The sequence below is a fragment of the Streptosporangium minutum genome (assembly GCF_002149035.1).
GTDB lineage: Bacteria > Actinomycetota > Actinomycetes > Streptosporangiales > Streptosporangiaceae > Streptosporangium > Streptosporangium minutum.
This window is the reverse complement of sequence record NZ_NGFP01000053.1, coordinates 1-40,608: the sequence shown is the minus strand read 5'-3', so window position 1 is coordinate 40,608 and position 40,608 is coordinate 1. Positions and strand designations below refer to the sequence as shown.

The 40,608-nt window shown below is 71.3% G+C and carries 33 protein-coding genes; 11 read left to right on the top strand and 22 right to left on the bottom strand.

Annotated features, from left to right (window positions below):
* Positions 1-887: pirin family protein (locus CA984_RS14195; RefSeq protein WP_086572103.1), on the bottom strand; the 887-nt coding region annotated here is incomplete at its 3' end.
* A gap of 130 nt (positions 888-1,017) precedes the next feature.
* On the opposite strand from CA984_RS14195, the gene CA984_RS14190 reads away from it, so the two are divergent.
* On the top strand, positions 1,018-1,338 hold the full coding sequence (locus CA984_RS14190; protein ID WP_086572101.1) for a PepSY domain-containing protein: 321 nt from the start codon (positions 1,018-1,020) through the stop codon (positions 1,336-1,338).
* On the opposite strand, the gene CA984_RS14185 is transcribed toward CA984_RS14190, so the two are convergent.
* The 6 genes from CA984_RS14185 to miaA all read right to left on the bottom strand — a co-directional run bounded on the left by CA984_RS14185 (position 1,339) and on the right by miaA (position 7,752).
* A complete protein-coding gene (locus CA984_RS14185; RefSeq protein WP_086572099.1) occupies positions 1,339-2,010 on the bottom strand; it encodes an HNH endonuclease family protein in 672 nt (223 codons plus the stop codon).
* 201 nt (positions 2,011-2,211) lie between these two features.
* Positions 2,212-2,574: a phosphomannose isomerase type II C-terminal cupin domain gene (locus CA984_RS14180; protein WP_037934365.1), complete on the bottom strand. Its 363-nt coding sequence runs from the start codon at positions 2,572-2,574 to the stop codon at positions 2,212-2,214.
* 124 nt (positions 2,575-2,698) lie between these two features.
* The gene (locus tag CA984_RS14175) at positions 2,699-3,457 is read right to left on the bottom strand and encodes an SDR family NAD(P)-dependent oxidoreductase (protein WP_031162924.1); all 759 of its coding nucleotides are present in this window, start codon (positions 3,455-3,457) and stop codon (positions 2,699-2,701) included.
* A gap of 191 nt (positions 3,458-3,648) precedes the next feature.
* Positions 3,649-5,925 carry a hypothetical protein gene (locus CA984_RS14170; protein ID WP_086572096.1) on the bottom strand — a complete coding sequence of 759 codons (2,277 nt, stop codon included), beginning with the start codon at positions 5,923-5,925 and terminating at the stop codon, positions 3,649-3,651.
* 61 nt (positions 5,926-5,986) lie between these two features.
* Positions 5,987-6,793, bottom strand: coding sequence for a diaminopimelate epimerase (gene dapF / locus CA984_RS14165; protein ID WP_086572095.1), 807 nt, complete (start codon positions 6,791-6,793; stop codon positions 5,987-5,989).
* Positions 6,794-6,846: 53 nt separating this feature from the next.
* On the bottom strand, positions 6,847-7,752 hold the full coding sequence (gene miaA, locus CA984_RS14160; RefSeq protein ID WP_086572093.1) for a tRNA (adenosine(37)-N6)-dimethylallyltransferase MiaA: 906 nt from the start codon (positions 7,750-7,752) through the stop codon (positions 6,847-6,849).
* Positions 7,753-7,978: 226 nt separating this feature from the next.
* Here miaA and CA984_RS14155 point away from each other — a divergent pair, with 226 nt between their 5' ends.
* Positions 7,979-8,359 (top strand): antitoxin, encoded by a 381-nt coding sequence (locus CA984_RS14155; RefSeq protein ID WP_086572091.1) that lies wholly within the window; start codon positions 7,979-7,981, stop codon positions 8,357-8,359.
* Between the two features lie 63 nt (positions 8,360-8,422).
* On the opposite strand, the gene CA984_RS14150 is transcribed toward CA984_RS14155, so the two are convergent.
* The gene (locus CA984_RS14150) at positions 8,423-8,938 is read right to left on the bottom strand and encodes a methylated-DNA--[protein]-cysteine S-methyltransferase (RefSeq protein ID WP_242675940.1); all 516 of its coding nucleotides are present in this window, start codon (positions 8,936-8,938) and stop codon (positions 8,423-8,425) included.
* A 19-nt stretch (positions 8,939-8,957) separates the two neighbouring features.
* Between CA984_RS14150 and CA984_RS14145 the strand changes: the two genes are divergently transcribed.
* Entirely contained in the window at positions 8,958-9,932 is a 975-nt protein-coding gene (locus CA984_RS14145; protein WP_086572088.1) for a ribonuclease Z, read from the top strand.
* Here CA984_RS14145 and CA984_RS14140 read toward each other — a convergent pair.
* The 5 genes from CA984_RS14140 to miaB all read right to left on the bottom strand — a co-directional run bounded on the left by CA984_RS14140 (position 9,878) and on the right by miaB (position 14,516).
* On the bottom strand, positions 9,878-11,017 hold the full coding sequence (locus tag CA984_RS14140; protein WP_086572086.1) for an aminotransferase class I/II-fold pyridoxal phosphate-dependent enzyme: 1,140 nt from the start codon (positions 11,015-11,017) through the stop codon (positions 9,878-9,880). The two genes, CA984_RS14145 and CA984_RS14140, sit on opposite strands and share 55 nt — an antisense overlap.
* On the bottom strand, positions 11,014-11,106 hold the full coding sequence (locus CA984_RS47870) for a helix-turn-helix domain-containing protein (protein WP_242675942.1): 93 nt from the start codon (positions 11,104-11,106) through the stop codon (positions 11,014-11,016). The genes CA984_RS14140 and CA984_RS47870 overlap by 4 nt, the downstream gene beginning before the upstream one ends.
* An 87-nt stretch (positions 11,107-11,193) precedes the next feature.
* Positions 11,194-11,871 (bottom strand): class III extradiol dioxygenase subunit B-like domain-containing protein, encoded by a 678-nt coding sequence (locus CA984_RS14130; RefSeq protein WP_086572084.1) that lies wholly within the window; start codon positions 11,869-11,871, stop codon positions 11,194-11,196.
* 234 nt (positions 11,872-12,105) lie between these two features.
* Complete coding sequence (locus tag CA984_RS45480) at positions 12,106-12,777, bottom strand: hypothetical protein (RefSeq protein ID WP_133061658.1); 672 nt, start codon at positions 12,775-12,777, stop codon at positions 12,106-12,108.
* A gap of 242 nt (positions 12,778-13,019) precedes the next feature.
* Positions 13,020-14,516 (bottom strand): tRNA (N6-isopentenyl adenosine(37)-C2)-methylthiotransferase MiaB, encoded by a 1,497-nt coding sequence (miaB, locus tag CA984_RS14120; RefSeq protein ID WP_086572080.1) that lies wholly within the window; start codon positions 14,514-14,516, stop codon positions 13,020-13,022.
* 167 nt (positions 14,517-14,683) lie between these two features.
* Here miaB and CA984_RS14115 point away from each other — a divergent pair, with 167 nt between their 5' ends.
* The 6 genes from CA984_RS14115 (at position 14,684) to CA984_RS14090 (ending at position 20,760) form a co-directional block, all read left to right on the top strand.
* Entirely contained in the window at positions 14,684-15,343 is a 660-nt protein-coding gene (locus tag CA984_RS14115) for a Uma2 family endonuclease (RefSeq protein ID WP_086572077.1), read from the top strand.
* 133 nt (positions 15,344-15,476) lie between these two features.
* Positions 15,477-16,199 (top strand): amino acid ABC transporter ATP-binding protein, encoded by a 723-nt coding sequence (locus tag CA984_RS14110; RefSeq protein ID WP_086572073.1) that lies wholly within the window; start codon positions 15,477-15,479, stop codon positions 16,197-16,199.
* Between the two features lie 35 nt (positions 16,200-16,234).
* Positions 16,235-17,044, top strand: coding sequence for a glutamate ABC transporter substrate-binding protein (locus CA984_RS14105; protein WP_086572071.1), 810 nt, complete (start codon positions 16,235-16,237; stop codon positions 17,042-17,044).
* Positions 17,045-17,103: 59 nt separating this feature from the next.
* Complete coding sequence (locus tag CA984_RS14100) at positions 17,104-17,772, top strand: amino acid ABC transporter permease (RefSeq protein ID WP_086572069.1); 669 nt, start codon at positions 17,104-17,106, stop codon at positions 17,770-17,772.
* Positions 17,769-18,707 (top strand): amino acid ABC transporter permease, encoded by a 939-nt coding sequence (locus CA984_RS14095; protein ID WP_086572066.1) that lies wholly within the window; start codon positions 17,769-17,771, stop codon positions 18,705-18,707. The genes CA984_RS14100 and CA984_RS14095 overlap by 4 nt, the downstream gene beginning before the upstream one ends.
* Positions 18,708-18,882: 175 nt before the next feature.
* Positions 18,883-20,760 (top strand): S9 family peptidase, encoded by a 1,878-nt coding sequence (locus tag CA984_RS14090; protein WP_086572064.1) that lies wholly within the window; start codon positions 18,883-18,885, stop codon positions 20,758-20,760.
* Between the two features lie 40 nt (positions 20,761-20,800).
* On the opposite strand, the gene rny is transcribed toward CA984_RS14090, so the two are convergent.
* The 3 genes from rny to recA form a co-directional block, all read right to left on the bottom strand.
* Positions 20,801-22,417, bottom strand: a complete 1,617-nt coding sequence (rny, locus tag CA984_RS14085) for a ribonuclease Y (RefSeq protein WP_086572061.1) — start codon at positions 22,415-22,417, stop codon at positions 20,801-20,803.
* Between the two features lie 435 nt (positions 22,418-22,852).
* Complete coding sequence (gene recX / locus CA984_RS14080; protein ID WP_086572059.1) at positions 22,853-23,758, bottom strand: recombination regulator RecX; 906 nt, start codon at positions 23,756-23,758, stop codon at positions 22,853-22,855.
* A gap of 13 nt (positions 23,759-23,771) precedes the next feature.
* On the bottom strand, positions 23,772-24,875 hold the full coding sequence (gene recA, locus CA984_RS14075; RefSeq protein WP_086572057.1) for a recombinase RecA: 1,104 nt from the start codon (positions 24,873-24,875) through the stop codon (positions 23,772-23,774).
* Positions 24,876-25,122: 247 nt separating this feature from the next.
* Here recA and CA984_RS14070 point away from each other — a divergent pair, with 247 nt between their 5' ends.
* Complete coding sequence (locus CA984_RS14070) at positions 25,123-25,425, top strand: hypothetical protein (RefSeq protein ID WP_086572055.1); 303 nt, start codon at positions 25,123-25,125, stop codon at positions 25,423-25,425.
* A gap of 60 nt (positions 25,426-25,485) precedes the next feature.
* On the opposite strand, the gene CA984_RS14065 is transcribed toward CA984_RS14070, so the two are convergent.
* Positions 25,486-25,680 (bottom strand): DUF3046 domain-containing protein, encoded by a 195-nt coding sequence (locus CA984_RS14065; RefSeq protein ID WP_086572053.1) that lies wholly within the window; start codon positions 25,678-25,680, stop codon positions 25,486-25,488.
* A 69-nt stretch (positions 25,681-25,749) separates the two neighbouring features.
* Positions 25,750-26,238 (bottom strand): VOC family protein, encoded by a 489-nt coding sequence (locus CA984_RS14060; RefSeq protein WP_086572051.1) that lies wholly within the window; start codon positions 26,236-26,238, stop codon positions 25,750-25,752.
* 257 nt (positions 26,239-26,495) lie between these two features.
* Between CA984_RS14060 and CA984_RS14055 the strand changes: the two genes are divergently transcribed.
* A complete protein-coding gene (locus CA984_RS14055) occupies positions 26,496-31,331 on the top strand; it encodes an ATP-dependent helicase (protein WP_086572049.1) in 4,836 nt (1,611 codons plus the stop codon).
* 155 nt (positions 31,332-31,486) lie between these two features.
* Here CA984_RS14055 and CA984_RS14050 read toward each other — a convergent pair whose 3' ends face one another.
* The 4 genes from CA984_RS14050 to CA984_RS14035 form a co-directional block, all read right to left on the bottom strand.
* Positions 31,487-32,317, bottom strand: a complete 831-nt coding sequence (locus CA984_RS14050; RefSeq protein ID WP_242675939.1) for an NmrA family NAD(P)-binding protein — start codon at positions 32,315-32,317, stop codon at positions 31,487-31,489.
* A gap of 301 nt (positions 32,318-32,618) precedes the next feature.
* Complete coding sequence (locus tag CA984_RS14045; protein WP_086572047.1) at positions 32,619-38,291, bottom strand: non-ribosomal peptide synthetase/MFS transporter; 5,673 nt, start codon at positions 38,289-38,291, stop codon at positions 32,619-32,621.
* The gene (locus CA984_RS14040; protein ID WP_086572045.1) at positions 38,288-39,616 is read right to left on the bottom strand and encodes a 2-oxo acid dehydrogenase subunit E2; all 1,329 of its coding nucleotides are present in this window, start codon (positions 39,614-39,616) and stop codon (positions 38,288-38,290) included. The genes CA984_RS14045 and CA984_RS14040 overlap by 4 nt, the downstream gene beginning before the upstream one ends.
* Positions 39,609-40,608, bottom strand: a 1,000-nt coding sequence (locus tag CA984_RS14035) for an alpha-ketoacid dehydrogenase subunit beta (protein WP_341351711.1), incomplete at its 5' end; no start/stop codon positions are given. The genes CA984_RS14035 and CA984_RS14040, both read right to left, overlap by 8 nt.

The window sequence follows — 40,608 nt, the reverse complement described above, 5'->3', positions numbered from 1 at the left end:
GGGGCGGGGAGAGGGGCGCCGTCGAAACCCTGGACGGTGCCGAAGTCCTCGCCTTCCGCCCATCCCTGCCGGAAGGCGGCGATCTCGTCGTGGCTGCGGCCGATGAAGTTCCACCACATCACGATCTCCTCGTCGAACGGTTCGCCGCCGAGCAGCAGGAAGCGGCCCTGCCCGCTCATCCGGAGATCGGGCCGGCCGCAGCCGAGGTAGAGCAGCGTCCCGCGCTCCAGCCGCGCACCGGCCACCTCGACGTCACCGGACAGCAGGAGGACCGCGTGCTCGAAATCCGGCTCCACCGGCAGGGCGGCACTGCCGGAGATCACGATCTCCGCGCCGAGCAGCGGCGTGTAGGCGCGGGCCGGAGAGGTGGCTCCGCCCAGCGAGCCCATGATCACGGTGACCCGCGCGCCGCCCTCGGTCAGGACCGGCAGGTCGGCGTGGTGCTCGAAATGCGGGGCCACGTGCCTGGCCTCGTCGGGCAGGGCCACCCAGAGCTGCACGCCGTGCAGCGGCGCCTCGGCTGACTCCTCCGAATGGGAGATGCCACGCCCGGCCGTCATCAGGTTGAGGCGGCCCGGCCGTACCTCCTGCAGGCTGCCGAGGCTGTCGCGGTGCAGCACCTCACCCGAGACCAGCCAGGTGACCGTCTGCAGCCCGGCGTGCGGATGCGGCGGCACGCGCATGGCGGCCACCTCGGGGCCGTAGTCGTCGACGAAGCACCACGCGCCGACCATCCGCCGCCCCCGGTTGGGCAGCGTGCGGGTGACCGTCATCGCGCGCGGCCCGCCCAGCGCCACCGCGTGACCGGTCAGCCGCTCGACGACCGGCTCCGCCGCGGCGGCCGCGGCGCACCGGATCTCCTGCGGGGCTGTCTCCAGGTTGCTCACCCCCCGACTGTACGGCCGGCGGCGGGCCGGGGCGTCCGCCCCCGGCCCGGTTCCCACGCCTGCGGAGGCATGACGCTGTTTTAGCGGAGGCTTGGCCTGGCCCCACCTTGATCGCGGGAACTCTGGATGCATGAAACAGATCATCGGAACCGCCGTCGTGACCATCGGAACCGCTGCCCTCCTGGCCGGCGGGGGCGGCATCGCCCTCGCCGCCGACCGGGCGGCCGCCCTCTCCCCCGCCACTGCCGCGTCGGAGATCCCCTATCAGAAGGCCGCCCAGATCGCCAGGAGCCGCGTCTCGGGCGGGCGGGTGACCAAGATCGAGCGTGAGTGCGAGCACGGCTACGCCATCTGGAAGGTCGAGGTACGCAAGGACGGCTGGGAGTACGACATCCACGTCTCGGCCGAGTCCGGCACGATCGTCAAGTTCAAGCGGGGCAGCGATGGATGATCAGCAGGAGTTCAACACGGCCTGCATGGCGTCCTTCTCCGCGGACGTCACCCACAGGTCGTATTTGATCTTGACATCGATCTGGCGGGAGACATAGGTGCACCGGTAGGCGCGGCGCGGCGGCAACCAGGTCGCCGCGTCACCGGCGCCCTTCTGGCTGTTGAGCGGGCCGTCGGCGGCCAGCAGGTTCAGCGGGTCGTTGGCCAGCTCCTTGCGCTTGCTGACCGGCCACTGCTGGGCGCCCTTCTGCCACGCGTCGGCGAGGGCGACCACGTGGTCGATCTGCACGTCCATGCTGGTCTTCTGGCCGCGCTCGAACTTGATGGTCTTGCCGCTGTAGGGGTCGTCGAGGATCCCGGTCAGCACGATGCAGTCATGGGTGCCCTGTTTGAACGTCTCGTCCTTGAGGTCGCGCTTGAGGATGTCGTTGCGGGTGTCGCAGCCGTTGTGGTCGACGTCCGACCACGCGGGACCGAACTTGTCCCGGTCGTAGCCGGTCATCGGAGCACGGCCCTTGACCTGCAGCTTGTTCAGGTCCTTGAGTGCCGCGGCAGAGGACTTCCCGCTGCCGGCGGACTGGTCTCCGGTCCCCTGCCCCGCGAGGCCGCAACCCGCCAATGTGAACGCGATCGTCGCGACGACCGCACCTCGTCCCAGTGCCGATCGCACCATGCCACCTCTCACGCGCATCCACTACCCATGAAGTGGCAAATTACCTCATACAGCGATGAGTTCGCGGAACCGGTGGCCGGACGCCGAGTCGGAGCCGGCTGCGGTACGGCCGGCCCGCGGACCACGGTGGCCGCCGACCGGCCCGGCCCGCCGGACGCCGCGGGGAACCTCGGAGCGCGCGCGGTGGGGGGATACGCGAGCTCAGACGCGCCCGTAGGAGTCTTCGAGACGCTCGATGTCGTCCTCGTCGAAGTGGCCGAAGGCGATCTCCAGGATCCGGGTCGCCCGCCCCGCGGAGCTGAGGCGGTGGGTCTGGCCCGCCCGGATGAGCACGCGGTCGCCGACCGAGGGCTCGATCCGCTCACCGTCGATCTCGAACACCGCGCCGGGGTCGAGGGCGACCCACAGCTCGTCCCGATGCTCGTGCCTCTGCAGGCTGAGCCGCTGGCCGGGCGCCACCTCGATGATCTTCACGGTGGACGGCTCGTTGAGCGTGTAACGCTCGAACCCACCCCAGGGGCGCTCGTCGCGGACAACCGCGCCGAGTCTGTCGATCTCCAGCAAGATGCCTCCACCCGCTTCCATTAAGTGACAGGAACTCTCGCACTCATGCGTAACGGATACACGTGTTCCACGAAACCGGACGTTTAACTGGGGTAATACGATTACCCGCGGCATACGGGCGACCTCAGGTGATGAGGATTCCACCGTCCACCGGGATCACGGCCCCGGTCACGTAGGAACCGGCGTCGGAGGCAAGGAAGATCGCCGCCGCGACCAGCTCGGCCGGATCGCCCGGACGCTTCATCAGAACGCGGTGTTCGAGCTGCCACGCCATGTATCCCTCGGCGTACTGCTCGGTCATCTCCGAGGCGAAGAAGCCGGGCTCGACGCAGTTGACCCGGATGCCGCGCCGGCCGGTCCACTGCTGGGCCAGGTCGCGGGTGAGCCCGACGACGGCCGCCTTGGAGGCGCTGTAGGCGGCCTGCGGCAGTCCCGCGGTGGTCTCCCCCAGGATGCTGCCGATGTTGACGATCGAGGAGCCGGGCCTCATGACCCGGGCGCAGGCCTGCGCCATCCAGTAGGTGCCGTGCAGGTTGATCTCCACGACCTGCCGGAACTGCTCGGGCGTCTCCTTGAGCGCGGGCACGGCCGTACCGACGCCGGCGTTGTTGATCAGGATGTCCACCGCGCCCAGCTCGGCGACCGCCGCCTCGACCAGCGCCTGGCAGTCCTCCGGACTGGTCACGTCGGTCGCCACGGCCACACACCGCCTGCCGGTCTCCTCGACCAGGGCGCGGGTCCGCTCAAGGCGGTCCTTGCGGCGCGCGCCGATGACGATGTCGGCGCCCGCCTCGGCCAGGCCCCGGGCGAAGGCGACACCGAGCCCCGAGGATGCTCCGGTGACGATCGCGACCTTGCCGTCCAGCCGGAATCGGTCCAGCATCCGGATCCTCCTCTTGTGCACGGAACCCTCCGGGCGGAACCTTTGCCGCCGAAGATGCAGAACGAGATTCTAGAGGTGGAAAGCACACCGCCCGTGAGGGGGCTTCCCCACGGGCGGTGCGGCGGGTCCGAGGACGGGGTCAGGACGCCCGCCACGGTCCTACCGGCGCACGGGGCCTGACGGGACCGTGCCTACAGGCCGTACTCCTTGGTGATGCGCTCGTGCCGCTCCACCTCGACGTCGACGGTCTTGGCCAGGTCGAGCCAGGCCAGCGGGTGCACCCAGCGCTCGGTGGCGTCGTCGAGCAGGGCGTCCACCTCGACCGGCGTGACGTCCGGCGGGACCGCGACCCAGCCGAACACGCCGGGCAGCCGCTCGCCCGAGGTCGGGTGGGTCACGGTGTAGTTCTCGTCGCTGTAGACCCACATCGGCCAGCCGCGCTCGGCCATGACCTCGTTGAACTCGGTCCAGTCGGCCTCGCTGGGGGCCGCGCCGTCGAAGAACCAGCTCGTGTAGCCACCCGGCCGGAGCATGCTGACCGCGGCGAACGGCGGGATGAAGCCCTCCTGGTCCTCCGCCTTCTCCGGGATCGGCTCCAGCAGCTGCGGGTCGAAGACGACCAGGTCTCCGGCGTTGTAGTCCATGCCGGGAGGCTGCGGGATGGCCAGGCGGGCCGTCGCGGGGCCGGTGCGCAGGCTGATGACCGCGCGCTGGCTGCCGTCGGGGGCGGGCAGGATGATGCGCACCAGGCCCATCTCCTCCTCGACCGGCCCCTCGGTCGACTGCAGCGGCATGCCGATCTTGGCAGCGCCCGCGCGGACGGTGTCCCAGTCCTCGGCGGCCGTCGCCATGGTGATCATCCGCCAGACGTCCTCGGGCTCGATCTCCTCGGAGTCGAGGAGGTCCCGCAGGATCCCGGCGCCCTTGGCGTTGTCACCGGTCTGCTGCACGGCGGCCGACCACAGGCGGCTCGCCTCGATGCCCGCACCGGCGGCGACCGCCGCCTCACCCTCGGCCGCGGCCTGCTCCCAGCGCTCCCGCGCGCGGTGCAGCCGGCCCAGGGCCAGGTGGCGCTGGGCGGCGGGGAGCCGCTCGGCCATCTGCTCCAGGCGCTCGTCCTGGCGGGCCTCGATCAGCAGGCCGGTGAGGTAGGAGACGTCCTGCGGGTCGGCGGTCTCGATGTCGCCGGACTCGACCAGCATGGTCCAGTAGATGTCGGCGCCCCTGGCGGGGTAGCCGAGGAAGCCCAGCGTGGTGGTGTGGCGCCGGGTGGCCTCCAGGTCATGCCCGGACAGCGGGGTCAGCCAGCCCACCCAGCGCTCCGGGTCGGCGTTGAAGCCGTCGGCGGCGTCGAAGTAGCCGACCAGCTCGTCCTGGGGACCGGGGGCCTCCTTCGGGGTGGTCCCGTCGATGGCGGCGCGCAGCGCGGCGATCCGCTCGGCGACGTCGCCGGGGCTCTTGAGCTCCCCCGCGGCGGATTCGGCGATGTCGGCCAGCAGGCGGGCCTGCCACACCCCCTGGCGGGCAACCGCCAGGTCACCGGCGATGAGCGCGAGCTCGACCCGGGGACGGTAGCCGCCCATCATGGCGAAGTAGTCGATCCACTGCTTGAGCACCCGGCCGAGCTGCCAGCTGTTGGTGATCTGCGCGGATCCGGCGAGCTTGCGGATGGCGTGCGCCCACTCGACCCAGTCACGCGGGTGCTCGCCGACCACGTCGAGGTCGGGCAGGGCGTCGACGGACTCCGGCACCCGGTCCAGGGTGGCGAGCACGAGCGCGCGCAGCACGCCCTCGCGGTGGGCCTTGGCCACCGGGTCGTCGGGCTTGAACCCGGACGCGGCGTCCAGCGCGGTCAGCGCGTCCTCCGCGCGGCCGGCGGCGAGGAGGGCGCGGGCCGAGGCGGCCCCCAGCTCCCAGCTCGCCTCACGGCCGGCGTCGCCCAGCCTCGCCACGGCGGACTCGGCATGGGTGATCGCCTCCTCGACGCGGCCGGCGTCCACCAGGGCCGCGACATACTGCTCGGCGATGGCGGAGAAGGCCAGCGAGTCGGGCCCGACCTCGACGGCGTCCAGAGCCGCCAGCCGCTCGGCCGCGTAGCCGGGGCCGTCGGTGTTGGCCCGCGCGATGGCCAGCGCGGCCACGGCACCGGGGGCGGCCGGGCACTCGCGGACGTCCTCGCGGCCGGCGAACTCGACGAGCGTCTCCGCGTCGGCCATCGCGACCGCGCCCTGGGCGCGGTCGCCGACGCGGCCGATCAGGTGCCAGTAACGGGCGTAGAACTCAAGCCAGGGCAGCTCCAGGTTCTCCGCCTGCTGCGCGATGGCCGGCGCGAGCACGTCGAGCTGCGAGTATCGGCCTTCCAGCGCCTGCGCGGGCACATCTCCGATCGCCATGGCCAGACCGGTGTGCCCGTCTTCGTGCAGTTGCCGCTGGGTGTCGCCGACCCAGGCCCAGATGTCCACGTCCATGAGACGTCAGTCTGCCAGGTCGGCGAGCATGCCCCAAACGACTTGGCTCACGCGAGTGCCCTCACAGGGTGAGATCGCCCGAGGCGACCAGGACCGCGGGACCCGCCAGGTAGCTGGTGCGCTCGTCGAGGGTGACGGTGACGGTGCCGCCCAGGACCTCGACCGCCCAGGTGCCGGTGGTCTCCCCCGCCAGGTGGGCGGCCGCCACGGCGGAGGCGACCGCGCCGGTGCCGCAGGAGCGTGTCTCACCCGAACCCCGCTCGAAGACCCGCATCACGACCCGGCGCGGCCCCACCGGGTTGAGCAGTTCGATGTTCACCCCGCTCGGGAACACCTCGGTGTCGAACCCGGGCTGGTAGCCCAGGTCGAGCTGGGCCACCGGGTCGCCGATGACGCAGGCCAGGTGGGGGTTGCCCATGTCGACGCGGAGTCCTTCGTACTCCTGGCCGGCCACGGTCGTGTGGCTGCGGCCCAGCAGCCGGGGCGCGCCCATGTCCACGGTCACGTCGCCGGTCTCGGCGAGCCGTACGCGCCTGACTCCCCCCCGGGTGGCCACGCCGAACTCGCCCGCGTGCGCCAGCCCCGCGTCGACCAGGTAGCGGGCGAAGACCCGCACCCCGTTGCCGCACATCTCGGCGGCGCCGCCGTCGGCGTTGCGGTAGTCCATGAACCACTCGGCCTCGCCCGCCTGGTCGGCGACCTCGGGGCTGAGCTTGGTCCGCATCACGCGCAGCACGCCGTCGGCGCCGATCCCGGCACGCCGGTCGCACACCGCCGCCACGAGCGCGGCGGACAGCTCCAGCTCACCGTCGGGATCGGGAAGGATGACGAAGTCGTTCTCGGTACCGTGTCCCTTTACGAATCGCATGTTCCGACTCTAGTCGCGCCGGTCGGGAGCCCCTTCCCGGCGGTCCGGCGGGATCAGCCGCGCACCCGCGCGAGCGCCCGGCCGAGAAGGTCCGGAGCCTGCTGGGGGAGCCAGACCACCCGTGGGTCGCGGCGGAACCACGACTCCTGGCGGCGGACGAACCTGCGCGTCGCGCGGATCGTCTCCTCCATCGCCTGCTCCTCGGTCCACTCGCCGTCGAGGAAGCGCAGCACCTGGGCGTAGCCGAGCGCGCGGCTGGCCGTACGGCCGTCGGCGAGTCCCCGCGCGGCGAGCCGCCGGACCTCGTCCACCAGCCCGGCCTCCCACATCCGCTCCACCCGGGCCGCGACCCGCCCGTCCAGGATCTCCCTCGGCACCTCCACGCCCAGGTGCACGCTGTCGTAGACGGCGTCGTAGGACGGCATCGTGGCCGAGAACGGCCGTCCGGAGAACTCGACGACCTCCAGCGCGCGGACGATCCTGCGGCCGTTGCCGGGCAGGATGGCCTCGGCGGCCCTGGGGTCGCGCTCACGGAGGCGTTCGTACAGCGGTGCCGGGCCCGTGCGCTCCAGCTCCGCCTCCAGCCGCGCGCGGATCTCCGGGTCGGTGCCGGGGAATTCCAGGTCGTCGAGGGCGGCCCGCACGTAGAGCCCGGACCCGCCCACCAGGATCGGCACGACGCCCCTCGCCCGCATGTCGTCGATCAGCGGCCGGGCCAGCGCCTGGTACTCGGCCACGCTCGCGGTCTTGGTCACGTCCCAGATGTCGAGCAGATGGTGCGGGACCCCACGCCGTTCGGCCGGGGACAGCTTGGCCGTTCCGATGTCCATTCCCCGATAGAGCTGCATGGAGTCGGTGTTCACGACCTCGCCCCCCAGTTCGAGGGCGAGATCCACGGCGAGATCGGACTTTCCGGCCGCCGTGGGCCCGATGACGGCGATGACTGGTAGTTGGCGCACGGGACAAGTGTGCCAACTGAGCGGGGATGCCGGGTGACGGTGCCCCGGCCGCACCTGGCCCGGGTCCCCGGGAGGCGGGTGGCTCCCGGGACGGGCGGCCTGAAGAGACATCCTTTTGACAAAGATTGTCGTTTCTCTAGACCGAAAATCGGATATTCCCAAACAAGGATAGAAATGGTGCTACGGCCCGTACAAAGTGGCATGACGTGCATCGGGGGATTCACCCATGTCGATCTTCGACAAGGTCAGGAGCATGCTCGGCGAGCACAGCACCAAGGCTGAGGAGCTCGCCAACCAGGGCATCGACAAGGCAGCACAGATGGCCAAGGAAAAGACAGGTGGCCAGTACGACCAGTACATCGACGCCGGGGCCGAACAGGCCAGGCGGCGGGCGGACATGATCGATGGCCAGACCGGCACGTCCCCGGTCCCTGGCGAGACCGCCACGCCCCGGAATCCCGGCGAGGCCGGCACATCCCGGCCCCTGGGCGAGACCGAGCCCGAGACGGGCCCCTCGTCCCAGGCCCCCGGTGCGACACCGACACCACAGGAACCGCAGGCGCCTCGGAGCTCCGACGAGACCGACCGGCCTCCGTACGCCGGCTAGAGCGGCGTCATCTTCATCGCGGCCCGCCCGGCAAAGTCCCCGGGCGGTTCCCGCGCGTCCCGCTCAGTCCCAGTCGAGCGTCGGCTGCAGGTAGCCCTCCATGGTCAGCAGCCATCGCTTGGACTCCACGCCCTCTCCCCCGCTGAACCCGCCCAGCCCGTTCCCGGCCACCACCCGGTGACAGGGGACGATGATGGGGACGGGGTTGGCCCCCATGATCGAACCGATAGCCCGCGCGGGGACGCCCGTCCCGCTCCGCGCGGCCAGCTCGCCGTAGGTCACGGCCTTGCCGTAGGCCACCGTCTCGTACAGCGTGCCGAGCACCTTGCGCTGCACGGGGGAGGTGAGACTCCAGTCCACCGGGACGCCGAAGACCCGCAGCCTGCCCGCGTAGTAGTCGGCGAGCTCACCGAGCACCGGGGCCGTCCGGCCGGGATCGTCCACCTCCGCCAGGCCGAGCCCCTCCAGGAAGCGGGCCCTGAGCCGCTCCCTGCCGCTCCAGCCGACCCCCGCCACACCTGTCTCGGTGACCGCGGCGAGCATGTCCCCCAGCGGTGTCGGAACACTCCCGAACGCCACGGTTCCTACCATGTGGACTGTGTCCCTTCGCGAACTCGTCGTCCTCGGCACCTCCAGCGCGGTGCCCACCCGTCACCGTAACCACAACGGATATCTCCTGCGATGGGACGGTCAGGGCTTCCTCTTCGACCCAGGTGAGGGCACCCAGCGCCAGATGCTCCACGCGGGCGTCGGCGCCCACGACATCACCTGGATCTGCGTGACCCACTTCCACGGCGACCACTGCCTGGGGGTCCCCGGAATCGTCCAGCGCATCGCCAGGGACGGCGTCGCCCACGAGGTCCAGGCGGCCTATCCCGCGACCGGTGAGACCTACTGGCGCCGCCTGCGCCACGCCAGCGCCTTCGCCGACACCTCGGTGATCACCGAACGTCCCGTCTCCGGCCCGGTCACGACCTTCGAGGCGGGCCCGGTGACCCTCACCGCGCGCCCGCTCTCCCATCCCGTCGAATCCTACGGCTACCGCCTCGACGAGCCGGACGGCCGGCGGATGATCCCCTCCCTCCTCGCCGAGCGGGGCGTCCGCGGCCCGTCGATCGGCGAGCTGCAGCGCACCGGCACGGTGACCGCCCCGGACGGGTCCGTCGTGCGACTGGCGGACTGCAGCGGCCCCCGCCCCGGCCAGAGCGCGGCGTTCATCATGGACACCCGGCTGTGCGAGGGGGTGTTCGCCCTCGCCGAGGGCGTGGACCTGCTGGTGATCGAGTCCACGTTCCTGTCCGGGGAGGAGCCGCTCGCCTCGCGGTACGGCCATCTGACCGCCGCCCAGGCGGGCCGGGTCGCCGCCGAGTCCGGCGTCCGCAGCCTGGTCCTGACCCACCTGTCCGAACGCTACGACGCCGAGGACGGACCCCGTTTCCTCGAAGAGGCCCGCCGGTCCTTCGACGGCGACGTCGTCCTGGCCCACGACCTGATGCGCGTCCCCGTCCCCCGCCGGGATCACCCGGACCGGCGGGCGCGCAGCCACGTGGCGAAGGCGTCGAGCGCCTCCTGAGCCCCGCGCCGGCCCACCCCCAGGCGGAACCGGTCGGTGGGGACGCCGGTGAGCTCGGAGCGGTAGAGGCCCCCGGGCAGCAGCAGCACGCCGGCCTCCTCCACCAGGCTCTCGCAGAAGGCGTCCACGGAACCGGGGCCCAGATAACGGGGGAAGCAGACGCAGCCGCCCTCGGGCGGCGCCCACGCGAAGAGATCCGGGAACTCGGCGAAGAAGGCGTCGAAGAGCGGCAGGTTCGCGGCGATGATCCCGCGGTTGCGGGCGAGGATCACCTCCCGGGACTTCACCGCGATCCTGGCGAGGATCTCGCTGGGCGCCGCGTTGCATATGGAGGTGTAGTGCTTGGCCCGCTCCAGCCTGGCCAGCAGCTCGGGGTCGCGGCAGGCGATCCAGCCGACCCGCAGGCCGGGCAGGCCGTAGGCCTTGGAGACCACGTTGAGCGACAGCGCCCGGGGAGACAGGTCGGCGGCCTGCGGCAGGGTGCGCGCGGGGTCAAGCTCCAGCCCTCGGTAGACCTCGTCGCTGAACAGGTGGATCCCCCGCTCGTCGCACAGCTCCGCCAGGCGCCGCAGGTCGGCCGCCGGGATCAGCTTGCCCGTCGGGTTGTTGGGAAAGTTCACCGAGACCACCCGGGTGTCGGGCCGCAGCGCCGCCTCGATCGCCCCGACGTCGAGGGCGAAGTCCCGTCCGGCGTCGAGCGCCACCCCGGTGACCTCGCACAGCGACAGCGGGACCGTCTCGGCCGACTGGTAGTTCGGCGTGACCACGACGGCGTGGTCGCCGGGGCCGAGCAGGACGCGCATCGCCAGGTAGATGCCCTCCTCCGCGCCGGCGAAGCACAGCACGTCCGCGGGGAGCACGTCGGTGTAGGTGGCCGCGATCGCCTCCCGCAGGCCCGGGTCGCCGAAGGTCTCGGTGTAGCCGAGCCGCAGATCCGCCCAGGCCCGGCGGTCCTCGTCGTCGGCGAGCGCGAGCAGCTCCGCCATCGACATGGTCTCCGCGTCGGAGGCGGTCAGGTGGTGACGGGCGGTGAACTCCCAGCGGGAGAAGTAGGTCTCGAGCCTGAAGTCGGGCAGGAAGGTCATGGCGTGCTCCTGAGGTCGGACAGCAGGGTGTACACGGTCGAGCGGGACACCCGCAAGGCTCTGGCCACCACCGGCACGGCCCGCCGCACGCCGAACACGCCGAGCCGGTCGAGCTCGGCCGGTACGGCGGGGCGGTCCTCCTCGCGGGAGGACGCGTAGCCGGCTACCGGCCGGAATCACTCCGTCCAGCGGGCGACGAAATAGCCGACGCCGTAGGGGGCGTCGTCGTAGAGGATCTCCCCGTTCAGGGAGCCCGCCGCCCCGCCGAGGACCTGCAGGGCGGCACGTCCGGCGAACCACAGCCCGGCGGCCTCACCGGGGTCGAGCTCCGCGAGCGCCGGAGCCTCGGCCCGGCCGAGCGCCCCGACGATCGCGGTGTTGTACGGCCGCGCACGGAGATCGAGGTATCCCGGGGACTTCTCGGTGAGGCAGGCGGACCCGTCGGCCATGACGAGCATCGCCACGCGTCCGGCCGTCGCCGCCAGCCGCTCGCCGAGGGCCGCGCACTCCGCCGGAGCCGCGTCGAAGGAGATCGAATGAAATCCCGAGGCGGTCATGTGCTCCCTTTCGAGAAGCCACCGGCCGATCGACAGGGACAGTGGCAGGACCGGCTCTCCCTGCCCCGTCCTGACATCGGGGCCCCAGGGCGCCAGGCTTCCGGAGGCGTCCGCGCCGTAGGTGACGGCCCGGTCGGCGCCGCCCACCACGACGATCGCGTCGGGGACGGCATCGCGCAACAGCCCGACCGCCGCCGCGCATGCCGCGCGGAGCTCGTCGAGCTCCGCAGCCGCGGCACCGGCCAGCTCGGGGACCAGCAGGGGTGGGTGCGGGCACACAGCCGCGGCGACAAGCACCTCGCCAGACTAATCCAGCCCGGCGGGGCCGCACTCCGCCGGTCCCCCGCCGTTCCGCGGCGAGGAGACCGCCCGGACGGCGACGCGGGGCACGGTGAGAGGTTCACCCGTGCCCCGCGCCTCTGTCCGGCCCTCGACCGACCCGCCCCATGGACCGTTGAGGGGAGTCACCGTGTCCCGTGTCGCGGACACCGGCGCCTCACGGACCGGGATGTACGGCCGAGGTGGGGATCGTTACTTTCCAGGCCCCCGCGGAGCCACGTATCCGGTGGCACCGTCACTGCGGGGGTCGGTCTGACCTTCGTCCGGCTGCCGCGGACCGCTCTGCCGCTCCTTGGCCGGCTCGTCGGCCATCGGTTTGTCGGCTCCGGAACTGCCCGCGTCGCTCTCGGACGCCTTGCCCGCGCCGGCATCGGCGCGGGTGCCCGTGCCGGGGCCTCCGCCGGACGTCGCGTCCTGCTGACCGGACGCGACGTCCGGCTCCTGACCGGGCTCCTGTTTCTCGCCTTGTTTGACGCCCTCGCCCGACCCGGGATCCTGCGAGGCGTCCTGGGCGTCCTTTGGTGACTGCGACACCTGCGCGGCGCCGGGTCCGTCCGCACCGCCGTTCGTGACGGCGAGGAGAGCGCCTCCGCCCAGCAGGGCGGCGGCGAGGACGGAGAAAGCGGCTATGGCCGGGCCGTTTCTCCTGCTTTTCCTGTTTTTCCTGCGGGGATTCGGCCTATCGGCGGGGCCGGTGAGGATTTCCGGCTCTCCGCGACCGGTCGGAGATTGAGGGACGTGCATGAGAAAAACTCCCTGCGGTTCTCGGGGGGAAACCTCCACGGCTTCCGAGGGTGCGGAACCACAGTAGTCACAGCAAGGAAGTGCTTGCACAGCAACAACAGACAGATCACGAAATGTCATCGCTTGAGAGTCTCTGCTCCGCCACCGTACGCATATGCCCTGGCGGGAACGGCCCCGGCGCCCGGATCGCCGCTCCCACAGGGGTTTTCGGCGTGCCGGCACATCCCTGCCCCCCGGTTCCGGGAGCGGCGAACGGGCCTGGGCCCGTCTCGGACGAGACCACCCGGAATCACTCCCGGCATGGCCCGCCGAATCGCTCACAGCACGGAGCCACCCGGGATCTCAGCCCACGCCACCGGACCTCAGGAGGGGACGGAGCAGCCGGAGGCCTCGGGGAGCGGAGCGGGACGGCCGATCGAGGGCATGCCGAGCATGACTCCGGGGCCGGCGGCCGGCGGGGCGGCCTGGCGGGCCTGCCAGGCGTCGCCCGCGCGGGTGCGGCGGAGCTTCAGCGCCGGGCCGTCGGCCACCAGGTGGTGCGGGGCCGCGTAGGTCACCTCGACGGCGACCATGTCACCGGGACGCGGGGTCTCCCCGCCTGGAGCGAAGTGGACCAGCCGGTTGTCGGCGGCGCGGCCCGACAGGCGGCGGGTCGCCTCGTCCTTGCGCCCCTCGCCCTCGGCCACCAGCACCTCGAGCGTCCGCCCGACCTGCCTCTTGTTCTCCGCCCAGGAGATCTCGGTCTGCAGGGCGACGAGCCGCTCGTAGCGCTCCTGCACGACCTCCTTGGGGATCTGGTCGTCCATGGTGGCGGCGGGGGTGCCGGGACGGATGGAGTACTGGAACGTGAAGGCGTTGGCGAACCGCGACTCGCGCACCACGTCCAGCGTGCCCTGGAAGTCCTCCTCGGTCTCGCCGGGGAAGCCCACGATGATGTCGGTGGAGATGGCGGCGTCGGGCATGGCCGCGCGGACTCGCTCGATGATGCCCAGGTAGCGCTCGGCCCGGTAGGAGCGGCGCATCGCCTTGAGGATCCGGTCGGAGCCGGACTGCAGCGGCATGTGGAGCTGGTGCATCACGTTGGGCGTCTCGGCCATGGCCGCGATGACGTCGTCGGTGAACGCGGCCGGGTGCGGGCTGGTGAAGCGGACCCGCTCCAGCCCGTCGATGTCGCCGCAGGCCCGCAGCAGCTTGCCGAAGGCGAGCCGGTCGCCGAACTCCACCCCGTAGGTGTTGACGTTCTGCCCGAGCAGGGTGATCTCCAGCACGCCCTGGTCGACCAGGGTCCGCACCTCGTTCAGGATGTCGCCGGGGCGGCGGTCCTTCTCCTTGCCGCGCAGCGCCGGCACGATGCAGAACGTGCAGGTGTTGTTGCACCCGACGGAGACCGACACCCACGCGGCGTAGGCGGACTCGCGCTTGGTCGGCAGCGTGCTCGGGAAGGTCTCCAGGGATTCCTTGATCTCGACCTGGGCCTCCTGCTGGACGCGTGCCCGCTCCAGCAGCACCGGCAGCGAGCCGATGTTGTGGGTGCCGAACACCACGTCCACCCAGGGCGCCCTGCGGACGATCTCCCCCTGGTCCTTCTGCGCCAGGCAGCCTCCCACGGCGATCTGCATACCGGGGTTGCCCACCTTCGAGGGGCGCAGGTGCCCGAGATTGCCGTAGAGCTTGTTGTCGGCGTTCTCCCGCACGGCGCAGGTGTTGAACACGACCACGTCGGCCGTCTCCCCCTCGGGCGCGGGGACGTAGCCCGCGTCTTCGAGAAGGCCCGACAGGCGCTCGGAGTCGTGCACGTTCATCTGGCACCCGTAGGTACGTACCTCGTACGTGCGGGCGCTCTCCACGGTGACAGTCATCTCAACAGACAAGGGTAGGCGCTCCGCGCGGCCTTCGGACACGGCCCACACCCGGCCCACCGTAGGTAATGAAACCGTCACGCTGAGCTGACGGCGTCGCTAATCTGGGGTTCCAAAGCCGCGTGCGAGAATGAGATCCGACCGACAGCTGAGAGTGGTGAGCCGCGATGGCGATGCTCGTGCAGACCTCGGAGGCGCCCGTGAAGGCCAAGAAGCCGCACAAGAAGGCGGCGCCGAAGCCGGCGAGCTTCTGGGCCACCCCGGGCGAGCTCAGCGTCGATGAGTGGTTCGAGCTCAACTCGCGCGACGACGGCAGCCGTTACGAGCTCATCGACGGGAGCCTCATCGTGTCCCCCGCTCCGCCCTTCCGGCACCAGCGCCTCGGAGATCGGCTCCAGAATCTCCTGGAGAGCCTGTCACCGGAGGAGATGGTGCCGGTCACCGCGACCGGCCTGCTGCTGGACCGCAAGCCCGGAGTCATCCCCGACCTGATGGTGGTCGACAAGGCACCGTTCGAAGAGGGCGCGGACATCGCCCAGCCCGAGTGGGTACGCCTGGTTGTCGAGATCGTCTCCAAATCCACCACAGCCACCGACCGTCGCATCAAACATGCAAAGTACGCAGAGGCGGGCATCCCGCATTTCTGGCGCATTGAGATGAGGCCGTTCCGCGGTCAGGGCAACGACGAACTGCCCGTGATCTTCACTTACGCGCTCGACGAAAACGGAGAGTATCAGCTCACTCACCGCGTCTCCGCAGGCACGACCGCAGACTTCACCGAACCGTTCAAGCTGACCTTGGATCCGGCCGCGCTCGGCCGGATCTGACAGAAGCTGGACAAAATTTTACCCGAAACGGGCAGGTCGTGATCTGATCGGTACCGCAGGGTTAGCCCCGGGTGCCCTTTACAGAATTACGTTGTCCCCCATGACGGAGAACGGGGACACAACTCCTCTGGTTGTGCTTGCGGATGTCAACAAGCACTTCGGCAACCTGCATGTCTTGCGCGACATCAATCTGACGATCTCTCGAGGCGAGGTCCTCGTCGTCATCGGCCCCTCGGGCGGCGGCAAGTCGACCTTGTGCCGGGCGATCAACCGGCTGGAGACGATAGACGGCGGGACGATCACCTTCGACGGGCAGCCGCTCGCGGCGGAGGGCAAGACGCTGGCCAAGCTCAGGTCCGAGGTCGGCATGGTGTTCCAGTCCTTCAACCTGTTCGCGCACAAGACGATCCTCGAGAACGTCACGCTCGGGCCGATCAAGGTCCGTGGCATCGCCAGGGCGGAGGCCGAGCGACGGGGCATGGAGCTGCTCGAACGGGTCGGGATCGGCGCCCAGGCGTCGAAGTACCCGGCGCAGCTCTCGGGAGGTCAGCAGCAGCGCGTGGCCATCGCCCGCGCCCTGGCCATGGATCCCAAGATGATCCTGTTCGACGAGCCGACCTCGGCGCTGGACCCGGAAATGGTCCAGGAGGTGCTCGACGTCATGATCGGTCTCGCCCAGGAGGGCATGACGATGATGGTCGTCACCCACGAGATGGGATTCGCCCGCCGCGCGGCGAACCGGGTGGTGTTCATGGCGGAGGGCCAGATCGTCGAGGAGAACACCCCTGAGGAGTTCTTCACCAACGCCCGGACGGACCGGGCGAAGGACTTCCTCTCCAAGATCCTTACGCACTAACGGCTCACCCCCCTTAAAGAAGAAGAGGTAGCAGGATGCGTGTACGTCGTATTGGAGCCGTGGTGATCGCGATGGCGGCCGCAGCGGCGAGTCTCACCGCGTGCAGCGGCGGCAGTGACAAGTTCGTTGTCGGGATCAAGTTCGACCAGCCCGGCCTGGGACAGAAGCAGCCGGATGGTTCGTTCAAGGGTTTCGACGTCGACGTGGCCAACTATGTCGCCAAGGAGCTCGGTTACACCGGCGACAAGGTTGAGTTCAAGGAGGCCATCTCGGCCAACCGCGAGTCCTTCATCCAGCAGGGCCAGGTCAACATCGTGATCGCGACCTACTCGATCACCGACGACCGCAAGAAGAAGATCGGATTCGCCGGGCCGTACCTGGTCACCGGCCAGGACATCCTGACCCGCGCGGACGACACGACGATCAACAGTGTCGACGACCTGAAGGACAAGAAGGTCTGCGGCGCCCAGGGGTCGTCCTCGCCCAAGCGTCTGGTCGACAAGTTCGGCGACGCCTGGAAGGGCCAGTACCTCACCGAGCAGCAGGGCTACGGCGCCTGCCTGCCCCTGCTGGAGAACAAGCAGGTCGATGCGATCTCCACCGACGCGACGATCCTGGCCGGGTTCGCCACCCAGTCGCCCGGCAAGTTCCGCCTCGTCGGCAAGCCCTTCTCCGAGGAGAAGTACGGCATCGGCGTGAAGCTGGACGACAAGGACACCCGCGAGAAGATCAACGCGGCCGTGGAGAAGATGTTCAAGGACGGCAGCTGGAAGAAGGCCGTCGACGCCAACTTCGGCGAGTTCGGAAAGTTCTTCACCACCCCGCCGGCCGTCGAGCGTTACTGATCGGCCACGAATCGGCCGGGGCGTGCGAACGCCCCGGCCGACGGCTATTGGAGGGATGAGTGCAGGCACTCTTCGACGAATTCCCGGTCATCCTGGAAGCTTTTTGGCTGACGATACGGCTCACGCTCGCCAGCGGGCTCCTGGCGCTGGTCCTCGGGACGATCCTCGCCGGGATGCGCGTCAGCCCGCTGCCCGTCCTTCGCGGGATCGGCACGGCGTACGTGAACATCGTGCGGAACACCCCGTTGACGCTGGTGATCGTGTTCTGCGGGCTGGGCCTCGGCCTGGTGCTGGACGTCTCGTTCTCCACGAGCCTGTCCACGAACTATCTCTGGCTGTCCATCATCGGCCTGTCGGCCTACACGGCGGCGTTCGTCTGCGAGGCGATCCGGGCCGGGATCAACACGGTGCCGCTCGGCCAGGCAGAGGCGGCCCGCGCCATCGGCCTGACCTTCTTCCAGAACCTGCGGCTGATCGTGCTGCCCCAGGCGCTCCGCGCGGTGATCGCCCCGCTGGGCAGCGTCCTGATCGCGCTGATCAAGAACACCACGATCGCCGCCGCCATCGGCGTGGCTGAGGCCTCCCTGACGATGAAGACCCTCTTCGAGTCGCACGGCGACGCGGTCGTCCCGATCTTCTTCGGGTTCGCGCTCGGCTTCCTGATCCTGACTCTGCCCACCGGACTGCTGTTCACGTGGCTGTCCAAGCGCCTGGCGGTGGTCCGATGAGCACATTGACCGCGGAGCCGAGAAAGACGCGTAAACGCGCGTCCGCGCCGGATCGGGTCAGCGTCCTCTACGACGCTCCCGGCCCGCGCGCCCGGATGCGCAACACCGTGCTCACGGTGGTGGTCGTCCTCGTCGCGCTGCTCGCCGTCTACGTGATGGTGACCAAGCTGGATGAGAAGAACCAGCTCAACGCCGACCTGTGGACCCCGTTCCTCCGGGGCGACGTGTGGATCAACCTGATCCTGCCCGGCCTGTTCAACACGCTCAGCGCGGCGGCGGTCGCCGCGCTGATCGCGGTGCCGTTCGGGTTCGTCTTCGGCATCGGCAGGCTGTCCGACCACGCCTGGATCCGCGTCCCTGCGGGAGCGGTGGTCGAGTTCTTCCGGGCCATCCCGCTGCTCATCATGATCTTCGCGGTGATGTACGGCGGGAGCGCGGTCTTCGGGCTGACCGTGACCCCGTTCATGGCGGTGGTGACCGGCCTGGTCCTGTACAACGGGTCGGTGCTGGCGGAGATCGTGCGGGCGGGCATCCTGTCCATCCCGCGCGGCCAGTCGGAGGCGGCGCTCGCGATCGGGCTGCGCAAGGGCCAGGTCATGCGGATGATCCTGCTGCCGCAGGGGGTCACGGCCATGATGCCGGCGATCGTCGCTCAGCTCGTCGTGCTCCTCAAGGACACGGCCCTGGGGTTCATCGTCTCGTTCGAGGACCTGTTGAACGCGGGGGCGCGCGTGCTGCCGTCCAACTTCAACAACATCATCCCGGCAGTGATCGTCATCGCGATCGTCTACATCATCATCAACCTGATCGTCGGGGCCATCGCCGTCTTGCTGGAGAGGCGCAGCCGCCGTAGCCGCAAGTCCTCGGCCCAGCCGGTCGTCCCGCCCGGGGCGGTCGTGGCGCCCGGCTCGGGCGACATCTCCGCGGTGGACTGACGCGGCTCTGTCCGAGGGCAGCCCCGGTTCCGGTGGGCTTGCCCAGGTTCCGCCGAGGGCGGTCACCGGTCGCGGTGGCCGCCCTCCGGCGTTCCGGAGAACAGAATCACCGCATGTCGCGCGGGATGGGCGCCATATCGGCGACAGGCGGCGGGTTATCGGGCAGGATTACGCCATGTCCCCCGAGCAGGTCGTCCTGCCGTACGCCACCTGGCCTTCCCCGATCTCCAGCACCGGGGTGGCCAGGTCCGGGCTGCGCCTGGGATTCCCGACGGTGCTCGGCGGAGAGGTGTGGTGGACCGAGGACCGCCCCGCGGAGGGCGGGCGGACCACGATCGCGCACCGAGACGCCGACGGCACACACCGCGAGCTGCTGTCGGCGCCGTGGAGCGCCAGGACCCGCGTCCACGAGTACGGCGGGCGGTCCTACGCGGTGGTTCCCGGCGGGGGCGTGGTGTTCGCCAATCTCGCCGACCAGCGGCTCTACCTGCTGCCCCCCGGCGCCGAACCCCGGTCGATCACGCCGAGACCCGGGCGGGAGTCCGGGCTCCGCTACGCGGACATGATCGTCCACGACGGGCAGGTCTGGTGCGTCCAGGAGCGGCACCACGACGGCGGGATCAGCCGTTCGATCGTGTCCGTCCCGCTGGACGGCGGGGACGTGCCGCGGGAGCGGGTCAGCGGGAGCGACTTCTACGCCGGCCTCGCCCTCTCCCCCGGTGGCGAGCACCTGGCCTATGTCTGCTGGGACCACCCACGCATGCCGTGGAACGGCACCGAGCTGCGGATCACCCGGCTGGCCGACGGCGCCTCCTGGACTGTCGTGGGAGGGCCCTCCGAGTCGGTGCTCGCCCCGCAGTGGCGCGACGACCGGCACCTCTATCTGATCTCTGACCGGTCGGGCTGGTGGAACCTCTACCGGATCGGCATCGACGGCACTTCGCGCCGGGCGCTCCACCCGGTGGAGGAGGAGTTCGCCGGACCGCTGTGGCAGCTCGGCGGGTCGCCGTACCAGGTGCTGGCTGACGGGCGGATCGCGGTCCTGCACGGGCGGGGAGACATGCGGCTGGGCGTCCTCGACCCGGACAGCGGCGTGCTGACCGACCTGGACGTGCCCTATGACGGCTGGGATCAGGTCCTCGCGTCCGACGGGCGCGTCCTGGCCGGGATCGGATACAGCGCGACGGCGCCCCGGTCGATCGTCCGCGTGGACACCGCGACCGGGCGGGCGGAGGAGCTCCGCCGTGACGTCGACGAGCTGCCCGACATCGCCTACCTGCCGCTCGCCCGGACCGTGGAGATCGAGGGCCGCTCCGGCCGCCGGGTCCACGCGTTCGTCCATCCGCCGTCGAACCCGCGGGCCCGGGGCGACGGCGCCCCGCCCTACGTGGTGTTCGTCCACGGTGGCCCCACCGGGCGCAGCACCGGCGCCCTCGACCTGGAGAAGGCGTTCTTCACCAGCCGGGGCATCGGCGTGCTCGACCTCAACTACGGCGGTTCCACCGGCTACGGCCGCGCCTACCGCGACCGGCTGCGCGGCCAGTGGGGCGTGGTCGACGTGGAGGACTCGGTCGCCGCCGCCGAGTGGCTGGCCGCCGAGGGCCTGGCCGACCCGGAGCGGATCGCGATCCGGGGCGGGAGCGCCGGCGGCTGGACGGTCATGGCGGCCTGCTGCGCGTCCGATGCGTTCGCCGGCGGGGTCTCCTACTACGGCGTGAGCGCGCTCGCCTCGTTCGTCGCGACCACCCACGACTTCGAGTCCCGCTACATCGAGTGGCTGGTGGGCCCTGCGGATCCCGTCCTGTACAGCTCGCGCGAGCCGCTCGGCCGGGTCGCCGGGGTGAGCTGTCCCATGCTTCTCCTGCAGGGACTGTCCGACCCGGTGGTCCCCGCCGCCCAGTCTCAGGCCTTCGCCGACGCCCTCGCCGAACGCGGCGTGCCGTGCACCTACCTCACCTTCGAGGGCGAGGCCCACGGCTTCCGCCGCGCCGAGACCCGCAGCGCGGCTCTGGCCACCGAGCTCGCCTTCTACCAGCAGATCTTCCGGAGCTGAGCCGTCGTCATCGGGCAGACTCGGGACGCTGACGACGGACTCAGCGCGCGAACTCGGTGGCCCTGGACTCGCGGACGACCGTGATGCGGATCTGGCCGGGGTAGGTGAGCTCCTCCTCGACCTGCTTGGCGACGTCGCGGGCGATCACCTGGGCCTGGATGTCGTCGACCGAGTCGGGTTTCACCATGACCCGGATCTCCCGGCCCGCCTGCATGGCGAAGACCTTGTCGACGCCGTCGTAGGAGGTGGCGATCTCCTCCAACCGCTCCAGCCGCTTGACGTAGGCCTCCAGCGACTCGCGCCGGGCCCCCGGACGGCCGCCGCTGATCGCGTCGGCGGCCTGGGTGAGGACGGCCTCGACGGTCTTGACCTCGACCTCGTTGTGGTGGGCCTCGATCGCGTGGACGACGTCCTCGTGCTCGCCGTACCGCCGGGCGATCTCGGCGCCGATCAGGGCGTGGCTGCCCTCGACCTCGTGGGTGAGGGCTTTGCCGATGTCGTGCAGGACCGTGCAGCGCTTGAGCAGCATCGAGTCGAGCCGCAGCTCGGCTGCCATGATCCCGGCGATGTGGGCGGACTCCACGAGGTGGCCGAGCACGTTCTGACCGTAAGAGGTGCGGTAGCGGAGTTGGCCGAGCAGCGTGATCAGCTCGGGATGCATCTCGGTGATGCCGAGCTCCACCAGGGCGTCCTCGCCGGCGCGCACGCACAACTCCTGGACCTCGGCCTTGCTGCGCTCGTGCGCCTCCTCGATGCGCTGAGGGTGGATGCGGCCGTCGAGGACGAGCTTCTCCAGCGTCAGCCGGGCGGTCTCACGGCGGACAGGGTCGAAACATGACAGAAGCACTGCCTCGGGCGTGTCGTCGATGATCAGGTTGACCCCGGTGGTCGATTCGAAGGCGCGGATGTTGCGGCCCTCACGGCCGATGATGCGGCCTTTCATCTCGTCGCCGGGCAGGTGCAGGACGCTGACGACGGACTCGGCGGTCTGCTCAGTGGCGACGCGCTGGACCGCCAACGTGACGATCTTGGTTGCCCGCTTCTCGCCCTCCTTGCGGGCCTCGCCCTCGATCTCCCTGACGATCAGCGCGGCCTCACGCTTGGCCTGGTTCTCGATCTCCCTGACCAGCTCGGCCTTCGCCTGGTCGCCGGTGAGACCGGACACCCGCTCCAGGATGGCCTTGCGCTCCTGGGCGACCCGGTCGAGATCCTCACGACGGCCGGCGAGCTTGGTCTCCGTCTCGGCGAGCTTGCGCGCCCGGTCGGCCTGGCGCCTGGCCTCCTCGTCGAGGCGCTGCTCCCGCTCGGCCAGCCGGTTCTCCCGGCGCTCAAGGTCAGAACGGAGCTCCTTCAGCTCGTACTTCAGCCCCCGGCTCTCCGCCTCGGCCTCCTTGCGCAGCTCGGCGGCGGCGTCGACGGCGGCCTCGGACCTGCGCAGGACCTCTTCGGCGTCATGCTGGGCCCTGGTGCGGATCTCGGCGGCCTCAAGCCTGGCCTCCTCCAGTGCGACCTGGATCTCGGCCTCCTGCTCGGGGGAGGGCCCCTTCGTCCCGCCGACTCCACCGGTGCGACGCAGCAACACGATCAGCGCGGCTATCGTCACCACGGCAAGAACCGCGACCGCCCCCGCCAATACGACGACCACAACCGGATCCATGCGCGCCCCGCCCTCCTCGCGTCGCAAATATCAAGCACGCGAGGGTCACACGCACGGCACGGAAAGCCCAAGCGCTGGCGCCATCAGGGCAGACATCAACACGGGACCGACGCTGCGCCGGCCACTCCCGCCGACACGCCGTCTGCCCGCATCCACCAAGCTTGCACGTCCGTAATTCGCCGTTATGACAATCCGCACTGCGCGGAGTAACTCCTCACTGCCGTCGAGGTTAAGCGGCAAAGAGGTAACGAGCAAGCAAAGCCAGCCTGGGGACTGTTCAAACATGAGGGGCCGATGTTTCTCACCCGTCGTCTCGGCCGAAGCCGGGTGAAGGCACCGGGACCTTGACATTACCGGGGGTGACGGCGCCGGTCTTTTGGGTCAAGACGCCACTCATCTGGCCCCTTCGGTGTAAAACATCCGCGCGTGTTTTCGCTAGTCGTGTGGGTAATCCAGTTCTGTGGAAAACGCGGAACTTTCCGCCTCTTCACCCTCAAGTGCCTCACGCACCACACGGAAGGCCAGACCGGGACCGTACCCCTTCCGGGCGAGCATGCCGGCCAGCCTCCGGGTCCTGACGGCCGGCTCCAGACCGCGGGTCGCCGAGAGCTTACGTGCCACGAGCCTGCGGGCCGTCTCCACCTCCTGCTCGGGGTCGAGCTGCTCCACCGCCTCCTTGACGGTGTCCTCGTCCACCCCGCGGTGGCGTAGCTCCGAGGCGAGGGCCCTGCGGGCGAGGCCTCGCCCGGCGTGACGTGAGCTCACCCACGCCGCGGCGAACGCCTCGTCGTCGATGAGCCCGACCTCGGAGAACCTCTCAAGCACGGCCTCGGCCGCCTCTTCGGGCACCTCACGCTTGCGCAGCGCTTCGGCGAGCTGGGCCCTGGTGCGCGGAGCCATGGTCAGCAGCCGCAGGCAGATCGCCCTGGCCACGGCCTGCGGATCCGCCGCGGGCCCCCGGCTCGCCGGAGATCCGTCGACCGGCCCATCGGGCAGGATCCCCTGGGAGCCGCCTCGCGACCGCTTCCCGCCGCGTCGGGACCCGCGGCCACCCCGGCCTCGGGTCTCCCCGACGGGGCGGTCATCCGCCTCGCCTGTGAAACCGTCGTCCGGAGCGGGCTCGCCGCCCGGGGCCAGGCCGCTCCCCCAGCCAGGGGCTGAGCCGTCCGGCCCGCCCGGGCCGGAGGTCTCCCACGCTCCCGGCCGATCCCGGCGCGAGCGCCGTGAGCGGCCCCCTCTTCTGCCCGTCCCGGAGGACCCGGCCTCCGGAACATCCGGCCAGGCACCCCAGTCCCGCGGCCCGGCCTCGTCGGCCGGACCGGAGTCAGGTCCCGTCGTCATCGATCAATCCGGTTCAGACGTCACCCGGCTTGGGAGTGGCCGCCTTGGAGCCGCGACCGGAGGTGGCGGGAACCGGCGCGGCGGCGGGAGCTGCGGGCGGCGGGGTGGCCGGAGTGTCGAGGCGGGGGCCGATGCCGAGCTTCTCCTTGATCTTCTTCTCGATCTCGTTGGCCATGTCGGGGTGGTTCTTCAGGAAGTTGCGGGCGTTCTCCTTGCCCTGCCCCAACTGGTCGCCCTCGTAGGTGTACCAGGCGCCGGACTTGCGGACGAAGCCGTGCTCGACACCCATGTCGATCAGGCCGCCCTCACGGGAGATGCCGACCCCGTAGAGGATGTCGAAGTCGGCCACGCGGAAGGGCGGGGCCATCTTGTTCTTGACGACCTTCACGCGGGTGCGGTTGCCGACCGCCTCGGTGCCGTCCTTCAGCGTCTCGATGCGCCGGATGTCGAGACGGACCGAGGCGTAGAACTTCAGCGCCTTTCCACCGGTCGTGGTCTCGGGCGAGCCGAACATGACGCCGATCTTCTCACGGAGCTGGTTGATGAAGATCGCGGTGGTGCCGGTGTTGTTGAGCGCGCCGGCGACCTTGCGCAGCGCCTGGGACATCAGGCGGGCCTGGAGGCCGACGTGGCTGTCGCCCATCTCGCCCTCGATCTCGGCCTTGGGCACCAGGGCCGCGACCGAGTCGATGACCAGCAGGTCGACGGCGCCCGACCGGATCAGCATGTCGGCGATCTCCAGCGCCTGCTCACCGGTGTCGGGCTGGGAGACGAGCAGCGCGTCGGTGTCGACGCCCAGCTTCTTGGCGTACTCCGGGTCGAGGGCGTGCTCGGCGTCGATGAACGCCGCGATGCCGCCGGCCCGCTGGGCGTTGGCCACCGCGTGCAACGCGACGGTGGTCTTACCGGAGGACTCCGGACCGTAGACCTCGACGATTCGGCCACGCGGGAACCCGCCGATGCCGAGCGCGACGTCGAGCGCGATGGAACTGGTCGGGATGACTTCGATGGGCGCGCGGGTCTCGTCGCCGAGGCGCATGACAGAGCCCTTGCCGAACTGACGCTCGATCTGAGCGAGCGCGGTCTCGAGCGCCTTCTCGCGGTCGTTAGCCGCCATGGGAGCCCCCTGAAGGGTCGCGGGTTGAATCGGTTGCCAGAAAGCTACGGGGTGCCACCGACATTTTCTGGAGAGCACGCCACGAGTGGCGGCGTGTCCAATATAGCCGAACGATTGTTCGATCGTGGTTCAACGGCGTCACGTGTTCCCGGGGCGGCGCAGGCCGCAGGAGGCGGCGGACCCCATCCTGGGAGCGACATTTCCGATCGTTCCCCCCGACCTGTTGCCACCGGGCTGAGCTGCGGCGATGCTGAAGGCAAACGACCGCGAGGTGACCGACGTGACCACCGCGTTCGCACGGCGACGCCTGGCCCACCTTGAGTCCCTGACCGCCGAGCTGCCCGGCCGGGGGCTGGCGGGCCGCATGCTCGGAGCCGGAGCCCCCGTGCTCTGGGTGTGGCATCCGGACACGGGGCGGCAGACGATCGTCTTCGCCTGCCCGGCCGGGGACGGCTGGCTCTTCCTGTGGTCCCCGGACGGCCAGGAGAGCGCCGAGGACCCCGGCCATGTGGCCGACCTGATCGGGAAACTGCTGAACGGCACCCCCTGACCCGGGCCTTCCGGACGCCTCAGCCCGCTCAGCCCGCTCGACCCGCTTGCCCCGCGCCCTTCAGCGCAGCCGGGCGGAGACGTCGGACACCCCGCACACGGCCCGCCAGACCTCCTTGGCGGCGACGCCGTCGGCCAGCGCCTGGTTCACCGTCCGACCACCGAGATCGGCGATGACGTAGTCGCGGGCCCACGACTCCGCGTACGGGTCACCGAAGTGCAGTTTCATCCGGTTCCAGAACTCCGACAGGCGCATGCTCCAAGTGTGGCCCCTCCCCGTCGCGCTCATGACCGGACAAGCCTCTCGCCGGTCCCGGTCCGGGTCTCAGAGAACGCGGGAGCCGTACATCTCGCCCAGCGGGTCGGCGAGCAACTCCAGGCGGGTCCCGTCGGGATCCCTGAAGTAGATCGACGCGCCGCTCTCGATCCGGTGCGGCACGCCCGCGGCCTCCAGCTTGCCCCGCAGCCGCTCCCAGGTGGACGGGTCAACGGAGACGGCGATGTGGTGGAGCCCGCCGAGGACCTCCTTGTAGGGACCGAGGTCCAGGCCGGGCAGGTCGAAGAAGGCCAGCAGGTTGCCGTTTCCGACGTCGAAGAAGAAGTGGCTCGATCCCCGGTGGTCGCGGTTGTCGAAGATCTCCGTCAGGGGGAACTCCAGCAGATCCTGGTAGAAGGCGATCGTCGTCTCCACGTCGGAGGAGATCAGCGCGAAGTGGTGCAGGCCCCTCGCGCTGCTCGGCGGGCGGTGCTCCCGCAGATGCTCCGCCTTGATCCGCTCGCGTGCCGTCTCCACCGCCGGATGGTCGATGCTCATCGCTGGCTCACCGCTCAATGCGTCGGGTGCTCGTCTGATCTCTATCTCCCCGACAGGACGCGGCGAACCTTCCCCAGCCGTCACGCCATGGTGGCGAGGATCTCCATCGACGTTCCGGGGTTCGGGAACACGGAGCCGGCGACGGTATCGTCCTCCCAGCGTCGCCCTCCCAGCCGGTCGGTGCGACGGAGCCGATCCGCCCGGCGAGCGGCCCGCTCGGGCCAGTCGTGACCCTGGCGGATTCTGTCGGTGGGGCGATGCAGTATGGAGCCGTGACCGGATCAGCGCTCGACCACTTCACCCCTGTGACCAGGGACTGGTTCACCGGAGCCTTCGCCTCGCCCACCGCCGCCCAGGAGGGCGCGTGGGCATCGATCGCCCGGGGGGACAACACCCTCGTGGTCGCGCCGACCGGCTCAGGCAAGACGCTGGCCGCGTTCCTGTGGTCGCTCGACCGGCTGGCCGCCGAACGCGCGGCCGCGACGGGCGGGCCCGCCGAGGACACCGCGGGCGCCACGGGCGGGCGGAGGCGCTCACGCGAGGACGACGCCCCCGCCGAGCGGTGCCGGGTGCTCTACGTGTCGCCGCTCAAGGCCCTGGCGGTGGACGTCGAGCGCAACCTCCGGGCGCCGCTGGCCGGAATGCGGCAGACCGCGCGGCGGCTCGGGCTCGCGGTGCCGGAGATCTCGGTGGCGATCCGGTCGGGTGACACCTCGCCGCAGGAGCGGCGCCGTTTCGCGGCCAGGCCGTCGGACATCCTCATCACGACCCCCGAGTCGCTGTTCCTGCTGCTGACCAGCCAGGCCCGCGAGGCGCTGCGGGGCGTGGAGACGGTCATCGTCGACGAGGTGCACGCCGTGGCGGCCACCAAGCGCGGCGCGCACCTGGCCCTCAGCCTGGAGCGGCTCGACACCCTGCTCCCCCGGCCCGCGCAGCGGATCGGTCTGTCGGCGACGGTGCGGCCGGTGAACGAGGTGGCCGCCTTCCTCGGCGGTTCCCGCCCGGCGGCGGTGATCCAGCCGCCTTCGGAGAAGACGATCGAGGTCAAGGTGGTCGTCCCGATCGAGGACATGACGGAGCTCGACGGCGCTCCGCGCCCCTCCCAGCCCGATGACGACGACCGGTGGCTGCTGGAGCCCCCGGCCCGGCGGTCCATCTGGCCGCACGTGGAGGAGCGGCTGTTCGACCTGATCGAGGACCACAGCTCGACGATCGTGTTCGCCAACTCCCGGCGGCTGGCCGAGCGGCTGTGCACCCGCCTCAACGAGCTGGCGTGGGAGCGCAGGACCGGCGAGCCGGAGCCGTCGGAGCCGTCGGAGCCGGTGCACTGGGCCGAGGGCTTCCCCGCGCCGCCGGCGTCCCTGTCCACCCCGGCGGCGATGATGGCGCAGGCCGGTGCGGCCAAGGGGACGGTCCCGGAGATCGTGCGGGCCCACCACGGGTCGGTGTCGAAGGAGGAGCGCTCCCAGATCGAGGAGGCGCTCAAGTCCGGGCGGCTGCCGGCGGTGGTCGCGACCTCCAGCCTGGAGCTCGGCATCGACATGGGCGCGGTGGACCTGGTCGCCTGCGTGGAGTCGCCGCCGAGCGTGGCCAGCGGCCTGCAGCGGATCGGCCGGGCCGGCCACCAGGTGGGAGCCGTCTCACGTGGCGTGATCTTCCCCAAATACCGCGGCGACCTGGTCCAGACGGCCGTGGTGGCCGAGCGGATGAGGAGCGGGGAGATCGAGGAGCTCCGCTACCCGCGCAACCCGCTCGACGTGCTCGCCCAGCAGATCGTGGCGATGACCGCGCTGGACGAGTGGACGGTGGACGACCTGGAGACCGTCGTACGGCGTGCCGCGCCGTACCGGACGCTGCCCCGCAGCGCCCTGGAGGCGACGCTCGACATGCTCGCCGGGCGCTATCCGAGCGAGGAGTTCGCCGAGCTGCGCCCACGCATCGTGTGGGACCGGGTCACCGGCACCCTGCGGGGGCGCCCCGGGGCCCAGCGGCTGGCCGTGACCAACGGCGGCACGATCCCCGACCGAGGGCTGTTCGGCGTCTTCCTGGTCGGGGAGAAGTCCTCGCGGGTGGGCGAGCTGGACGAGGAGATGGTCTACGAGTCCCGGGCGGGGGACGTGTTCGTGCTCGGCGCGACCTCCTGGCGGATCGAGGACATCACGGCCGACCGGGTGCTGGTCTCCCCAGCCCCCGGCCAGCCGGGCAAGCTGCCGTTCTGGCACGGCGACAACGCGGGACGCCCGGCGGAGCTGGGCAGGGCGATCGGCTCGTTCCTGCGTGAGATGTCCGGCGCGGGCGCCGACTCCGGCGCCGGGCCGGGATCCGGCAGGAAGGGGAGCCTCGCGCGAGACGGCGCCAGGCCGGACTCGGCGGAGCCGGGCGATCCGGCGGGAGACAACGGGAAACCCGGCCCTGCGGGACAGGGGGACCCGGCGCGGGAGCGCGCCGTGGAGAGGATCAGGGCGGCGGGGCTCGACGAGTTCGCCGCGGCCAACCTGCTGTCCTACCTGGCCGAGCAGCGGCAGGCGACCGGATACGTGCCGGACGACCGGACGTTGCTGGTCGAGCGGTTCCACGACGAGCTGGGCGACTGGCGGGTCGTGGTGCACTCGCCGTACGGGGCGCGGGTGCACGCGCCGTGGGCCCTGGCGATCGGGCGGCGGCTGCGGGAGCGCTACGGCGTCGACGTCCAGGCCGTGCACTCCGACGACGGGATCGTGCTGCGCATCCCCGACACGCTCTCCGGTCCCCCGTCGGACGTCGCGGTCTTCGACGCCGAGGAGATCGAGCAGATCGTCACCGAGGAGCTCGGCGGCTCGGCGCTGTTCGCGGCGCGCTTCCGGGAGTGCGCGGGACGGTCCCTGCTGCTGCCGCGCCGTACCCCCGGCAAGCGCACCCCGCTGTGGCAGCAGCGGCAGCGGGCCTCGCACCTGCTCAACGTGGCCAGCCGGTACGGCTCGTTCCCGGTCGTGCTGGAGACGATGCGCGAGTGCCTGCAGGACGTGTTCGACGTGCCGGGGCTGGTCCGGCTCATGCGGGACATCTCGGCGCGGCGCGTGCGGCTGGTCGAGGTCGAGACCTCCCAGGCGTCGCCGTTCGCGGCGTCGTTGCTGTTCAACTACGTCGGCGCGTTCATGTACGAGGGGGACGCCCCCCTGGCCGAGCGCCGTGCCCAGGCGCTCGCGCTCGACACCAGCCTGCTGGCCGAGCTGCTGGGCCAGGCGGACCTGCGTGAGCTGCTCGACCCCGACGTGATCGCCGACACCGAGCGTGAGCTGGCCCGGCTGGACCGGCCGCTCCGCGACGCCGAGGACCTCGCCGACCTGCTCCGTTCGCACGGCCCCCTGGTCGCGGCCGACGTGAGCCTGCGTGAGGGCGACCCAGCCTGGCTGACCGGCCTGGAGAGCGCCCGGCGGGCGATCAGGGTGCGAGTGGCCGGGCAGGAGCAGTGGGCGGCCATCGAGGACGCCGCCCGGCTGCGCGACGCGCTCGGCGTGCCGCTGCCGGTGGGAGTGCCGCACGCCTTCCTGGAGCCGGTGGACGACCCGCTGGGCGACCTGGTCTCCAGGCACGCCCGCACGCGCACCCCGTTTCCGGCGAGTACGGCCGCCGCCAGGTTCGGGCTCGGCCCGGCGGTCGTCACCGACACGCTGCGCCGCCTGGCCGTCTCCGGCCGGGTGGTGAGCGGGGAGTTCAGGCCTGGCGGCCGGGGAGAGGAGTGGTGCGACGCAGGGGTGCTGCGGATGCTGCGCCGCAGGTCCCTGGCCCGGCTCCGCAAGGAGGTGGAGCCGGTCTCCCCCGAGACCTTGGCCGTCTTCGCCCCCGCCTGGCACGGCATCAGCGGCGCCCCGCAGCGGGGCAGGCCGCCGATCGACGCGCTGGTGAGCGCGGTCGAGCAGTTGCAGGGCGCGGCGGTGCCGGCGTCGGCGCTGGAGACATTGGTCCTGCCCTCACGGGTCCCCGGATACGACCCGTCGCTGCTGGACGAGCTGACGTCCTCGGGCGAGGTCCTCTGGGCCGGGCAGGGCTCCCTGCCGGGTGGGGACGGCTGGGTGGCGCTGTATTTCGCCGACACCGCCCCCCTGTTGATGCCCGATCCGGTCGAGATCACCATGACCCCGCTGCACGAGGCGGTCCTTGAGGTGCTCGGCGGTGGAGGGGCGCTGTTCTTCCGCGAGCTGGCGGGCCGTGTCGGATCCCTGACGGCCGGTTCGGTCCCGGACGACGGGACGCTGACCGCCGCGGTGTGGGACCTGGTGTGGGCCGGGCGGATCACCGGTGACACGCTCGCACCGCTGCGGGCCACGCTCGGCACCGGCCGTCCCGCCCACCGCCCGGCCACGACACGCAGGCGGCGGCCGGTACTGCCCACCCGGAGCGGGCCGCCGACCGTGGGCGGTCGCTGGTGGCTGCTGCCCGGAGCCGCGGACGACCCGACCCAACGGGCACACGCCCAGGCCGAGGCACTGCTGGAGCGGCACGGCGTGGTGACGCGGGGCGCGGTCACCGCCGAACGGCTGCCCGGCGGGTTCGCCGCGGTCTACCAGGTGCTCCGTGCCTTCGAGGAGAGCGGCCGGTGCCGTCGGGGCTATTTCGTCGAGGGGCTGGGCGGCGCCCAGTTCGCCCTCCCCGGAGCCGTCGACCGCATGCGCGCCGCCGCCACGCCACCGCGCTCCGAGGCACCCGACCCTGACCCGTGGAGCGCCCGGAGGCCGGAGGGGAACGGACGGTGCGCGGTGGTACTGGCGGCGGCCGACCCGGCCAACCCGTACGGCGCGGCGCTGTCCTGGCCCGCCCATCCCGGGGAGGTCTCCCACAAGCCGGGCCGGAAGGCGGGATCGCTGGTGGTGCTCGTGGACGGGCACCTGGTGCTCTATGTCGAGCGTGGCGGCAAGACCCTGCTGTCCTTCACCGACGACGACCGCCTCCAGCCCGCCGTGGACGCCCTGGCCCTGGCCGTGCGCGACGGCGCCCTCGGCAAGCTGACCGTGGAACGCGCGGACGGCACCGCCATCAACGACTCCCCTTTGGGCGCCGCCCTGGAGGCCGCCGGTTTCCACCCGACCCCGAGAGGCCTGCGCCTACGGGCCTGAAAACCCCCGCCCACTGATCTCCCGGGACCTGCCTCACGGGTATCTGAGGACTCCGCCCGCCAGAGGAGAGAGACCGCGCCGGCGGACCCTGGAGGATCCGCCTGTCGGGGCGGAGAGACCTGTCACCTGTGGGCCTGGAGGTGGCCGCCTGGGGGTCACAGGCGGAAGGCTGCGGCGTGGTCGGTGAGGAAGCGGGTGAGGGATCGGGGCGGGCGGCCGGTCAGGGCCTCGACCGTTCCGGTGGTGGTGGACCATCGGCCGTCCCCGATCTGGGCCATGAGTTCGGCGAGGTCACGGGCGGCGGGTCCGGGGAGGCCCTGGCGCTCCAGACGGCCGGTCAACTCCTCCACCGGGAGGTCGACGTAGCGGACGGTGCGGCCGAGCGCGGCGCTGACGGCTGCGGCGATCTCGTCGTGAGTCGGCGCCTCGGGGCCGGTGAGGACGTAGGTCTCATCCGCCCCGACCGGCCGGGTGAGCAGGGTTGCGGCCACGTCGGCGATGTCCCTGGCGTCGATGTAGCCCACCCGGCCCGGACCGTAGGAGCCGTGGAAGCGGCCCTCGCCGTCCTGGAAGGAGACCTCCGCGGGCAGGTTCTGCATGAACCCGACCGGCTGCAGGATCGACCAGGCCAGCCCCGACGCCTTGAGGTGTGCCTCGACCTCGCCGTGCATTCCGCCGCCGAGCAGCGCCCCCGGTTCCGCCCCGCGCACGGACACCTTCACCACCTGGGCCACGTCGGCCGATCGTGCGAGGTCGATCACCTCGCGGTACCGGGGGACGAAGCCGGGCCACAGCGAGCTGTTCAGGAACAACCGGTCTCCGGGAGAGAGCGCCGACCCGAACGAGGCCGGGGGCAGCCCGCTCAGCTTCACGCCGAGTGTCTCCAGCATCCGCTCGACGAGCTCCCCGGGCTCCGCGTCCTCCGGCACCGAAGAGTCCTGGACGGCCCGGCTGAACAGCTCCTGCTTGGAGCCGAAGTGCTGCATGACGAGGGCCGGGTCGACTCCCGCCCCTCCGGAGAACCTTCCGGAGAGACTCTCCGGAGAACCCTGCCGAGAGAATCGAAGGACTTCCGATGGTCTTCGGAAGGAAGACGGGACCTTCGGGTGACGGGGAGGCCGGTGACCTCCACCCGGCTCCAGGGGTTGCGTCCGTGGAATCGAGAAGCCCGGACGGGACAGGCCCCGCGGTGGCCGCACCGCCCCGCCGTACCGGGATGTGCCGGTACGGCGGAGCCGTACTCAGGGGCGTTCACCGCTCCCGCCCTCATCATGGGCCCCGGCGGGCTCATGTCTGCAGGGCGGTCACCTCCGCGACCGGCTCGTGCTGCTGCTCCTGTCCATGGCGCCTCTGCAGGGTCTGGAAGCCGACCAGGTCGTCCGGGAGCGCGTCCGGCACGTCCACGTCGAACCGGGACAGGGTCCGGGTGCGCATCGCGACCAGCGCGGTGACGGCGATGGCGATGGCGAACAGCACGTACATCAGGCCGACGCCCCGGCCCGCACCGGTGCCGAGCACCAGGCCGACCGTGTCGGCCAGCGGGCCGCCGGGCAGCAGCAGCGGCTCGAACGCCGCACTGCCGTACGGCGCGACCAGGCCGAAACCGATCGGCAGGGTGGACCAGGCGATCAGCGTGTTGAGCGCGATGACCCGGCCGTGGAAGCGCTGCGGCACCTTCACCTGGATGATCGTGGCATAGACGCCGTTGAGCAGGGTCAGCCAGAACGACATGCCGAACGCGCCGACCGCGATCACGAGCAGGTTCTGCTGGAGGCCGGTGATCAGGCAGAAGACGGCGAGGACCACGGTGGAGAGCATGACTCCGCGCAGCCGCTGCCGCCGTGGACCGCCCCAGACGGTCATGGTCAGACCGCCGAGGAAGACGCCGAGTCCCCCGGCGAAGGAGATCCGGCCGACGTCCTGGAGGGTGGCGAAGCCCAGGACGAGCGGTGAGATCAGCAGGAACAGCGGGGACAGGAAGATGTTCAGCACCGCGAAGAAGAAGAGCATGCCGCGGAAGCCCCGGTTGCCCCAGGAGAACTTCCACCCCTCCACCATCTCGGAGACCAGGGACTCCCTGCGCTTCCAGGCCATCGTCTTCGGGAAGCGGACGAACAGCAGCACCGCGATCGCGAAGACGTAGGAGACGACGTCCAGGACGAGGATGCCCTCAAGGCCGATCACGGCCATCAGGCCGACCGCGACCAGCGGGACGACGAGTTGAGCGGTGCCGGTCACCATCTGGACGACGCCGTTGGCGTGGCCGAGGAAACGCTTGGGGACCAGCTGGGGGACGGCCGAGTTGTAGGCGAGGCGCTGGAAGGTGAGCGCGACCGACAGCAGCACCAGGAGCGGGTAGATGTGCCAGACCTGGAGGTTTCCGGTCCACAGCAGGATCCCGAGGGCGAGCTGGGTGCCGAACGCGCCGATGTCCCCGGCGAGCATCACCCTGCGCCGGTCGTAGCGGTCGACGAGGGCCCCCGCGAGAGGGGACACCAGCATGCCGGGGACGAGTGCGAGGACCGAGAACAGGGCGAACCTGGCGAGCGACCCGGTGGTGACGTAGATCCACAGCGGGACCGCGAACTCGGTCAGCGACGACCCGATGATCGAGATGAGCTGTCCCGCCGCCACCGTGGCGAACCGCTTCATGCTGGGCTTCGGCTCCCGCCGCGTCCCGTACGGGGTGGACGCCCCGTGCCCGGCGACGCGGGGAGCGGGTATGTCCTGCCGGCCGACCCCCGGAACGGAGCCGTCCGGCACAGCCTCAGTCTGCCCGAGGACATCCGGACCTGCCCCGGCCTGCCCGAGAACGCCCGAGCCGGACACGACCTGTCCAGGAACCTCCGAACCCGACCCGGCCTGCCCGGACACACCAGGGACGGACGCATCCGAGTCGGATCCAGCCAGCCCGGACACACCCGGAACGGACCCGAGTCGACCGGACACGCCCGCGACGGCCCCAGGCCCCTCGGAGGCGCGCTGGTCGGAGATGCCCTCAAGCCACCAGGTGGATCGGTCGGTACGGCCCAGCGCGGCGGTCTCGCCGGAGGCGATGGCCCGGTGGGTGCCGGTGACGATGGCCGACAGCTCCTCGGCCCGGTACTTCAGGAAGAAGTGCCCGGCCTCGTCCAGGACGACCACGGCGGTGGAGTCGGTGAGCAGGTGCCACTCGCGGTAGCGCTCCTGGTAGAACTCGGTGGCCGGGTCACGCTCGCCGGCCACCGAGATGATCGGCGCCCTGAGCGGCTCGACGCCTTCGGCGAACAGGCGGGTGAAGTAGCGCTCCGCCTCCTTGGTGCCCTGGCGGCGGTTGTCGATCATCAACTTGAGCTGGTCCCGGTCGAGGTCCTCGACGTCGAGACCGGCGGCCTGGAGGGCGTTGGCCCAGACCTGGTCGCTGCGGAGGCGGTCGGTCAGGTTCGACAGCCAGGCCAGCGTCGAGGCGGGCCGGGCGAAGGGGAAGATGCCGCCGAGGTAGATGGCCTCCACCGGCCGTCCCGCCGCCTCCAGGCGCCGGGCGATCTCCACGGTCAGCATGACGCCGAGCCCGCAGTGGCCGTACAGCGCCAGCGGCCCCCGGATCCCCTTGAGGATCTCCTCCACGCAGCCCTGCGCGACCTCGGCCACCGGCCGGGTCTCCTCGATCAGCCCCATCTCCTGACCGGGGACGGCGACCGCGTGCAACGCCCAGCCCGCGGGCATCGCGTCGGCCAGCGGCTGGTAGATGGCCGCGCTGCCGCCGCCGTACGGCACGCAGACCAGGGTGGAGGTGGCGGTGCGGACCGGGGTGAGCCGGTGCAGGAGCATGCGCGGACCGTCGTCGCCGGCCTCGACGAGCTGCGCGAGCTCGCGGACGGTCCGGTGCTTGAACAGGTCCAGGATGCTTACCTGGCGCCCGCCTGCGGGAAGGGCTTTCCGCAGGCGGGCGACCACCTGTGCGGCGAGCAGCGAATGTCCGCCCAGGTCGAAGAAGTCGTCCAGCACGCCGACCTGGACCAGTCCGAGCACCTGGGCCCATACCCCCGCGATCGCCTCTTCGACAGGCGTCTGCGGCGGGACGAACCCGGCCTCCTGGTCCGGCCGCTCCTCGTCGGGTTCGGGCAGCCTGGCCCGGTCGACCTTGCCGTGCGACTTCAGTGGCAGCTCGTCCAGCCAGACGAACCGCGCGGGGATCATGTATTCGGGGAGCCGCTCGCCGAGCGCCGCGCGCAGCTCGCTCACGCTGGTCCGCTCGCCGACGAGGTAGCCGATCAACCGGTCCTGGCGCAGCTCGACGACGGCGTGCGCGACGCCGGGCTGGTCGGTGAGGACCGACTCGATCTCCGACAGCTCCACCCGGTAGCCCCGGACCTTCACCTGGAGGTCACGGCGGCCGAGGAAGCACAGGTCGCCCGAGGGCAGCCAGCGGCCCAGGTCGCCGGTCCGGTACATGCGCGCGCCGGGCTCGCCGTACGGGTCGGGCAGGAACCTGTCCGCCGTCAGGCCGGACTGGCCGAGGTATCCCCGGGCGAGCCGGTCGCCGCCGAGGTAGATCTCACCGGTCATGCCGGGCGGGACGAGCCGCAGATGCTCGTCCAGCACGTAGACCCGGGCCCCGGGGAGCGGCCTGCCGATCGGGAGGTTCAGCGACCGCTCGGCCTCGCCGGTGACGGCGTGGGTGGAGATGCCGACCGTGGCCTCGGTGGGACCGTAGTGGTTGACCACGGTGGTGTGCGCGCTCAGCTCCCGGGCCCAGCTCCACTTGGACGCCTCGCCGCCGAGGACGAGCAGCTTGCGCGGGAGCAGGTCGGCCGGGTCGGCGATGTCGGGGTCGGCGAGCAGCGAGGCCAGGTGGGACGGGGTCATCTTCAGGTAGTCGGTACGGCCGAGCTGCCCGGCGAGTTCCTCGACCGGCGACTGCGGGTCGACCAGGTGCAGCTCGCCGCCGGTCATGAGCGACAGGTAGAAGATCGTCACCCCGAAGTCGAACGAGAGCGACTGCAGCAGCGTGTAGACCGCCCCGGGCTCGACCTCGAACCGCTCCCTGACCCCGGCCAGGTAGGTGAGCACCTGCCGGTGCTGCACCCCGACGCCCTTGGGCCGCCCGGTCGTCCCCGACGTGTAGATCACGTACGCGAGGTGGTCGGCCGTGACCGGGGGCGCCTCGAACGCGGTCTCCCGCAGCGTCTCCTCGTCCAGGCAGACGGCCGGCGGCCCCGGGACCAGGTCGCGGAGGGCGGAGGTGGTGACGACGACGACGGCTCCGGCGTCGCCGAGCATGTGGGCCAGCCGGTCGCGGGGCTGCTTGGGATCGAGGGGGACGTAGGAGCCGCCCGCCTTCATGACGCCGATGACGGCCGCCGCGAGGTCGGTGGACTGCTCCAGGAACACGCCGACCCGGGTGTCGGGGCCGACGCCGTAGCGGTTCCTCAGCAGGGCGGCGATCCGGGTGGAGCGGTCGTCGAGCTCGGCGTAGGTCAGGGAGTCGCCGCAGACCACGGCCGTGGCTCCGGGGGTCAGCGCGGCCTGCGCGGTGACGAGGTCGTGGAGCAGGTCGTGGCCGGCGGGCGCCGGGGCGGTGCCGGCGCCGAAGCCGAGGACCAGGTCCCGCTCGTCCTCGGAGAGCAGGGAGAGCTCTCCGACCCGCGTCTGCGGCGACTCCACGATGGAACGCAGCAGCGTCTCGAACCGGGACGCCAGCAGCTCCACGGTCTCCGGGTCGAACAGCGCCGTGCTGTAGGTGAAGTTCCCGACCAGCCCGTCAGGGTTCTCGAACAGGTAGAGGCCCAGGTCGAAACGGGTGGTCCTGGCGGGCAGGGTGACGTACGAGACCCGCCCGTCCTCCTCCCCGGCCTTGAAGTTCTGCAGCGCGAACGTCACCTGGACGAGCGGCGACCGGCTCACGTCGCGGACCACGTTCAGCTCGTTGACGAGCTGGTCGAACGGGAGTTCCTGGTGCGCGAAGGCGTCCAGCGCGGTCTCGCGGGTGCGGGCCAGGAACGCGCTGAACGACGGATCGTCGGCCAGGTCCGCGCGGAGCACCAGCGTGTTGACGAACATGCCGACGACGCCGTCCAGCTCCGGCAGGCCGCGTCCCGCGACCGGGGAGCCGACCGCGAAGTCCGACTGTCCCGAGTACCGGGCCAGCAGCACCTGGAAGGCGGCCAGCAGCGTCATGTACGGCGTCGCCCCGGCGGCCTTGCCCAGGTCGGTGAGCCGCCGGGTGAGGTCGGCGTCCAGCCGGAAGTCGAGGGCGGCTCCCTCGTACCCCTGCTCGGCCGGGCGCGGCCGGTCGGTGGGGAGCTCGATGGCGGGCAGACCGGCGAGCTTCTCCCGCCAGTGGTCGATCTCGCCGCGGTGCTCGCGTCCGCGCTGCCAGAGGGCGTAGTCGCCGTAACCGACCGGGGCGGACGGCGGGTTCGCGCCGTCGTGCAGGGCGAGCAGCTCACGGATGATCACGTCGCTGGACCAGCCGTCGATGACGGTGTGGTGGGCGGCGATCAGAAGCACGTGGTCGTCGGGCGCGAGCCGTACCAGGACGGTCCGGAAGAGGGGGCCGTGCTCCAGGTCGAAGGGGGTGGCGAGCTCGGCGTCGAGCAGCTCGACCGCGGCCTCCAGGTCCGCCGCCTCGGTGACGCGCAGCTCGGCCGGGCGGGGCCCGTCGACCACGAGCTCGGGTGTGCCGTCCTCGGTGGTGAGGAAGCGCGTCCGCAGGGCCTCGTGGCGCGCGACGATCTCGTCCAGGGCCCGGCGCAGCGCGTCGGCGTCCAGGTCTCCGCGCAGGCGCGCCGCGACGGGGACGGTGTAGGTGGTGGTGCCGGGGCGGTACTGCTCCAGGAACCACAGGCGTTCCTGGGCGTGGGACAGGGGCGGGGTGGTTCCCGGGGCCCGGGGTGTGATGGTCCGGGACTCCTCCCGGCGTCGGAGCCGCTGGGCGAGCAGCGCCCGCTTGGCGTCCGACAGCGTCGTCTCGGTCAATGCAGCTCCATCCGGAGGGCGGCGAGGAACAGCGCGGCGTCCCGGCCGTTGATCAGTCGATGGTCGTAGGCGAGGCCGATGTTCGCGACGGTTCTCGTCGTCACGGCGCCGTCGTCACCGAGGACGACCTCGGGCTGCGGCGAGGTGACCGCGAGCGCGCAGACCGTCCCGGGGAAGACGAAGGGGATCGCGAGGATCACGTCGGCGTCGGTGTGCAGGGTGACGGCGATGTTGGCGCCGGTGAGGTCCCTCTCCCGGAAGTCGCCCTCGGTGGCCGCCAGCCGGTAGCGCATGAGCGTGTCGGCGATCTCCCGGAGCGACCCCGTGTCGTGGACGACCGGCACGTAGAGGCCCTGGCCCATGTCGAAGGTGACGCCGACACGCGGCGCCTCCGCCGGCCGGGCCCGATCCCCGTCGACCGAGGCGAAGAACAGCGGGTACGCCGGATGCAGCGCGGCCACGGCCTGGACGAACAGCTCCGCCAGCCCGACCGGCCGGCGGACATCCCTGCTCAGCCCCCTGGTCCGCGCCAGCAGCGGCCCCACGTCGAACTTCACCACCGTGTAGGCGGCGGGGATCGTGCTGTGCGAGGTCGTGACCGCCCTGGCCACTGCCCGCTGCACCCGGGAGAGCGGATACGTGCCCGCCGCGCCGTCGGAGCCCGCCTCTCCGGCCCGCTCCCCCGCCTGCGAGAAGGGACCGTCGGCGGCGCGGGCCTGTCCGGGAACCCCGCCGTCGGCTCCGGCGTGCCCGTGGGCGCCGTCCGCTCCCGCGTGCCCGTGGGCGCCGTTGGCTCCGGCGTGCCCGTGGGCGCCGTTGGCTCCGGCGTGCCCACCGGTGGCCGGCGGCGCACCGGCGCTCCCGGCCAGGCGTTCCACGTCGCCGCGGCGGACGATGGGCAGGCCGAGGGCCGTGACCTGGGCGACGGTGACGCCGAGCGCGTCCATCAGGGCGCGGGCGGGGTCGGTGATGACGGGGGCGCCGGTCGCGGGGACGTCCGCGGCGGCGGCCGGCGTGTCCGGGGACGCCGCGGAAGCGGAAGCGGGAACCGCCCCGGAGGTGACCGGCGCGTCGGCGGACGCCGCCGGGACGGCCTCGGGGGTGATCCGGGCGAGGACGGCGCCGGGGGCGATCCAGGTGTTGAGCCCGGCCACGTGGTGGAGGTGACCGGACTCGGCGGCCTCCAGTTCGTCGGCCGCCTTGGAGGTCTCCAGGACGGCGACGGGGTCTCCGGCCTGGACGGGCTTGCCGTCTTCGACGAGCCACTCCACGACCAGGTACTCGGTGTCGTTGTTGTTGAGCTTGGGGACGCGGATGTCAGCCACGCAGGGCCTCTCGTACGGCGTGGTGGATCGTGGACTCCCCCACCAGGACCTCGTTCTCGAGGTGGGCGGCGGTGGGGATCACGCTGGCCCGGGAGTGGACGAGGCGGACGGGGCCGCGCAGGCGGCCCCAGAGACGGGCGTGCAGGAGGTGGGCGACCTCGCTGCCCCAGGTGCCGCCGGCCGTGCTCTCCTCGGCGACCAGGACGACCTCCCCCAGGAACGGCAGCAGCGCGTCGGCGTCCAGCGGGTAGAGCCGGGACGGGACCAGCAGCCGGCAGGAGATCTCCTGCTCCACCAGCAGGGACCGCATCGCGGCCAGCGCCCGGTGCGCCATCCCGCCCGGCGCGATGATCACGCAGTCGGGCCGGGCGTCCGGGCCGCGCAGGTCGACCACGGCCAGGTCGCCCTCACGGCGCACCGTGAAAAGCGGGTCGACCTGGTCCATCTGCCGGGTGTAGAGGACCTTGTCCTCGAAGAAGACGCACGGCTCGCCCCGCTCCAGCATCGCGCCGAGCACGGCGCGGTTGTCGTGGAAGGGGGACATCTCATACAGCGACAGCCCCGGCATGCCGACGAAGTGCTTCTGCAGGCTCTGGCTGTGCGTGGGGCCGTAACCCCGGCCGCCGCCGGTCGGGCAGCGCACCACCATCCGCAGGGGCAGTCGCCTGCCGTACATGGAGACCGACTTGCTCGCGAAGTTGCAGAGCTGGTCGAAGGCGAGCGCCACGAAGTCGCCGAACATGATCTCGGCCACCGCCGTGTTGCCGGTCAGCGCCAGCCCCGCCGCGACGCCGGTCAGGGCGCCCTCGCTGATCGGAGTGCCGATCACTCGGCCGGGGAAACGGGTCGACAGGCCCTTGGTGACCTTGAAGGCGCCGCCGTACGGGTCGATGATGTCCTCGCCGATCATGTAGGCGGTGGGATCATCGTCCAGCAGCCCGTGCAGGGCGGCGTTCAGGTTCTCGGCTACGCGCATGCTCCCTCCCATCGGG

Excerpts from the sequence above, each read along its gene's own strand:
- miaB (WP_086572080.1), bottom strand. The coding sequence starts at position 14,516 with ATGACTGTCACCGTGGAGAGCGCCCGCACGTACGAGGTACGTACCTAC.
- CA984_RS14105 (WP_086572071.1), top strand. The coding sequence starts at position 16,235 with ATGCGTGTACGTCGTATTGGAGCCGTGGTGATCGCGATGGCGGCCGCA.
- recA (WP_086572057.1), bottom strand. The coding sequence starts at position 24,875 with ATGGCGGCTAACGACCGCGAGAAGGCGCTCGAGACCGCGCTCGCTCAG.
- CA984_RS14140 (WP_086572086.1), bottom strand. The coding sequence starts at position 11,017 with ATGACCTTCCTGCCCGACTTCAGGCTCGAGACCTACTTCTCCCGCTGG.
- CA984_RS14090 (WP_086572064.1), top strand. The coding sequence starts at position 18,883 with ATGTCCCCCGAGCAGGTCGTCCTGCCGTACGCCACCTGGCCTTCCCCG.
- rny (WP_086572061.1), bottom strand. The coding sequence starts at position 22,417 with ATGGATCCGGTTGTGGTCGTCGTATTGGCGGGGGCGGTCGCGGTTCTT.
- CA984_RS14050 (WP_242675939.1), bottom strand. The coding sequence starts at position 32,317 with ATGCAGCACTTCGGCTCCAAGCAGGAGCTGTTCAGCCGGGCCGTCCAG.
- CA984_RS14155 (WP_086572091.1), top strand. The coding sequence starts at position 7,979 with ATGTCGATCTTCGACAAGGTCAGGAGCATGCTCGGCGAGCACAGCACC.
- CA984_RS45480 (WP_133061658.1), bottom strand. The coding sequence starts at position 12,777 with ATGACATTTCGTGATCTGTCTGTTGTTGCTGTGCAAGCACTTCCTTGC.
- CA984_RS14190 (WP_086572101.1), top strand. The coding sequence starts at position 1,018 with ATGAAACAGATCATCGGAACCGCCGTCGTGACCATCGGAACCGCTGCC.
- CA984_RS14115 (WP_086572077.1), top strand. The coding sequence starts at position 14,684 with ATGGCGATGCTCGTGCAGACCTCGGAGGCGCCCGTGAAGGCCAAGAAG.
- CA984_RS14060 (WP_086572051.1), bottom strand. The coding sequence starts at position 26,238 with ATGAGCATCGACCATCCGGCGGTGGAGACGGCACGCGAGCGGATCAAG.
- CA984_RS14170 (WP_086572096.1), bottom strand. The coding sequence starts at position 5,925 with ATGGACGTGGACATCTGGGCCTGGGTCGGCGACACCCAGCGGCAACTG.
- CA984_RS14055 (WP_086572049.1), top strand. The coding sequence starts at position 26,496 with ATGCAGTATGGAGCCGTGACCGGATCAGCGCTCGACCACTTCACCCCT.
- CA984_RS14095 (WP_086572066.1), top strand. The coding sequence starts at position 17,769 with ATGAGCACATTGACCGCGGAGCCGAGAAAGACGCGTAAACGCGCGTCC.
- recX (WP_086572059.1), bottom strand. The coding sequence starts at position 23,758 with ATGACGACGGGACCTGACTCCGGTCCGGCCGACGAGGCCGGGCCGCGG.
- CA984_RS14065 (WP_086572053.1), bottom strand. The coding sequence starts at position 25,680 with ATGCGCCTGTCGGAGTTCTGGAACCGGATGAAACTGCACTTCGGTGAC.
- CA984_RS14175 (WP_031162924.1), bottom strand. The coding sequence starts at position 3,457 with ATGCTGGACCGATTCCGGCTGGACGGCAAGGTCGCGATCGTCACCGGA.
- CA984_RS14185 (WP_086572099.1), bottom strand. The coding sequence starts at position 2,010 with ATGGTGCGATCGGCACTGGGACGAGGTGCGGTCGTCGCGACGATCGCG.
- dapF (WP_086572095.1), bottom strand. The coding sequence starts at position 6,793 with ATGCGATTCGTAAAGGGACACGGTACCGAGAACGACTTCGTCATCCTT.
- CA984_RS14070 (WP_086572055.1), top strand. The coding sequence starts at position 25,123 with ATGCTGAAGGCAAACGACCGCGAGGTGACCGACGTGACCACCGCGTTC.